This window comes from Actinomadura verrucosospora (assembly GCF_039540335.1).
In the GTDB taxonomy this organism is placed as follows: Bacteria; Actinomycetota; Actinomycetes; order Streptosporangiales; family Streptosporangiaceae; genus Spirillospora; species Spirillospora verrucosospora.
In genome coordinates this window covers 113,636-170,948 of the sequence record NZ_BAABEV010000004.1, presented here as the reverse complement: position 1 = coordinate 170,948, position 57,313 = coordinate 113,636, and the positions used below count along the sequence as shown (strand labels likewise).

The following is a 57,313-nucleotide window of genomic DNA, read 5'->3' as shown; positions in this document are numbered from 1 at the left end:
GCCGACTCGACGTCCAGCCTCGCCAGCCAGCGCGCCTGGTCGGGCCCGGTGAGGCCGCCCGCCGCGCGCTCGGCCAGGGCCAGGTGGTGGGCGCTGTGCGCGGCCTCGGCGCGCCGCGTCTCCCCCGCCTCCGCCAGCCGCTCGGCCGCGTAGGCGGCGACCGACTCCAGCAGCCGGTACCGGGGGCCCTCGCCGGGACGCTCCGTCATCACGACCAGCGAGCGGTCGACCAGCCGCACCAGGACGTCGAGGACCTCCGCGTCCGGGACCTCCCCGCCCGCGCACACCGCCTCGGCCGAGTCGGCGGTGCAGCCGTCGGCGTGCACCGACAGCCGGCGCAGCACCGCGCGCTCCGGCCCGGTCAGCAGGTCCCAGCTCCAGTCGATCACCGCGGTGAGGGTGCGCTGCCGGGCCGGGGCGCCGCGGTGCCCGGACGACAGCAGCCGGAACCGGTCGTCGATCCGTTCGACGAGCCCCTCGACCCCGAGCGTCCGCACCCGGGTCGCGGCGAGTTCGAGGGCGAGCGGGATGCCGTCCAGCCTGCGGCACAGCTCCCCGACCGGGCCGGCCGTGTCCCCGTCCAGCCGGAAGCCCCGCGACGCCGCCCGCGCCCGCTCCGCGAACAGCCGGACCGCGCTCGACGCCGCCGGGTCGTCGCCGCGGCCCGGCACGTCCAGCGGCGGAACGGCCCACACGACCTCGCCCGGCAGGCCGAGCGGCTCCCGGCTCGTCGCCAGCACCCGCACCCCGGGCACCCCGCGCAGCAGCCGGTCCGCCAGCTCGGCGGCCTGCTCGACCACGTGCTCGCAGTTGTCCAGGACGAGCAGCAGCCGCCGGGCGCCGAGCGCCGCCGCCAGCCGGTCGAGCGCCGCCGCGGGCTCGCCGGGCGCGTCCCGGATGTCGAGGATCGCCGTCACGACCTCCGCGAGGTCGGGCACGGTCGAGCGCTCCAGGGCCGCCAGCTCCGCCATCCACACGCCGTCGCCGAACCTGTCCGCGAGGCCGGCCGCCGTCTCGATCGCCAGGCGCGTCTTGCCGACCCCGCCCGGGCCGGTCAGCGTGACCAGCCGGTCGGTGCCGATCCGGGCCCGGATCTCCCGGACGGCGCCGTCCCGCCCGATCAGCTCGGTCGGCGGGACGGGCAGGTTCGAACGCGGGCGCGGCGGCTCCGGGGCGGCGGGCCCGCCCAGGGCGGGGTCCTGCCGCAGGATGGCCCGCTGGAGCTCGGCCAGCTCGGAGCCCGGGTCCAGGCCCAGCTCGTCGGCGAGCAGCACCCGGTACCTCTCGAAGCACTCCAGCGCCTCGTTCTGCCGTCCGGCCCCGTAGAGGGCCCGCATGTGCGCGGACCTCAGCCGCTCGCGCAGCGGGTGCTCCTCGACGGCGCCGCCGAGCTCGCCCGCCAGGGCGCCGTGCTCGCCGAGTGCCAGCCGCACCTCGGCGTGCTCCTCCAGCGCGGTCAGCCGCAGTTCCTCGAGCCTCGCCACCGCCGCGCGGGTGAACTCCTCGTCGCGGAAGTCGGCCAGCGCGGGGCCGCGCCACCGTCCGAGCGCCTCCGCCAGCAGCGCCGCCCTCTCCTTCGGCTCCGCCGCGCCGCGCGCCCGCTCGACCAGCGCCTGGAAGGACCGGGCGTCGACCCGCTCGGGGGCGGCGGCCAGCAGGTACCCGGCCGGGCGCGACTCCACCAGGGCCCGCGCGCCCGGCTCGGCGTCCTCCAGGACGCGGCGCAGCTGCGACACCTTCGCCGACAGCGCGCCCATCGGGTTCCCGGGCGGCGCGTCGCCCCACAGGTCGTCGACCAGCCGGTCGGCGGGGACCGGACGGCCCTCGTGCACGAGCAGGTCCGCCAGCAGCGCCCGCACCTTCAGCCCCGGCACGGGGACGAGCCCGCCGTCGTCGGTCCAGACCGCGAGCGGTCCGAGCAGCCCGAAACGCATCTTCCGACCCTAATGCGAACTCGTTCTCCGGCGCGTCCGGGCGGCCGCCGGAAAGGAAGCGTAAGGATCCGGTAAACGGTCCCGCGCACAGTGGTCACACGGCGCCGGAAGGCGAACGATCAACCCGACGGAGGAGACCATGCGCAAGATCATCAACTCGACGTACGTGTCGCTCGACGGCGTCATCGAGAACCCGCAGAACTGGACCTCGGCCTACTTCCAGGACGAGGCCGCCGCCTACGCCAGGGAACTGCTGTTCTCCTGCGACGCCATCCTGATGGGACGCAAGACGTTCGACGGCTTCTCCCAGGCGTGGCCGGCCATGGAGGAGGCGACCGGCGACTTCGGCGTCCGGATGAACAGCCTGCCCCACTACGTCGTGTCCGACTCCCTCCGCAAGCCCGGCTGGGGCGACACGACGGCGATCCCGCGGGCGGAGGCCGTCACGGAGATCGCCAAGCTGAAGGAGCAGGACGGTCAGGACATCCTGCAGTACGGCTTCGGCCCGGTGTCCCGGACGCTCGTCGAGCACGGCCTGCTGGACGAGCTGCGCCTGTGGATCCACCCGGTGCTCGTCGGCGCCCGCGAGACCGGCGAGCTGCTCAACGCCGACGAGTTCTCGGCCGCGTTCGAGCTGGCCGGCACCGAGGTCTTCAAGACCGGCGTCATCATCGCCACCTACGTCCCCAGCGCGCGGTAGCGAGCGGTCATCCGGCGGCCCGGCGCGGCGGAACGCCGAACCGGGCCAGGGCCGCCCGGAGGATCGCGCGGGTGCGGTCCGGGGGCTCGGCCTGGACGCCGACACGGTCCAGGGCGTCGCGGTAGCGGGCGATGTCGGACGCCCGGTCCGGGTAGAGCGCGCAGGTGAGCTGCTCCAGGTAGACCACGTCGGGCAGCTCGGGCTCGGCGAACCGCAGCAGCGTCATCGGGCCGCTCTCCGTCGCGGGCCCGCCCGAGGCGAAGGGGGCGATCTGCACGGTGACGTTCGGCCGCTCCGCCATCTCGATCAGGTGCTCGATCTGGGCGCGCATCGTGGCGCGGCCGCCGACCGTCCGGCGCAGCGCCGCCTCGTCCAGCACCGCCCACAGCCGCAGCGGGTCCGGGCGCTCGAACACGCGGCGGCGCCGCATCCGCAGCTCCACCCGCCGCTCGATCTCCTCGGGCCCCGCCTCCGGGTGGCGGGCCGCGATCAGGGCGCGGGCGTAGTCCCTGGTCTGCAGCAGTTCCGGGACGTTCTGGACCTCGTACACGCGGACGAGCACCGCACCCTGCTCCAGTCCGAGGTAGGGCTCGAACCAGGACGGGACCACGTCGCCGAACGGCTGCCACCAGCCCGGCGCGTTGGCGTGCTCGGCCAGTTCCAGCAGCGGTTCGCGCAGCGACGGGTCGGTCACGCCGTAGAGGGTCAGCAGGTCGGCGACGTCGCGCTCCTTGTAGCCGACCCGGCCGAGCTCCATCCGGCTGATCTTGGAATGCGAGCCGCGGATCTCGTACCCGGCGGCCTCGGTGGACAGGCCGGCGGCCTCCCGGTAGCGGCGCAGCTGGGCGCCGACCAGCAGGCGCAGCACCGTCGGGCCCGCCTCCCGGTGGTCCTGGGCGACGCGGGCGCGGTCGCCCTCCGGTTCCGCGGCGCTCACGAGGCCCCGCGCCCCGCGGCGCGGCACCGCCCGTGCGGCGCCGGACCTCCGGCACGCGGCGCGGACGGCCCACCGGTCACCGGTGCCGGAACTCCCATGGGACGCCCTCCTCGACGTGCGGAAAAACTTTCCACCGGATGAAGTTACTCGTTGGAGAGTCACTTGCCCACTAGTCCGGAATGTCCTCTTTGGTGGTCATCTCGGGGAATGTACGGGAGCGTCCGGCTCAAGAGCGCCGTGACCTGGCACGATACGGAGCACGAAAAAAATCCAGAAGATCTCGGCCAGGATGTCGATCCGGTCACACGTTCTTCGACGCGTTCGTGACGGACCGGGAAGGACCGGGCCGGTGAGCAGAGGAGACGACATGCGGTTCCTGTTGATGACGACGGACGACGGTTCTGCGCCCGCCGCGCCGCCGGACGAGAAGCTGCAGACGGAGATGGGCCGGTTCATCGAGGAGATGTCCCGGAGCGGGGTGCTGCTCGCGACCGGCGGGCTGGAGCCCGGCGGCACCCGGATCACGTCGTCCGGCGGCAAGGTCACCGTCCTCGACGGCCCGTTCGCCGAGGCGAAGGAGACGGTCGTCGGGTTCGCGCTGATCGAGGTGGGCAGCCGCGAGGAGGCCATCGAGCTGTCCAAGCGCTTCTGGGCGATCGTCGGCGACGGCGAGGGCGTCATCCAGCAGGTGTTCGGGCCGGAGGACCTCCCCGGCCAGTGAGGCTCGCGCCCGGCGGGCGCCCGGCCGGGCCGGGGCGTCCGCCGAGGTTGCGCGGCGGCCGGTGCGGGTGCTCTCATCGGCAGCGTGACGGCATCGGACGAGCCCGGGGCGCGGAAGGCGCCCGCACGGGGCACGAGCGTGCACGCGACCGTCGACGCGGTGTGGCGGCTGGAGGCCGCGCGCATCATCGCCGGTCTCGCCCGCATGGTGCACGACATCGGGCTCGCCGAGGAACTCGCGCAGGACGCGCTGGTCGCCGCGCTCGAACAGTGGCCGGAGTCGGGCGTCCCGGATAACCCGGGCGCCTGGCTCATGGCCGTCGGCAAGCGCCGCGCGATCGACCGGATCCGGCGGCTGCGGCGGCTCGATGACAAGATCGAGGAGATGGGCCGCGACCTGGAGACCCAGGCGCCGCGCGACGAGTTCGACGTTCCGGACGACGACCACATCGAGGACGACGTCCTCCGGCTGATCTTCACGGCCTGCCACCCCGTGCTGTCCGCGCAGGCGCGGGTCGCGCTGACGCTGCGCATGCTCGGCGGCCTCACCACCGAGGAGATCGCGCACGCGTTCCTCGTCCCCGAGGCGACCGTGGCGCAGCGGATCGTCCGGGCCAAGCGGACGCTCTCGGAGGCGAACGTCCCGTTCGAGGTGCCGCAGGGCCCCGACCGCGCGGCCCGGCTGGCGTCCGTGCTGGAGGTCGTCTACCTCGTCTTCAACGAGGGGTACGCCGCCAGCGCGGGCGACGCCTGGGTGCGGACGGACCTGTGCCGCGAGGCGCTGCGCCTCGGCCGCGTCCTCGCGGCGCTGGCCCCCGGCGAGCCCGAGGTGCACGGGCTCGCGGCGCTGATGGAGATCCAGGCGTCCCGCACCCGGGCGCGCACCGGCCCGTCCGGGGAGCCCGTCCCGCTGGCGGCGCAGGACCGCGGCAAGTGGGACCGGCTCCTCATCACCCGCGGGTTCGAGGCGCTGCTGCGCGCGAAGAGGATCGGCGAGCCGCCCGGCCCGTACGTCCTGCAGGCCGCGATCGCCGCCTGCCACGCGCAGGCGCCCTCCGCCGAGGACACCGACTGGGCGCAGATCGCCTCCCTCTACGAGATCCTCGCCCGCGTCGCGCCGTCCCCCGTGGTGGAGCTGAACCGCGCCGTGGCGGTCGGCATGGCCCACGGTCCCGAGAAGGGCCTGGAGCTCGCCGACGCGCTGGTGGACGAGCCCGCCCTGCGCGGCTACCACCTGCTGCCGAGCGTCCGCGGCGACCTGCTCGCCCGCCTCGGCCGCCGGGACGAGGCCCGGGAGCAGTTCGAGCGCGCCGCGGAGCTCACCCGCAACGCGCCCGAACGCCGGGTCCTGCTGGACCGCGCCGCCGCGCTCAGTAGTCCCGCACCGTGAACGAGCCGACGATCTCCCCGAAGTCCTGGAAGTCGACGACCTCGGTCCCGGCGCCCGTCTCGGCGTCGCGCTGCGCGTCCACCCGCGCCTTGTTGGTCAGCGCCAGTTCCTGGTTCGCGGCGACGTACCCGCGCAGCTCCTTCTCGTAGTTCGCGAACGCGGCGCGGTGGTCGCCGCCCGCCGCCTTCAGCTCCCCGGCCAGCACGTACGCGCCGACGATGGCCATGCTCGTGCCCTGCCCGGACAGCGGCGACCCGCAGTAGCCCGCGTCCCCGAGCAGGACGACCCGCCCCTTCGACCAGGAGTCCATGTGGATCTGCGCCATCGAGTCGAAGTGGAAGTCGGGCGCGTCCCACATCGTCTCCAGCAGCTCGGGCACCACCCAGCCGCCGCCGGCCAGCGCGTCCGCCATGATCTTCTTCTGCGCGGCGGTGTCGCGGTGGTCGTACTCGATCGGCCGCTCGGACTCGAACCCCAGGTAGACGCGGACCTCCTCGTTGCCGCGCACGCTCATCACGCCGCCACCCCAACTGCTGCCCGGCACCTGGTGGAACACCTGCCAGCGGTCCAGTCCGAGGAAGTTCGGGGCCGTCCACACCGACAGGTAGGTGCCGAGGTGGGTGAGGTAGTCCTTCTCCGGCCCGAACACCAGCCGGCGCGTGGTGGAATGCGCGCCGTCCGCGCCGACGACCAGGTCGAACGTGCGGATCAGCCCGCTCTGGAAGATCACCCGCACGCCGTCGTCGTCCTGCTCCACCCCGGCGATCGAGTCGCCGTACAGGTACTCGACGCCGTCGCCCGCCGCGTCCACCAGGATCGCGGACAGGTCGTCGCGCAGGATCTCCACGTCCGCGCTGCTCAGGTCGCCCCCGGTGATCGTGTAGTCCTCGCTGCGGTACAGCTCCTTGCCGTCCCCGTCCACCATGGACATGCCGCGCATCTCGACGCGCCGCTCGCGGATCCGGTCGAGGACGCCCATCCGCTCGGCGACCTCCAGCGCCGGCCCGCGCACGTCGATCGCCTGCCCGCCGGCCCGCGGCCCGGGCGACACCTCCACGACCGTCACGCCGAACCCGTACCGCCGCAGCCAGTACGCCAGCGCGGGACCGCCAATGCTCGCACCCGAGATGAGGACGTTCTTCATGGGGACCTCCCTAGTCCGGCGGGACCTGCGTCCCGCGCCGATGAAGAGACTCGCCTCGGCCGCTGACCGACCTCGCACCGTGTGCTGACCGGCGTCCGGAGCGGAGCGGAGGACGACGGTCAGCAGCCCTTCCCGGGGGGCTTGGGGGGTCGCCCCCCAAAGGAAAACTGACCGGCGTCCGGAGCGGAGCGGAGGACGCCGGTCAGCAGCCCTTCCCGGGGGGCTTGGGGGTGGTTGTCAGGGGGGCGGGTGGCGTGATCGGGTGTCATGTCCCAAACTGGCGTTGGGTGCTGATGACGCGGAGGGGAAACCGGTGATCGATCGCTCGCACGTCCAGGCCGCCGCGGAGCGTGTCGCGGGACATGTCCGCCGCACGCCGATGGTCGAGGTCGAGCCGGGGCCGCTCGCGCCCGCCGCGCGGATGTGGCTGAAGCTCGAACTGACGCAGCACACGGGGTCGTTCAAGGCGCGCGGTGCGTTCAACCACATCCTGGCGGCGCGGGAGGAGGGGCGGCTTCCCGAGACGGGAGTCGTCGCGGCCTCAGGCGGGAACGCCGGGCTGGCCTTCGCGTACGCGGCGGCGCGGGCGGGCGTCCCGGCCGAGGTGTACGTGCCGGAGACGGCGCCCGCGGTGAAGGTCGCGCGGCTGCGGGCCCTCGGCGCCGCGGTCGTGCAGGTGGGCACCCGGTACGCCGAGGCGCAGGACGCCGCGACCAAGCGCGCCGCCGACACCGGCGCGCTGTTCTGCCACGCCTACGACCTGCCGAAGGTGTGCGCGGGCCAGGGCACGCTCGGCCTGGAGATGCTGGAGCAGACCGGCGGCGAGGTCGACACGGTCCTGCTGGCGGTCGGCGGCGGAGGGCTGATGGCGGGCGTGGCCGCCGCGCTCGAAGGGCGGGCGCGCGTCGTCGGCGTCGAGCCCGCGACGATCCCGACCCTCGAACGCGCCCTGCACGCCGGACGCCCCGTGGACGTGGAGGTGTCGGGGATCGCCGCCGACTCCCTCGGCGCGACCCGGGCCGGCGAGATCGCGTTCGCGGTCGCCTCCCGTGCCGGGGTGCGTCCCGTCCTGGTCACCGACGAGGCGATCATCGAGGCCCGCCGGTTCGTGTGGCAGGAGTACCGCATGGTCGTCGAGCACGGCACGGCCGCCGCCGTGGCCGCGCTGCGCGGCGGCGCCTACCGGCCGTCCCCCGGGGAGCGCGTCGTGGTCGTGCTGTGCGGCGCCAACACCGACCCGTCCGACCTGGTCTGAGTTTCCGGCGACCGGCCGCGTCTCACCCGGCGGCGCGCAGGGCCTGGAGCGGCAGCAGCCGCACCTGCGCGGCGGGACGGACCGTGCCGGTCGCGGGGCGGCTGCCGCACAGGGCCTCCACCACGTGCGCGGCCAGCGCGTTGTCGATGGGGTGGGGGACGGGCGTGCCGCCGGCGCTGAGCTGCTGGTACTTCATCAGGTTGAAGGCCAGCGAGATCTGCCGCTCGCCCCCGGCGGAGGACAGGGACTGGGTTCCGGCGCCGAAGACCGCGCCGTCGTGGCCCCAGAACGTCCCGCACGGTAGGTCGAGGGAGTAGAGCCCGAGGCCGTAGTTCATCAGGACGTTGCCGTCCGCGTCCTTCACCGGGACGGTCCGCCGCATCTGCGCCAGAGCGTCCGGCCCGATGAGGTCGCCGGTGAGGAGCCTGCGGTAGAAGCGGTTGAGGTCGTCCATGGTGGAGACGAGCGCGCCCGCCGTCCAGGCCCAGCTCATGTCGAAGGTGCTGTAGTCGCGGGGCGGCGTCACGTGCTGGTACAGCGACTCGTACATCCGCGGGTGCGGGCCCGCGATCCAGGGCGAGGACGGGAAGTAGGTGTGCTTCAGCCCGGCCTTGCGGATGACGTTCCGGGTGATGTACTCCTCCGCCCTGGTCCCGGTCACCTTCTCCAGGAGTCTCCCGGCGATGACGTAGTTGGTGTTGGAGTACGACCAGCGCTCGCCCGGCTCTCCCGTGCGCGGCGCCCGCAGCCCCCAGGCGATGAGCTGCTCGGGCGGGACGTCGCGGAACCGGTACTCGTCCAGGCTGTCGGCCGAGAGCTCCCGCAGCGAGGGGAACGCCGGGGCGACGTAGTCGCCGATGCCGCTGGTGTGGTCGAGCAGCATCCGCACGGTCGTCTGCTCGCCGGGGCGCCCCGGGATGAGGCCGGGCAGGTAGCGGCCGACCGGGGCGTCGAGGTCGACGCGGCCCCGCTCGACCTGCTGGAGGATCGCGGTGGCGACGAACGACTTGGTGATGCTGCCGACCCGCTGGCGCATGCCCGGGGTGACCCGGCGCCCCGTGCGCACGTCCGCGACGCCGGCCGCGCCGTCCCACGCCGTGCGGCCGTCCCGGACCTCGGAGAACAGCCCGTACATCCCGGCGTCGTGCGTGGCGTCCAGGGTGGCCCGGAGCTTGGCGGGATCGAACGGGACGGTGGGCGGCTGCGCCGCGGCGATCACGGACGGGCCCACGTCCGGCCCGGCCGCCGCCGCGACCTGGGCCGTCGCCAACGTCAGAACGAGCGCCGCACCCGCGGCCGCTCCCCTGGCGACGCCGCGCCTCGCCAGCCGTCCCAGCCCTCTGGCCATCATCCCCGTCTTTCCGCGCCGACCGCGCCCCCGAGGGGGCTTTTCTAGATCATCCACTCTCTCATCCCGAGGGTGGAAGCTGTCCCAGAGCCACCAAAACGGGTCGCTCACGACACCCGGGACTGGACGGCCGCGACGCCGGGGCTTGACATCGGCTTCCCGGTTTCCTATAACTGGAGTTGCAGGTTTCCTCTTGTACGAGGAACAGGTAATCGGCGCACGCCAGGCGCCGAGGTCTTCGGAGGTGATGTCCGTGTTGCTGACGTCGATCGACCCGTTCGTGCAGGAGTTCGAGCGTCAGTTCGACCGCGCGGTCCGCCAGGCGGCCGGCCAGGGAAACGGCGCCGCCATGGCGATGGACGGCGTCCGCCGCGCGGACGACGTCGTCCTGCGGTTCGATCTGCCGGGGGTCGACCCCGGCTCCATCGAGGTCACCGTCGACCGCGGCGTGCTCTCGGTGACCGCGCGGCGCGAGGAGGAGTTCGGCGAGGAGGAGCGCGTCTTCGTCCGCGAGCGCACCATGGGCTCCTTCACCCGCCGGGTCTACCTGTCGGAGCACCTGGACGCCGAGGCGATCGAGGCCGCCTACGAGAACGGCGTCCTCGCCGTCCGCATCCCGGTGCTGGAGCGGGCGCGGCCCCGGAAGGTGGCCGTCCAGCAGTCCGGCGCCGGCCAGAAGGCGATCAGGAGCTGACGCGCGACGTCCGGGCGGCCCCGGCCGGCGCGGCTCGTCGAAGGCCGTGCCGACCGGGGCCGCCCGCATCGTCCGGCGGTTCGCCGGTACCGCGACGGCGCCGAGGAGGCCCCCCATGAACCTGCCGTTCGACGACGAGCACGCCGCGCTGTTCACGGTGGGACAGGTGGCGCAGATGCTGGACGTCCAGCAGGCGTTCCTGCGCCGCATCGACGACCACCGGGTCGTCTCCCCCCAGCGCTCGACCGGCGGCCAGCGCCGCTACAGCCGCCACGAGATCGGCCGCATCCAGGAGGTCGTGTCGATGATGGGCGAGGGCATGACGCTGCCCGCCATCCGGCGCATCTTCGAACTCCAGCACGAGGTCGCCGAACTCACCCGGGAGCGCGACGAACTCGCCCGGCGGCTCGCCGGAGGCCGCGACTCCACGGCCTGACGCCCGGGCGGGCGCGCGGGCGCCGCGGGCCTCCCCGGCGCCGGCCCGGCCGGCGGCTCAGCCGAGCAGGTCCGCGAGGGTCTCGCGGCGGGAGGGGTGGCGCAGCTTGTGCATGCCCTTGGACTCGATCTGCCGGATGCGCTCGCGCGTCACCCCGTAGACCTTGCCGACCTCCTCCAGGGTCTTCGGCTCGCCGCCCGACAGCCCGAACCGCAGCGAGATCACGCCGGCCTCGCGCTCGGTGAGGGTCTCCAGGACGGCGTCGAGGCGCCCGCGCAGCATCGAGGTCGCCACGACGTCGGCGGGGTCGCCGCCCTCGGGGTCCTCGATGACGTCGGCGAGCTCGCCGTCGCCGTCCTCGCCGAGCGGGGTGTGCAGGGACAGCGGCTCGCGGGCCTGCCGCCGCAGCCACTCGACCTTCTCGGGCGTGACGTCGAGCTCGACGGCCAGTTCCTGCGAGGTCGGCTCGCGGCCGAGGTCCTGCATCATCCGCCGCCGGACCCGCGTCATCCGGTTGAGCACCTCGACGACGTGCACGGGGATGCGGATGGTGCGGCTCTGGTCGGCCAGCGCGCGGCTGATCGCCTGCTTGATCCACCAGACGGCGTAGGTGGAGAACTTCAGGCCGCGGCGGTACTCGAACTTCTCCACGGCGCGGATCAGGCCGAGGTTGCCCTCCTGCACGAGGTCGTTCAACGGGAGGCCGTGGCCCATGTAGCGCTTGGCGAGCGACACGACGAGGCGCAGGTTGGCCTCGACCATGTGCTCCTTGGCGCGGACGCCGTCGGCGGCGATCCACTCCAGGTCCTGCTTGTCCTGGAGGCTCAGTTCGTCGCCCAGGGTCATGAGGCGCTCTCGGGCGAACAGGCCGGCCTCGATGCGCTTGGCCAGGTCGACCTCCTGCTCGGCGGTGAGCAGCGCGGTGCGCCCGATGCGGGACAGGTAGTCCTTCATCGGGTCGACGAGGTTCACGGTGGAGCGGGGGGATGCGCTCGGCGCGTGGCTGGCGTTCAGGGCTGTGTCCTTTGCTCGTCCGGCGGCCGGGAGGGAACGGTCACCCGATCTCGGTACCCGTCAGGCTCGCGAGCCAAACTTAGATCCGACCTAAGCTTATGTCGAGAACGAACTTAGGTCGGATTATGAGAGGATGGCGGCATGGGACTGCGGGAGATGAAGAAGCAGCAGACGCGCCAGAGCATTTCGAACCACGCGACCCGCCTGTTCCTGCGGCACGGCTTCGACCGGGTGACCATCGCCGACGTCGCGGCGGCGGCCCAGGTGGCGAAGATGACCGTCACCAACTACTTCCCCCGCAAGGAGGACCTGGCGCTCGACCTGCACGAGGTGTTCGTGGCCTCCCTGGCGCGCACGGTCGCCGAGCGGGCGCCGGGCGAGTCCGCGCTGGCCGCGTTGCGCCGGGGGTTCCTGGAGGCCGTCCGGCGGCAGGACGCCGTGATCGGTTTCTCCGGCCCCCCGTTCGCCCGGATGGTCGCCGAGAGCCCGGCGCTGGTGGCGCGGCTCCGCGAGTTCCACGAGGAACGGGAGGAGGCTCTCGCCGCCGTCCTCGCCGAGGAGACCGGCGCGGGCCCGGACGACGTCCTGCCCCGCCTCGTCGCCGCGCAGCTCGGCGGCGTCCACCGCGTCCTGTTCCAGGAGGCCCTGCGCCGCAACGTGCGGGGCGAGACCCGCGAGGAGATCGAGGCGGCCCTCGCGGAGTCCGCGAAGACCGCCTTCGACCTGCTCGAACCGTCCCTGGGGAGCTACGCGACGCGTCCGGCCCCCGGAGGACGGAAGGCGCCCTAGGCGCCGTCCTGGATGACCAGGAGGAGGTCGCCGGCCTGGACGGGCGTCGCCTCCGGGACGGCCAGCCGGGCGACGGCGCCCGCGACCGGGGCGGTGATGGCGGCCTCCATCTTCATGGCCTCGATGGTGGCGACCACGTCTCCCGCGGCGACCTCGTCGCCCTTGGCCACCCGCAGCGTCACCGAGCCGTCGAACGGGGCGGCGACGTGGCCGGGCTCGGCGGGATCGGCCCGCTCGACCGGCGGCGCGTCGGACTTGACGGACTTGTCGCGGACGGAGAGTGTCCGGAGCTGGCCGTTCACCGAGCAGATGACCTGCCGCACCCCGGCCTCGTCGACGTCGCCGACGGCCTCCAGCCCGGCCAGGACGCGGACGCCGGGTTCGAGGTCGAACGCCACCTCGTGCCCCGCCCGGAGCCCGTAGAGGAACGGACCGGTCGGCAGGACGGAGAGGTCCCCGTAGGCGGCGCGGGCTTCGCGGTACTCCTTCGCAGGGCCCGGGAAGAGCAGGCGGTCGAGCGTGTCGCGAACGTCCGGGCCGGCCAGAGCCTTCTCTTCGGCGCCGTCCAGTTCGGCCCGGGCGGGCGTGTACCGGCGTCCTGCGAGGGCCTTGGTGCGGAACGGCTCGGGCCAGCCGCCGGGCGGATCGCCCAGTTCGCCGTTCAGGAACCCGATGACGCTGTCCGGGATGTCGTAGCGGTCCGGGTTCTCGGCGAAGTCGTCCGGGTCGGCGCCCGCCGCGACGAGGTGCAGGGCCAGGTCGCCGACGACCTTGCTGGACGGGGTGACCTTCACGAGCCGCCCGAGGATGGCGTCGGCGGCCGCGTAGAGGCGCTCGATCTCCTCGAAGCGGTCGCCGAGGCCGAGGGCGACGGCCTGCTGCCGCAGGTTGGACAGCTGCCCGCCGGGGATCTCGTGCCCGTAGACGCGCCCGGTCGGAGAGGGAAGTCCCATCTCGAACGGCGCGTAGAGCTTCCGGACGGCCTCCCAGTACGGCTCCATGGCGGTGAGCGCGTCCAGGTCGAGGCCGGTGGCGTGCTCGGTGAAGTCGGTCGCGGCCACGATCGCCTGGAGCGGCGGCTGGCTCGTGGTGCCCGAGAGCGGCGCGGCGGCGCCGTCGACGGCGTCGACGCCCGCCTCGATGGCGGCGATGTAGGTGCCGATCTGCCCGCCGGCCGTGTCGTGGGTGTGCAGGTGAACGGGCAGGTCGAACCGCTCGCGGAGGGCCCTGACGAGGGTGCGCGCGGCGGGCGCCCTGAGCAGGCCGGCCATGTCCTTGACGCAGAGGATGTGGACTCCCGCGTTGACGAGTTCCTCCGCCAGCCGCAGGTAGTAGTCGAGCGTGTAGAGCCGTTCGTCCGGGGAGGACAGGTCGCCGGTGTAGCAGAGCGTGCCTTCCACAAGCGCGTGGGTCTGGAGGGCCGCGTCGATGGCCGGGCGCATGCGGTCCACGTCGTTCAGGGCGTCGAACACACGGAAGATGTCGACTCCCGTACTGGCCGCCTCCTTGACGAAGGCCCGAGCCACCGAGTCGGGATACGGCGTGTAGCCGACGGTGTTGCGGCCACGCAGAAGCATCTGAATGCACAGGTTGGGCGCCGCCTCGCGGATCGCGGCCAGCCTGTCCCAGGGCGACTCTCCCAGGAAGCGGAGCGCGACGTCGTACGTTGCCCCGCCCCACGCCTCGATCGAGAGAAGCTGCGGCGTCATCCGAGCGAGATAGGGCGCGGCAGACAGCAGGTCATACGTACGTACTCGCGTAGCGAGGAGCGACTGGTGTGCATCGCGGAACGTCGTGTCGGTGACGGCCAAGGCGTCCTGGTTCCGTAGCTGCTCGGCGAACGCGCGCGCGCCGAGCGCCAGCAACCGGTCGCGCGACCCCTCGGGGAAGGGCCCGTCGAGGTCGAGCGGCGGCAGCTTCGTCGCCGGATCCAGGTCGGTGGGGGCTTCACCGTGCGGCTTGTTGACCGTGACGTCCGCCAGGTAGCGGACGAGCCGCGTCGCGCGGTCGCCGCTGGAACGGGCCGTGAGCAGCTCGGGGTGGTCGGCGATGTAGGACGTGGTGACGCCGCCCGCGCGGAAGTCGGGCTCGTCCAGCAGCGCCTGCAGGAACGGGATGTTGGACGCGACGCCCCTGATGCGGAACTCGGCGACGGCCCGGCGCGCCCGCCGTACCGCGTCCTCGAACGTCCGGCCTCGGCACGTCAGCTTCACCAGCAGCGAGTCGAAGTGCGGCGACACGATCGCGCCCCCGTAGGCCGTTCCCGTGTCGAGCCGCACGCCGGCGCCGCCCGGGGACCGGTACGCCGAGATCTTCCCCGTGTCGGGACGGAACCCGTTCGCCGGGTCCTCGGTCGTGATGCGGCACTGCACGGCGAACCCGCTCACGCCGACCTCGTCCTGCGCGATGCCGAGGTCGGCCAGCGTCTCGCCGCCCGCGATGCGCAGCTGGCTCTGCACCAGGTCGACGCCCGTGACCTCTTCGGTGACGGTGTGCTCGACCTGGATGCGGGGGTTCATCTCGATGAAGACGTGCTCGCCGCGGTCGTCCACGAGGAACTCGACCGTCCCCGCGTTCTCGTACCCGATCTCCCGGGCGAAGCGGACCGCGTCGTCGCAGAGCCGCCGGGTGGTCTCCGGGTCCAGCCCGGGGGCGGGCGCGATCTCGACGACCTTCTGGTGGCGCCGCTGCACCGAGCAGTCGCGCTCGCGCAGGTGGACGATGTGCCCGGCCGCGTCCGCGAGGACCTGCACCTCGATGTGGCGCGGGCGGTCCACCGCCTGCTCCAGGAACACCGTCGGGTCGCCGAACGCGCTCTCGGCCTCGCGGCGCGCCGTGTCCACGGCGGCCTCCAGGTCCTCGCGGTGGTCGACGCGGCGCAGCCCGCGCCCGCCGCCGCCCGCCGCGGCCTTCACGAACAGCGGGAACCCGACCTCGTCGGCCGCCTCCAGCTCCCGTCCCGGCTCCGGCGTCGCCGAGCGCAGCACCGGCAGGCCCGCGCGGCCGGCCGCCGCGACCGCCTCGATCTTGTTGCCCGCCAGGCTCAGCACCCGCGACGGCGGGCCGACGAACTTGATCCCGCTGCGCTCGCACGCCGCCGCCAGCTCGGGGCTCTCCGACAGGAACCCGTAGCCCGGGTAGACGGCGTCGGCGCCGACCCGCAGCGCCGTCTCCACGATCCCGTCCACGTCCAGGTAGGCGCGGACCGGGTGGCCGTGCTCCCCGATCTCGTACGCCTCGTCCGCCTTCTGCCGGTGCAGGGACAGGCGGTCCTCGTGCGCGTACACGGCGACGCTGGCGATGCCGAGTTCGTACGCCGCGCGGAAGGCGCGCACGGCGATCTCGCCACGGTTGGCGACGAGCAGCTTACTGATCACGTGTGTCTCCCAGGAGTGGCTCGGGGCGCGTCCGGCCGCGCCCGACGGCCTCCTGGGCTCCACGCTGAGCCGCTCATGGCGGGACGAACCCGCGGGCGAACCGGATCCTGGGATACCTACCCAGTCGAGCGGTCCGGACGGCCCCGCACGGCAACGAGAACAAAGGGACAGATGGTACGAGACGTGAAAACAGGGGAATCTTTCCCCTGAATCCGGTCGTCGCAAAACGGAACGATCACTCGGAATAGCCGGAAGGATCTTGCGGTTGCAACGACCGTGCGCGATCCCGCCGGCCGGGCCGCACCCATGTCAGCGACCTACGGAGGTGAACCGTGCCCAGCAGCATCCCCCGCACCCGTTCCACCAGCGAGCGCAAACGCGTGAGAACCACGTCGCTGCGCGCCCTCGCGGTCGCCGCGCAGCTGGAACGCAACCATGCCCAGGAGGGTCCACCGGGCAACGCGGAGGGCCGGGCGGAGACCCGCCGCCGCCGGCGGACACCCGACCCGGCCTGACACTCCGCGCCCGACCGCACCTCCGGGCAGGCATGGGAAAGCCCCCGCATCCGCGGGGGCTTTCGCGTTCCGCTAGGCGCGAGCCATGTCGAAGAATCTGTGGACGGTGGCCCGGGTGCGTTCCCTGCCGACGCTCTCCACCATCGCGGTGAGGTGCTCCGCGCCGAGGACTGCCAGGAGCGCGTGCGCGACGGCCTCACCGTCCGGAACGGCGTCACCGCGCTGGTCGAGCAGGATCGTCAGGTGCCGGTGCCAGAAGCCGTAGGCGCCGATCCGGTACCGGGCCCCGGGCGAAGCGGTCTCGGACATGCGCACCAGCGACAGATGGTCGAGCACGTAGTCCAGGTAGGCGTCGGCGAAGGCGTGCAGACGCTCGGACGGCGCCACGACCGCGCCGTCCTCCCCGGGGCCCAGCGGAGGCGGGCCGGACAGGATCGCGTCCTGGAGCGCACGTTCGCGTTCGTTCAGCAGCGCCACGGCGAGGCCCGCCTTGTCGCCGAAGCGGCGGAACAGCGTGCCCTTGCCGACGCCCGCCTCGGCGGCGACGGCGTCCATGGACACCGCCTCCACTCCGTGCCGGGCGAACAGCGCGGCGGCGGCGTCCAGCACCTTCACGCGGTTGCGGGCGGCGTCGGCGCGCTCCTTGGGCGGCGGGGTCCGCATCAGTTCCAGATCCACGCGCCTCGCGCCGGCCGGGCGACGGTCCATCATCGCCTCCTCCCTGAAGTACAACCGGACTATAGTCCCATTAAGTGGCCGCGGCCACCACGGCTTGATCACCCGCTTTGCCGAGCGCATACCATCGTTGGCCATAGTCTTGCGGAACGATCGCGGGACGATGCGGAACAACGGGGAGCGAGTGGTGTGACCGACAGGACGATGCCGGACGCCCATCCACTGGAGTCGGGGGACCCGGTCGAGCTGGGCGGATACGAGATCCTGGGCCGCCTCGGCGAGGGCGGGCAGGGGGCGGTCTTCCTGGGGCGCCCGCGGGGCGGTGCCCGGGCCGTCCGCGCCGACGACCACGTCGCGATCAAGCTCCTGCACGGCAGGCTCGCGGGGGACGAGTCCGCCCGCGCCCGGTTCGTCCGCGAACTGGAGGTCGCCAAGCGCGTCGCGCGCTTCTGCACCGCGCAGGTCCTGGACGCCGACGTGGCGGGCGACCAGCCCTACATCGTCAGCGAGTACGTGCCCGGCCTGTCGCTCTTCCACGTCGTGCGGACGGAGGGCCCGCGCAAGGGCGGCGCGCTGGAGCGGCTGGCGGTGGGCACGCTCACCGCGCTCACGGCGATCCACCAGGCCGGCATCGTGCACCGCGACTTCAAACCGCGCAACGTCATGATGGGCCCGGACGGCCCGCGCGTCATCGACTTCGGCGTGGCGCGCGCGCTGGGCGCGGCCGGTGAGACGCAGAACGTCGGCACTCCCGCCTACATGGCCCCGGAGCACTTCACCGGCGACCAGGTCGGCCCGGCGGCCGACATGTTCGCCTGGGGCACGACCATGGCGTTCGCCGCGACGGGACGTCCCGCGTTCGGCAACGACGAGATGGCCTCGGTCATGAAGCGGATCCTGACGGGCGAACCGGATCTGGGCGACCTCCCGAGCCCGATGCGCGAACTCGTCCTCGCGTGCCTGGCCAAGGACTCCGCGCAGCGCCCGACCGCCCGCGAGGCCCAGGAGCGGCTGCTCGGCGCGACCAGCGGAGCGTCCGAGGCCGTCCCGCCCGTCGTGACCGTCCCGCCCGCCGCGGCCCTCCCTGCGCCGCCTCCCGAGCACGTGACGGACCCGTCCGGCGTCCCCGAAGGGACGGCCCCGCAGCCGCGTCCGTACGCCGATGCGACGCCTCCCCCGGAGGGTTACGGCCAAGGGGCGCTCGGAATGCCGCCACCGAGCCTTCCTGCGCCGCCCAACGGCCATGAGCCGGACGGCAGGGGACGCGGACGCCTCGCCATACCGATCGCCGCGGCCGTGGCAGTGGCGCTGGTCATCGCGGGCGGCGCCGCGTGGGCCGCGACAAGGCCGAGCGGCGACAAGGAACGGCCCGTCTCGGCGTCCGACGAGAACCACGGCGTGGGAGGCGACTCCGGCTCCGCGAACGGCGCGGCCGGCCGCCCCCAGAGCCCGACGACGACGAAACCAGGGCAGCCGAAGCCCGGAAAGAGCGGGAACCCCGCGAACCCCACCGCGTCCCCGGAACCGGGTGCGCCGCAGCGGCCCGGCGGCTCGACCCCCACGAGAGGCACCGGCGGGGGAACTTCGACGCCGCCCAAGGAGCCGCCCAACAAGTACACGCCGCAGTCCGCGTGCAACAACGGCGGCAAGGGCACCGGGTACTACGTGCTGCGCTCCATGGGGGTGTCCGGCGGCGTCGCCTACCTGCTCTACAGCAACTCGACCAAGTACAACTGCGCCGTCACCATCAAGACGAAGCACGTCGGCACGAAGTCGCCCGTCTCCGCCTGGGTCCAGAAGAAGGGCGGCGGCGCCGTCAGCGACAGCGGTTCGTTCGCCTGGTACGCGGGACCGGTGTACGTGAGCGCGCCCGGGGTGTGCGTCCGCTTCGGCGGCAACGGCAGTACCGCCCCCTACGGCAACTGCGGCTGACGGAGAGATCCGGGGCCGGAATGAACAAGGCCACCCTCGCGCCTGGGGTGGCCTGTGTCTCCTGCGGAGGTCGGGTCGACGTTCGGGTGCACCGGTGCCGACCCGGCCGCTGCTGGATCAGTTACGGGAGGCGATGAGATGGTCGAAGTCGCCGTCCTTGGCTCCAAGGATGAGCGCTTCTATCTCGGGGCGGGTGTAGATGAGGGCCGGGCCCTCGGGATGGCGGGAGTTGCGCATCGCGACCTGCCCGTCGGGCAGTTCGGCGATTTCCACACAGTTCCCCTGGGAGTTGCTTCGCCGGGACTTCAGCCATCGTGCTCCGAGGAGCTCGGCGGCCGGCATCCCGTTGTCGTAATCGGTCTGGAGCATCATGTCTCTCTGAGAAGATCACCGAGAAGCTCGACGGTGCGCTCCGGGGTCGCACTGTCGACACACAGGCGTTCCATCGCCTGCAGGTAGGTGTCGACGTCGTCGCGCTTGTCCAGGTACATCGCGCCGGTGAGGTTCTCGACGTAAACCACGTCCGGCAGATCCTGCTCGGGAAAACGCAGGATCGTGAAGGCGCCCCCCTCGGCCGCGTGGCCTCCGAACCTGAACGGCATGATCTGGATGGTGACGTTGGGCAGCTTCGACATCTCGATGAGGTGCTCGAACTGGCCCCGCATCACCTCCGGCCCGCCGATGGGACGCCGCAGCGCCCCCTCGTCCACCACGGCCCACAGGCGCGGGGCTTCCGCTCCCGTGAGGCGTTCCTGACGCTGCAGGCGCAGCTCCACGCGCTGGTCGATCTCGTGTTCGGCGGCCCCGGCGTTGCCCAGGCGAATCACCGCGCGCGCATACCCCTCCGACTGCAGCAGTCCCGGGACGAACTGCAGTTCATATGTGCGGATCAACGCCGCCGACTCCTCCAGGCCCACATAGGTCTGGAACCAGCCGGGCAACACGTCGTTGTACCGGTGCCACCAACCGGGGGTGTTGGCCTCCCGCGCAAGCTGTAGCAGCGCCTCGCGTTCCGTCTTGTCGCCGACGCCGTACAACGTGAGCAGGTCGTCCACGTCTCGTTCTTTGAAGCTGACCCTGCCGAGCTCAAGACGGCTGATCTTCGACTCCGACGCGCGGATGACGTAGCCGGCGTCCTGACGGGTCACGCCCTTCTGCTCGCGCAGACGGCGAAGCTGCGACCCGAGCAGGATCCGACGAACCGTCGACCCGCTTCCCGGCGTCTCTGGAGTCACGCCCAACCTCCCGGCTATTCGGCGGACAGCGAACCTAGTGTGCCACTGGCCTCAGCGTCCCGCGGTTACCTCCGATCTCCCGCATGCGATCCGCGTCGCCCCACACCCTCGCGATGCGGATGCACGTGCATTGGGCCTTGCATTCGCACGCTACGATGCGCAGGATAACGCACGAGACTTCCGAGCCACGGCTGCACAACGAGATCACTCTGCGGGGTCCGGTGGAATGACGTCACGCCACGCGCACGACGACACGCGGTGGGAGCTCGGCCCTCTCGCGGGGCCGGACGACCCACGGGCCCAGGCTGGGCGCTCGACGCCCGTCCCGGAGGCGTTCGACCTGCCTCCGCGCCTGGACAGGGCCGTCACGGCGCTGACGGAACTGCGGGGGTCCACGGTCTCGTTCACCGTCGAGCCCGATCCGGAGTCGGTCACCGAGGCCCGGCACTTCGCGATCTCCCGGCTGGCCGAGTGGAGCATGGCCGAGCTCGCCGACGACGTCGGCCTCGTCGTCTCCGAGCTCGTCACGAACGCGCTGCGGCACAGCGGGAAGACGGCCGGCGGGCGGCCGGGCGACGACGTGCACCGCGAGGGCGTGTACGGCGACCCGGCCGACCCGCTCGGCTCCGCGCCGTCGGCCATCCGGCTGCGCCTCGGGCACGAGGGGCCGTGGCTGCTCTGCGGGATCATTGACGCGAGCCGGACCGCGCCCCGCCGCAAGGAGCCCGACTACATCGCCGAGACCGGCCGCGGCCTGCACCTCGTCGAGTCGTTCAGCGTCCGGTGGGGCTGGCGCGCCCTCGCCCGCGGCAAGGTCGTCTGGGCCCTGTTCCGGTCCTCCTGAGCGACGCGTCCGGAACAACGGGCGTAACAACGCGCGACCGGGGTAACAATTGGATTCCCCCGACGAGGCCCTAGAACTCCTCCAGGGTTGGACGAGGCGTGGGGCAGAGAGGAGCACCGGTGGACTTCGCCGTCGAGCATCGCGTCGAGAAGGGCCTCACGGTCGTCAAGATCAGCGGTGAGATCGACGTCTTCACCAGCCCCCGCCTGCGCGAGGCCCTGCTAGAGATCATCGACAACGGCGGCGCGCACCTGGTCATCGACCTCGGCGAGGTGACGTTCCTCGACTCCACGGGCCTCGGCGTCCTCGTCGGGATCTACCACCGGCTGCGGGCGCGGGACGGCTCGATGTCGTTCATGGGCGTCAACGACAGGGTGCGGCGGGTGTTCCACGTCACCCAGCTCACCAAGATCTTCGTCCTGCACCGGTCGCTGGAGGACGCGATCGCGGCCCACGAGTCCGCGGCGTCCTGAGCCCCGGCGCTCCCTGACCCCTCGCCACCCGTCCCCCGCCTCCCGTCCTGCTCCGGCCGCGCTAGCGCCTTTATCCGTGGCGCCGGTTATCCACAGTTTCCGTCGGCGCTCCCCGCGCCGGGCGCACCCGGTACGGTGAGACCGAGATCAAGCCCGCCGCCTGGGACGCCTCCCGACGCGCGCGGTGCTGTCCGGCCCATCGAACGGACGGGAGCGCTCCGTGGCAGAACAGCCGCTGCATGAGCACACGCTCGGCAATGGCCTGCGCGTGGTGGTCTGCGAAGACCACGTCGTACCACTGGCCGCCGTGAACATCTGGTACGGGGTGGGCTCGCGGCACGAGCGGGCCGGCCGCACCGGCCTCGCGCACCTCTTCGAGCACCTGATGTTCCAGGGCTCGGCGAACGTCGCCGAGGGCGAGCACGCCGCCCTGCTGGAGAGCGCCGGCGCCGCGTTCAACGCCAGCACGTCCTTCGAGCGCACGAACTACTACGAGACGGTGCCGGTCAGCCACCTGGAGCTCGCGCTCTGGCTGGAGGCCGACCGCATGGGCACCCTCCCCGCCGCGCTGACCCAGGCCAACCTCGACAACCAGCGCGACGTGGTGAAGAACGAGCGGCGCCAGCGCTACGACAACCAGCCCTACGGCACGGCCTTCGAGCGCCTGTGCGCGCTGACGTTCCCCGAGGGGCACCCCTACGCGCACACCCCGATCGGCTCCATGGAAGACCTGGACGCCACCACCCTCGACGACTGCACCGACTTCTTCGCCACCTGGTACGCGCCGGGCAACGCCGTCCTGTCCGTCGTGGGCGACGTCGACCCGGAGAAGACGCTGGAGGCGGTCGAGCGCTACTTCGGCGGCCTGCCGGCCGGCCCGCGGCAGCCCGCCGCGCGCCCCGGCGCCCTCGGGCCGCTGACCGGCGTCCGCGGCGAGACCCTCGACGAGGAGGTCCCCTCCCCCGCCTACTTCGCGATGTTCACGCTCCCCACCGACGGCGGCGACGACATCGAGGCCGCCGAGCTCGCGGTCGAGATCCTCGGCGGCGGCTCCGGCTCCCGCCTCTACGACCGGATGGTGCGGCGCGACCAGATCGCCACCGAGGTGTGGGCCGGGGTCACGCGGCTCGCGTCCGGCCCGTCCCTGGCGATCGTGGACGCCGTCGGCCCGGAGCCCGAGAAGATCGCGGCCGTGCTGGACGAGGAGCTCGAACGGTTCGCCGCGCACGGCCCGGACGCCGACGAGACCGCCCGCGCCACCGCCCAGGCCGAGCGCGGCTTCCTGGAGCAGACCGAGACGGTGACGGGCCTGGCGAACGCGCTGTCGCAGAACGCGACGCAGTTCGGCGACCCGGCCCGGGTCTTCACCGCCCCCGGCCGCGCCGCCGCGGTCACCGGGGACGCGATCAAGGAGATGGCGGGCCGCTGGCTGGCCCCGGGCGCCCGCACCGCCCTGACCTACGGAGGCACCTCGTGAGCAGCGGCCTTGCACTGCAGCCCCGTCCCGTCCCCGGGCCCGTCCCGGCGTGGGCGTTCCCGTCCGGCACCGCGGGCCGCGTCCCGGCCGGCCCCGCGACGCTGCGCTGCGACCTGCCCGGCCGCCGGCTCGCCGCCGTCCGCCTCGTCCTGCACGCGGGGGCGGGCCGCGAGCCGTCCGGTCTCGACGGCGTCGCGACGCTGGCCTCGCGCGCCCTGCTGGAGGGCACCGAGCCCGGCGGCGGCACCGCGCTGACCGCCGCGTTCGAGCGGCTCGGCGCCAGCCTCTACGCGCACGCCGACCTGACCGCCCTGCGCATCGCGCTGGACGTCCCGACCACGCGGCTCGGCGCCGCCCTGGAGCTGTTCTCGTCGGTGGTGCGCCGCCCGGCCCTCGACGACGCCGACGTGCGGCGCCTCGTCCGCGAGCGCCTGGAGGAGATCGCGCAGGAGGACGCCGACCCCGGCACGCGCGCCATGCGCGAGCTGCGCGCCGTCCTCTTCCCGGAGCAGGCCCGCGCCTCCCGCCCGACCGGCGGCACCCCCGAGTCCGTCGGCGCGCTGCAGGGCTCGCACGTCCGCGACTTCTACGGCTCCGTGGTCCCCGCCGAGGCGACCGCCGTGGTCGCGGGCGACCTCGCCGGGACCGACGCCGACAGCGCCCTCGCCGCCGCCCTGGAAGGCTGGGCGGGCTCCGCCGCGCCGCTGCCCACCGCCGACCGGGTCATGCCCGAGTCCGCCGCCCGCATCGTCGTGGTCGACCGCCCCGGCTCCGTGCAGACCTACCTCAGCTTCGGCCACGGCGTCCCCGACCGCTCCCACCACGACTGGCCGTCCCTGATGGTCGCGTCGCACGTCCTGGGCGGCGGTCTCACGTCCCGTCTCAACGCCGTCCTGCGCGAGGAGAAGGGCTACACCTACGGCATGCGCGCCGGCCTGCTCCGCATGCGGCACTGCGGCCTGTTCATCGCCCAGGGCGCCGTCCACACCGAGGTCACCGCCGACGCGGTCGCCGACGCCCTCACCGAACTGCGCGGCATCGTGTCCCGCGGCATCGACGCCGAGGAGCACGGCTCGTCCGTCCGCGCCCTGGCCGACCGCGCCCCCGCCGAGTACGAGACGGCCCGCGCCGTGGCCGCCGAGCTGGCCGACGTGTCCGCCAACGGCCTGGGCGCCGACTACCCGAGCGCCTACCTGGCCGCGGTCCGCGCCTCCACCCCCGACGGCGTCGCCCGCGCCTACCGCAAGCACATCGACCCGGAAGCCCTCACGGTCATCGCCGTAGGCGACGCCGCCCAGATCCGCGAGCCCCTCGAAAAGCTCGCCTACGCCCCCGTGACCGTCACCAAGAAGGAGACCTGACCACCGCGTCAGGCGCGCCCTAACTCACGGGACCCAGCGCCCAACACCCGCCACCGCGCCCCCAACCGCCCCCGCGCCGGTCACGTACGTACATCCACCCCACACGTGCCCCCCGGCGCGCGAAGCGCCACCCCGCGCTCCGCGCCCCGGGGCCACGCGGGATTCCCCGCCGGTAACACCCCAAGGCAGCTCCAAGCCCGCACCCACCTCCCGGCACGCTGCTAACCCCCAGGTGCCACTCCCCAGCGCCCCCCAGACACCACCACCCACCGGGCGCGGGGAATGGATGCGGCGGGGGTGGCGGCGGGGCGTTGTGGTGGAGCGGTGGGGTTGGCCGTGAAAGTGCGTCGAAGCTGGGTGGAAATTGGGGGTTTGGTCCGGACGGGGTGAACCGGTGGCATGGTGGAGGGGGTCTAAGTTTCTGGTGCGCGCGGCCCGGGGCCGCGCGGGCGGTGGGCGCGGGGCGTGTCGCCTCGCGGTGGGAGAGGGGAACGGCCGGTGTCCTACGGGCAGATGGCGGGCGGTGGACCGTCCGTCGACACGATCCTTGCTGAGCCGAACTGCAAACCCGGCGGGGTCGTGGCGGGCAAGGTGCACCTGCGCGGCGGCGCCGGGCCCGCGGAGATCCGGCAGGTGACGCTGGCGCTGATGCCGCGCATGCGGCACCACGGCGGCGAGACGGCGGGCCCCGAGGTGTACCGCGGCGCCCTGACCCGCGGATTCCGGCTCGACGCCGGGGGGCAGCGCGACCTGGCGTTCTCCATCCCGCTGCCGTACGAGCTGCCGTTCACGACCGTCCTCGGCCACGAGCTTCCAGGCTTCACCATCGGGATGTGCACCGAGATCGACGTCGCCGGGCAGCCCGATCCGGGCGACATCGACCCGATCTCCGTGGAGCCGCTGGAGTCCCAGCAGTGGGTCCTCGCCTCGATCGCCCAGCTCGGCTTCCAGATCACGAACGTGACGTTCGAGTCGTCGAAGCTGCGGGGCGTGTCCCAGCAGCTGCCGTTCCACCAGGAGATCCACCTCAACCCGCCGTCGTCGCACCAGGGGCGGATCGAGAAGGTCGGGCTGAGCTTCGTCGCCAGCCCGCGCGCCATGGCCTTCGTCCTGCGCGCCGAGGACCGCGACACCCCGCAGGACGAGTCGTTCGGCGTCTTCACGGTGCCGCACGCCGAGGCCGCGGAGACCGACTGGAACGCCAAGATCGGTCAGTGGCTGGAGGCCGCGGCGGCGCTGCCCCGGTCGTCCCGCCCCGGCCCGGCGTCCCATGGCGCTCCGCCGCCTCCCGGGCAGGCGCCGCTGCCGCCGCCCGGCGGCCACTCGGGGTTTCCGCCGCCACCGCCGCAGGGCGCGGCTCCTTACGGCGGGCCGGGTGAGTACGGGTCGCACGGCAACGCCCAGTACCCGCCTCCCGCCCCGGCGCCCGGTCGGCAGCAGCAGCCCGCGCCGATGGCCGCCCAGGGGTACCCGCCGAACCCCTCCGGCATGCCCCCGGCACCCGGGCAGGGCTTCCCGCCGCCCCCGCCCGGTCCCGGGATGCCGTCGCATGGGGCTCCGCCCGCACCCCCGCACGGGATGCCGTCGCATGGGGCTCCCCCCGCACCCCTGCACGGGATGCCGTCACACGGAGCCCCGCCCCCCGCGCCTCCGCACGGGATGCCGTCGCATGGGGCGCCCCCGCCCGCGGCGCCGTACGCTCCCGCCGCTCATGCCGGCCCGCCCCCTCCCGCACCGCCGGGGCCCCCGCCGTACTCGCCCCACGGCCACCCGCCTCCGGCGCACGTCCATCACGCCCCGCCCGGCTACCACGGGCACCGCCACCTCGGCCACGGCGCCGCCGCGGCCGGTCTGGTGGGCGGCGTCGCGGCGGCGGGGGTCGTGGGCGGCGTGGCCATGGGCGCCATGGACGCGGCCGGGTACGCGCAGAACGTCGCGGGCTACGTGGGCGGCGCCCCCGTGGACGCCTTCGGCAACGCGCTCGCCGGGTACGCGGGCAATGTCGCCGGAAACGTGATCGCGGACGCGGCCGGCGGCATCGCCGGAGACATCGCAGGCGACGTGGCCGGCGAACTCGCAGGCGGCGCCGCCGAAATCCTCGGCGGCCTCCTGGGCGGCCTCTTCGGCTGACCACCGGGTTTAACGGAATGGGGCGACGAGGCCACGGAAAGGCGTCGTCGCCCCCGCACCTTCCTGGAAGGCACTCCTCCAGCCGACGCGGCTCCGAAGGGGCTGGGTGGTGTCTCCGGCCAAACCGCTCGGGCATCCGCCGGGGGGCGCGGCTGGCGCGGTTGGGTAGCGCGCCGGCCGTCTCTCGGAGGACTGCTGGGCCGGCTCTTCGCTGACCTGCGGATATTTGCAGACGGGAGGTCGCGTGGGGCTTCCCGGAGCTTTCTGAGTGGCTTCTCTGGCTTTTCCCGCGAGCATCCGCAGGTCACGTGATTGGCGGGTCGGGGAGCGTGGCTTTCGTTTCCCGGAGGCTTCGGGATTCTCGGGGCCCGTGGGTGCGGGGCTTTTCCCAGAGGTGTGGGGATGATCTCGGGGGTAGCCGGAAGGACGGTGGGTAAAGGAAAGTAGGGCGTTTCGGACGGGATCCGCTGCGCACTCGGCCAATCCGGCCGGGGGTGGTTATCGTCGTGAGCGCAGCCCGCTTCCCGAGGAGTCACATGACCACCGTGATCCTGGTTCTGCTCTGCCTCGCGATCGCCGGACGCGAGCTCTACCTGGCGTCCGACAAGCGGCTTCCGCAAGCCCAGGCGGAGCTGCGCAATCTGCGCAAACAGCTGAACGAGCTCGCGCGGGACCACGACGTGCTCAAGCGGGTGGTCGACGAGGCGACCGAGCCGGTCGGCATTCCCATCCCGCCGCCGCAGGCCGAGGGGCCGCCGTCCGACGTGGCGGAGAGGCTGGAGACCGTCACCGGGCGGGTGGAACGGCTGGAGAAGCAGTTCGGCGACCTGTCGGACGAGCTGGCGGGCCTCGACCTCGACCGCGACTCCCATCGCGCGCTGGCGCGGACGCTCGACGCGGTGGAGCAGGACGTCCAGGAGCTGCACCGCGAGATGCTCGACCGGCTCGACCGGGAGGAGGGCGTGGTCACCGGGGCGCTGCTGAGCGAGGAGGGGGAGGGCGAGGCGCTGCTCGCGGAGGCGTACGAGCAGTGCGCCGCCGAGTGCGGGCTGCGCATCCGGCTCCGCGACCAGCGATCGGAGCAGGCCACCGGCACCTACTGGGGCACCGTGTACCAGATGTCCGGGCGGCGCCCCGACGTCCTCGCCGAAGACCTGTTCTCGTACGTGCGCGGCCTCTACGACCCGAAGGACGCGGCCGCGGTCACCGTGCTGCTCACCGAGCTGGCGTCGCTGCGGGGCGGCGGCGTCGCGCGGTTCGGGTCGTTCGTCGCGGTCAGCACGCAGAGCGCGGTGCTGTGCGGCGTGCTGCCGGACGAGGGAACGCCGCCGACCGAGCCGTGGCGGCTCGTCGAGCACATCCGCGAGCTGCCCGCCGACCGGCAGCGCGACCTCACCTGGCTGCGTTCGGACGACTGATCAGGGGCGGACGAAGCGGGGGGCGCCGTCCGCCCGGTCCACGCTGAACGCCAGCAGGCACCGCGGGACGCGGGCCGCGTCGATCTGGAGGCACAGGCCGAGCCCGAGGTCCGGATCGACGACCACGACGCGCCGCAGGGCACGGAGGGCACGGCGTGCACGGACGCGCGTCTCGGGGCGGCCCTCCTCGCGGACCGTGCCGGCGACCACCCGGCCCGCGTAGCGCCAGAGCGCCACCGAGTCCAGTACGCGCACGCCCGCCGACGTCAGGTTCGCGACGATCACGACGCCGCTGTCGTCGTCCTCGGAGGTGGACGGGGCCCGCAGCGCCCCCTCCCCCGGCAGGTCGCGCGGCGCCTGCGGCCCGCCGACCGCCCGGTGGTAGCGCAGCGGGTCGAGCGTGTCGATGACGAACGCCCCCGCGTACGGGCGGGACGCGCGGGACGGGCGTGCGAGTCCGTGCATCGGCGCCCGCGCCGCCCGCACGCCGAGGCGGGCGCTGAGGTCGAGCACGATCCCCGCGTCGTCCAGCCACGCCGGGACCCCGAGCTTGGCCGCGGACGTCCGGTCGAGGGCGTCCATGGTCTGCCACAGCTCGTCGGTCCGGCGGGACAGCGTCGAGGCCATGCCCAGACCGGGGAACGCGCTCTCCAGCACGGCCAGGGTGGCCTGCCATGTGGTGCTGCCCACGAACTCCGCGACGAACGCGTCCGCCATCGCCTTGCGCCGCTCGGGGTCGGTCATGGGCCCGGGCCGCTGTGCGGGCGCCCACTGCTGGACCGGGATGTCAGGCACGGTCACCGGGGGCGGTTCGGCCGCCAGGCCCTTCCCCGGCAGGAACGGATCGTCGTCACTTCGCGCGTGCCGGCCCGTGGGTGCGGGGCCGGGCTCCGAGGGCGTCCAGGGCTCGCCCGGCGACGCTTCGCCGAGGCCGAGGTCGAGGTCGCGCACCGCCCAGAGCGGCTCCTCCTGGGACGCCGGTGGCTCGGCGGGCGGGGCCGGGGGCGGCACCGGGGCGTGGGGGGTCCAGGGCTCCTCGGGTTCCGTCGGCGGCTGGACGGGGACCCAGTCGGACGGCGGCTCCTCCGGCGCCGGTTCCGGGGCGGTTCCCTTGCCCGCCACGTGGACGTCCTCGGGGTAGGGGCCCGGACGGGGGCCGGTCTCGGGTCCGGTCTCCTCGGGGCCGGGGTCTTCGGGCTGTGGGGTGCGACGGTCACGCGGGCCGAATCTCACGTGTCGATCCTGCGCTGAGATCAAGGCCGTAGGCAAGCTCATCGGGCTCCGAAGAGCGTGGCGCACAGGGACCGGAGGCGGTCGGGGCCGTCCTCGGCGGGCAGCACGGTGAGGACGGGGTCCGGGGACGGGTCGTGGCACAGCCGCACGGAGACCTCGCGCCGCATCGGCTCGTCGGCCCCCTGAGCGGCGGCGATGTCCTGGAGGCCGACGGAGACGACCTCGGGGATCTCGACGACGAGGGGCTGCTCGCCGGCGGGCAGCTCGTCCAGCCAGAGGTCCAGGACGTGGTGGGCGAGACCGTTCAGCAGGCGCCCCCAGGGCTCGACGAGGCCCGGCGGGACGTGCTCGGTCTGCAGTTCGGGGAGGCCGAACCTGGCGAGCCCCCTGGTGGTGATGTAGGAGCCGTCACGGCCGATGGTGTGCGGGAGGAGCATCCAGTCGGTGAGCCGGACGGCGCCGCCGGGCCCCGGGAGGGAGCGGAAGAGCCGGTCGTGCGCGAGGACCTGCGGGGTGAACACGTCGACCACCGGGGCGGACGCGGCCGCGCCGACGGCGCCCGCGACGGCGCGTGCCGCCCATTCGTGGGCGGGCGGCCGCCCCGGCCGGTACGCGGCGCGGACGGCGAGGACGTGCGGCGCGGCGGCGACCGCCTCGACGTCGGACGGGGAGGCGCCGTACGCGGCGAGCAGGTCGGCGGGCAGCGGCGGGAAGCCCTCCGCGGGGCGCTGGTCGAGGGTGAGCATGGGGCTGCCGAGCATGCCGAGGACGAGGTCGCGCAGCGGCGGCTCGGTGCGCCGCAGCAGCTGCGCGCGGGCCAGGGCCGCCGGGTCGCGGATCGGCTCGGTGAGCGCCACGGCGTAGGTGCCGTAGAGCGTCTCGGGGACGGGCAGTGTCAGCGTCTCACCCAACTCATCTCCCGGCGGCCTCGGCGAACGGCGACACTTCGATCAGAACGAAGCGGGCGCGGGAAAGTATCTGGCGCGAACGGGACAGTTACCTCACACGGCCGCGAGGCGCGCCCCCGACCCCGCCGTCAGCGCCGGGGGACGCGCTGCTCGAACCAGACGACCTTGCCTCCCTCGGTGCGGTGGGTGCCCCAGCGGGCGGCCAGGTGGCCGACGAGCTGGAGGCCGCGGCCCGACTCGTCGGTGGCGTCGGTGTGCCGCAGGTGCGGCATGTCGGCGCCGTCGTCGTGCACCTCGCAGAGCAGCGTGCGCCCCCTGATCAGGCGGAGCCCCACGGATCCGGCGCCGTGCACGAGGGCGTTGGTGACGAGCTCGCTGACGAGCAGCCGCGCGGTCTCGGCGAGCTCGTGCAGGCCCCAGCCGGCGAGCCGGTCCCCGACCTGCGCTCGGATCCACGGGACGCTGCCGGGCGCGGCTTCGAGCTGCCAGGTGACGACGTCGTCGAGGGGGATGCCGTCGAACCCGACCGCGACGATGGCGATGTCGTCGGCGGGGGTGGGCCCGGCGAGCCGGTCGAGCAGGTCGTCGCAGGTGCCGTCGAGGTCGGCGGACGCCTCGGCGAGGCGGGCGCGCAGCTCCTCCAGGCCGGTGTCGAGGTCGCGGTCGCGGCGCTCCAGGAGGCCGTCGGTGCACAGCACGAGCCGGGACCCGTCCTCGACCTTGAACTCCACCGTCTCGAACGGCTCGCCGCCGACCCCGATGGGCACGCCCGGCGGGACGGGCAGCACACGGCTCTCCCCGTCCGGCGTGACGAGGACGGGCGGGACGTGCCCGGCGCTGGCGACCGTGCAGCGCCGCTCGACGGGGTCGTAGACGGCGAGCAGGCAGGTGGCGAGGTAGTCCTCGCCGAGCCGGCGGGCGAGGCCGTCGAGCTGGCGCAGCAGCCGGTCGGGCCGCATGTCCTCGGCGGCCAGGGTGCGGACGGCGGTGCGCAGCTGGCCCATGATCGCGGCGGAGGTGAGGCCGTGCCCCATGACGTCGCCGACGACGATGCCGAGCCGGCAGCCGGGCAGCGGGATGGCGTCGAACCAGTCGCCGCCGACCTGGGCGGCCTGCTCGGCGGGCCGGTAGCGGTAGCGGACGCGGGCCCCGGCGACGTCAGGCGGGTCGTCGGGGAGCATGCTGCGCTGCAACTCCTCGGCGACCTGGACCTCGCGCCGGTACAGCCGCCCGTTGTCGACGCAGAGCGCGGCGCGCCGGGCCAGCTCGTCGACCATGGCGAAGTCGAGCTCGTCGAACCCGTGCCGGTCGGGCTTGCGCAGCAGCATGAACGTGCCGAGCACCCGCCCCCGCGCGATCAGCGGGGCGACCAGCAGTGCCCGGCCGGTGAACAGGGGGCGCAGGTCGCGGTCCCCGAACGCGGCGGCGAGCCGGACGGCCCTGCCGTCGTCGACGCGGGCGATGTGCACGGGCCGCCCGGTCCGCATGGCCTGGACGAACGGGGTGCAGGACGGCACGGACAGCGGCTCGTCCTCGGGGACGGCCTCGTCCCAGCGTCCGGGCTCGTCGTTGTGGACGACGGCGACCCGGCGCATCGGCGTGGTCTCGTCGACCTCGCCGGCGGGCGGCGCGGAGTCGGCGACGACGCTTTCGAGCAGGTCGACGGCGGCGAGGTCGGCGAGCCGCGGCACGAGGACCTCGGCGAGGGTCCGGGCGGCCTGCAGGTGGTCGAGCGAGCTGCCGATCTGCTCGCCGGCCGCGCCGAGGTAGGCGAGCGGCTCCAGCGCGTGGGAGAGGTCGCGGCGGGCGCGCGGCGGCCGGGGCGGCGGGACGCGCGGCCCCGGCCGGGGCAGGGGGACGGTCGGCGCGGGGGGCGGGGCGGCGTCGGTCTGCGGGACGATGGGCAGCCGGATGGTCAGGCCCAGCGACACCGCCGGGCAGCCGAGGGCGAGGACCTGCGAGGCGATCGTTCCGAAGCCCGGGGGGCCGAGAGCGGGCAGCAGTTCGGCGAGGCGGTCGGCGAACGGGCCCGCGAACGGGTCGGGCCCGTCCGGGGAGGGGCCGGCGAGCGTGGGCTCGACCCGCAGCAGCCGGACGGCGGCCGAGCGGAGGGCGGCGCCGCCGGCGGGGCCGGGCTCGCCGGGCGGGGCGAGCAGGAGGTCGCCGACGGTGATGCCGATCCCGTCGCGGCGGAGCCTGCGCAGGTCGGCGGCCAGCGCCAGGACCCGGACGCCGTGGTCGCCCGGGGCCCCGTCGATGGGGTAGACCCACCAGCCGATCTCGACGGGCTCCCCGTTGTCGGCCCGCCGCAGGGTGCAGGCGCCGCACCAGACGTGCCCGAAGGCCTCCGGCTCGAAGGCGCCGCGGTGCTCCCGCGGGAGCCGGAGGAGGTCGCCGGGCGGGCGGCCCATGGCCTGGCCGCGCGCGGCGCCGAACAGGTCGGCGGCGGTATCGTCCCAGTGGCTGATGCGGCCGCGGTCGTTCACCGTGACGGCCGTCATCCTCGTGACGCCCAGCAGATCCGCGATCACCAAGCGGTCCCCCTCCCCCGAGTGGAACGACGCGCGAAAGCCGTTGCGGCAACTCACGGTGAAAGTGAAGCTACATGCTGTGAGGGCGGTTCGCTCGGGATCCGCCGAATCCCTCCGGGTGAGCACTCACTCATCACCGTCCGCCCGTGCTAACGTCCAGCGGGGAAGCGAGGTGCAGGCGGGTTGGCTACACGGACGGAGCCCATGCGGGACCGGATCCTGGCCGCGGCGGTCACGGTGATCCAGACGCGCGGGATCGTGGCCGCGACGACCAAGGAGATCGCGCGCACCGCGGGCGTGTCCGAGGGCAGCCTCTACAACCACTTCGCGAACAAGACCGCGCTGTTCGCGGCGGCCCTGGCCGAGGTGACCGGGACCGCGCGCACCGCGATGACCGGGCTCGCCGGATCGGTCGGGCAGAACACGGTGGAGGAGAACCTCACCCGCCTGGCGGCGGAGATGGTCCGCTTCTACGGCGAGCTGCTGCCGATGACCGGGCCCGTCCTGGCCGACCCAGAGCTGATCGCGTGGCTGCGGAGCGACGGCCCCGGAAAGGCGCAGCAGGAGGCCGCCGCCAGGTCGCGCGCCCGGCCGAGGAGCGACCGCACCGGCGAGGCGCCGCCTCCCGGGGCGCCCGGCGGGCCCCCGGCAGGGCCGCCGGGCGGTCCGGCGGCAGGCCCGGTGATGGGCCACGCGGCCCTCATCGGCTACCTGGAGGCCGAACGGAAGGCCGGACGGCTGGCGGACGGCGCGCCCCTGCCGTTCATCGCCGCGGCCCTGCTGGGAGGCTGCCAGCAGCACGCCTTCCTGACCCGCCTCGCGGGCGCGGAAAGCGTGGCGGCGGGCGCCGGGCTCCCGGCCGCGCCGGCGGAGTTCGCGGCCCAGCTGGTCCGGGCCGTTCTGGCGGGCCACCTCGCCGCGCCCTGACCTGGCATAAGCCACCAGGGCACGCCCGCTCGACCGAGCCCGCCTCCGAGCCCGCCGCGCGGGCTGCCGAGGATCGAGCTCTATACCGGCGGAACAGCACCACTTTGACCAAGAAACGACTCGATGTGACGGAGGCCACGCGGATCCTGGCAACCTTTTGGCTCGTTCCATGCGTCTTACATGGCAGGAAGACCCACCGGCGGATGGAAGCGCTCGATCGGGCAAGGCCCGCGACGTCCCGACTACGGGGTCGCTCTGGCACAGCCGAAGCGCGCCGAACCCTCGGCCCACCCTCCATGCGAGGCCGAGGACATACCGAACCCGCCGGGAACGGTGGCACGTACCACTTGACGGGGGGCGATCAATCCGCCCGGCCCGCGCGTGCCCCCGACCACGCGCCAGGCAACCGTCCCCTCTCACGGGGGGCACAACCACGGGGAGCGACGATGACCGCTGTCACCACGCCCGTCCATCGCACCACCAAGGGCGACAACGGCCGCAACGCCGACCGCACCGCGACGTCCGACGACGCGCGCCGCTACGAGCGCGACGTCCTGCCCCTCGCGGACCCGCTCTACCTCAGCGCCGTGCGCATGACCCGCAACAGCGCCGACGCCGAGGACCTCGTCCAGGAGACGCTGGCCAAGGCCTACGTGAACTTCCACCAGTTCCAGGAAGGCACGAACCTCAAGGCGTGGCTGCACCGCATCCTCACCAACAACTTCATCAACACCTACCGCAAGAAGCAGCGCGAGCCCCAGCGCGCCGGCTCCGAGGAGCTGGAGGAGTGGCAGATCGCGCAGGCCGAGGCGCACGCGTCCGGCTTCCGCTCCGCCGAGTCCGAAGCCCTCGACCGCATCCCCGACTCCCAGGTGGTCGCCGCCCTGCGCGCCCTCCCCAAGGACTTCCGGGACGCCGTCTACCTCGCCGACGTCGAGGGCTACCCCTACAAGGAGATCGCCGACATGATGGGCACCCCCATCGGCACCGTCATGTCCCGGCTCCACCGCGGACGCAAGCAGCTCCGCGACTCCCTCGCCGATCACCGTGCCGCCCACACGCTGGCCGCCTAGTCAGTAAACGTTGACCCCGTCGCTGCATTTCAGCGGCGGGGTCGTTCATTCTCCTGCACGATCTGTTATCGGTCGGCTACTTTGGGCGATGTCCCTTCGGTGCGTTGGGAGTCGCTCATGCCGAACCTTTTCAGTGCGGTCGTCGTGGGGGCGGTGGTCGCCCTCGTGCCCGTCGCGCCCTCCCGGGCGGAGACGTCGTTGCGGCTGTCCGTCACGCATCCGGGCGGCAGTACGTCCGGGAGCAGGACGGTCATGCTGCGTTGCGGTCCGCCGGGGGGCGAGCACCCCGAGGCGGCACGGGCCTGCCTGGAGCTGGAGGGGGCGGACGGGCGGTTCGAGCACCGGCCGGACGGGCGGATGTGCACCGCCGTCCACGCGCCCGTGGTCGCCCGCGCCGAAGGGCGGTGGAAGGGCAGAGCCGTTCGTTTCCAGGCCGAATACGGGAACGACTGCGCCATGCTGTCGCGCACCGGAACGGTGTTCGCCTTCTGACCCGGCGCAGGTCCGCGGCCGATTCGCAAACCGTCCGAATAGGGCCGCCGACCGTGGGTAGGGCGCGCACACACGGGCCGCGCGAGGCGTCGGCTATTCGGGAGGATGTGCGCTCTATGTCATCGAGGGTCAGCGACGTGATGACGGCGGCGCCCCAGTCTTTGCCGCTCGACGCGACGCTCTACGAGGCGGCTCGCATCATGCGGGACGAGGGCATCGGCGACGTGCTGGTCACCTACGCGGGACGCCTGTGCGGCCTGGTGACCGACCGTGACATCGTGATCCGGGCGGTGGCCGAGAGCCGCGACACCTCGCTCACCCCGCTCGGGGACGTGTGCACGGCCGAGCTGACCACCGTCCACCCCGAGGACGACACCGACACGGTGGCGCGGCTCATGAGCGAGCACGCCGTCCGGCGCCTGCCGGTCGTCGACGCCGAGCACCACCCCGTCGGGATCGTGTGCATCGGCGACCTGGCCCTGGCGAACGGCGATTCCGGCCCGCTGCCCGAGATCAGCAAGGCGCCGCCGAACAACTAGGACTCCCCATGAGGCACCAGGGCCGTCCGGCCGAGCAGGGCCCGCCTGCGCATCCCCCGGGGCAGGCTACTCTCGGGAAGGTGACGCCCACCGAAACGGTCCTGACGGACCAGCTCGCGCTGGAGATCGCCCGGCTGGGTCTGGTCGGAGAGTCGTCCGACGTGGGCACCCTGCACCGCGTGACCGAGCTCGCCGCGCGCGCCGTGCCCGGATGCGCCGGCGCCGCGAGCGTGCGCTGGGCGCTGCCGAGCGCGTACGGCGGCGTCGGCTCCACGGTCGTCATCCCCGACCGCACGAGCGGCATGCCGGACATGCCGCTGCGGGACGAGCGCGACGCCGCGGAGGAGAACCGGCCCGAACCGCTGGCCGCCGCGGCCAGCCATCCCGACCTCGCCGAGGTCACCGACCGGCAGCTGTCCCGCGGGCACGGGCCGCTGTTCGACGTGGTGGCCGACCGCCGCGCGCTGTCCTCCGACGACATCCTCGCCGAGACCCGCTGGCCCGAGGCCATGTCGGACATGCTGCGCCGCGGGGTGCGCTGCTTCACCACGTCCCCGCACCTGAACCCCCCGGTCCTCGTCACGCTCACCCTGTACGGGGTGACGCCGAAGGCGCTCGGGCCCGAGCGGCACGCGATCGCGTCCCTGCTGGTGGCGCAGGGCACCGCGGCCTTCTCGAACAGCCGCCAGTACGACGACGTGCACCGCACCGCCGTCCAGCTCCAGGCGGCCGTCGAGGCGCGTGCGGTGGTCGACCAGGCCAAGGGAATCCTCATGCACGCGCTCGGTTGCGACGCCGACGAGGCATTCGCCGAGATGCGTCGCATCTCACAGACGCGCCACGTGAAGCTCACCGCGCTGGCCCAGCGTATCGTCGGTCATCAGGGCCTGCCCTAGGTGCGGGCGGGGAGCATAGGCTGCGGGAAGCGGCCCCGTAGAACGGTGCCCGGCCCGGTACGGGCGGGAGCCGCCCTGGTCCACCGTGGTGACGCGGACGAAAGGAGACCAGATGCACGATCGGCCTGACCAGCTCGAGCCCGAGTCCCTCCTGCGGGAGATCTCGGATCTCGAAGGACGCATCGGCGAGCTGCGCCAGGCCGCCGGCGTGCCCGAGCCCGACCTGCGCGCCACGCTGGACGCGGCGCTGGTCGAGCTGGAGCTGGCGCTGACCGTGCTGCGCACGATGGGCGGCGAGCAGTCCGGCGAGCCGGGAGGGTCGGCCGCCGCGGAGAACGAGCGGCGCGTGCTGCGCACGGTCTTCCAGGACGCCCCCGTTCCGCTGTTCCTGCTCGACCGGACGACGAACGTCCGCCGCGTCAACCGGCAGGCGGCCATGCTGCTCGGCACGTCGGCGGGATACGTGTCGGGCAAGCAGTTCACGGCCTTCTGCGACATGGCGACCCGGGCGGCGGTCCGGTCGCAGCTCGCGGCGGCGATCCGGACGGGGCAGCGGCGCCGCGTCAGCGTCCGGTTCCTCGGCCGCGACCACCCGATCGACGCCGTGCTGACGGTGGCGCGGGTGTGGATCCGCGGCGAACCTGACCCGATGGTCGTGGTGGCCGCCGGGCCGACGACCACCCCCGCCGACGACGGCGGGCCCGCGGCGTCCAAGGTCCAGGCGGCGGGCACCGCGCGGGTGCGGGCCGCCGACGGCGGGCAGGGCGACGACGAGGCCGTGGCCACGATCGTGCACCGGATGGACGTCCTCGCCACCGCCAGCGAGCTGCTGCTGGACGAGCCGGTCTTCAACGAGACCGTGGCCGTCCGGCGCTGCGCCCGGCTGCTGGCCGCCGAGCTGGCCGACTGGGCGTTCATCGACCTGACCGGCCCCGGGACCGGCGGCCCGCCGGCGGGCGCGGCGCCCGTGCTGCGCCGCCAGGTCGTGATGGGCCCCGAGGACGAGCGGTCCGTCGAGGCCGCGAGGATGCTCGAAGAGGTGGACCCCGCCGAGGACACGCTCCCCCACGACGTGTTCGTCACCCGGCAGAGCGCGCTGCGCCCCCACGTGGAGAACCTCGACGTGCTCGGCATGTGCCCGGACGGGCTGCCGGTCTGCGGCAAGATCGGCGTGACGTCGGTGCTCAGCGTCCCCATCGAGGACGGCGAGCGCGCCATCGGCACGATCACGCTGGCGGCCAGCGGCGAGTACGGCCCGTTCGACCTCATGGACCTCGGGGTCGTGCAGCGGCTCGGCCGCTACCTCGCCCTGGTGATCCGGGCCGCGCGGCTCTACCGGCGCCGCGCCGAGGTGGCCGACACGCTGCAGGCCGGGCTGCTGCCGAAGACGCTCCCGTCCATCCCGGGCGTGAGCGTGGCCGCCCGGTACCTGACCTCCACGCACGGCTCGGAGGTCGGCGGCGACTTCTACGACGTGTTCCGCACCGAGAACGGGTGGGGGCTCGTCCTCGGCGACGTGTGCGGCAAGGGCGAGGACGCGGCGGCCGTGACGTCGACCGCGCGGCACTGCGTCCGGCTCGCGTCGCGGTGGAAGGCCCGTCCCGGCGACGTGCTCGCGACCGTGAACGAGGCCCTGATGGACGAGGACCGGTTCGTCACCGCCGTGATGGCGAGCCTGACGCTGGAGACCGAGCGGATCATCGTGTCGCTCGGCACCGCGGGCCACCCGCCGGCGATCGTCGTCCGCGCCGACGGGGTGATCAGGTCGGCGTCGCGCGGCGGCGTCCCGCTCGGCCTGTTCGAGGACTTCGAGGCCGGGCTCGACACGATCGACCTGTCCGTCGGCGACACGCTGATCCTGCATTCGGACGGGGTCCTGGAGGCGTGCGACATGGCGCGGCAGGAGTTCGGCCAGGAGCGGCTGCTGGAGGCGCTCGCCGGGCACGCCGGGAAGCCCCCGGAGGAGATGCTCGCCGGAGTGGAGCGGGCGCTGCTCGACTACTGCGACGGCGACCTGCGCGACGACGTGTCCATGCTCGCTCTGCGGGTGGAGCCGCCGACGCTCGGCTAGAACGTTTCAGCGGCGCGACTGACGGGCGTTTTGCCGGGGTAAACGGCATCCATGAGCGTCGACCCCTCGCGCAAGCCCCGCAACGAGACCGAGCACGAACGGCTGGACCGGCAGCTGATGGAACTTCTCCAGGGGTTCCGGGTGGCGACCACCGGCGTGCAGGTGCTGTTCGCGTTCCTGCTGACCGTTCCGTTCTCGGCGAGCTTCGACGCGAAGGTCGGCGAGACGGGCAGGGCGCTCTTCTACGTCTCGCTGTTCGGTGCGGGGCTCGCGTCCGTCTGCTTCATCGCCCCGGTCATCCAGCACCGGATCCTTTTCCGGCTCGGGCAGAAGGCGCTGCTGATCCGGCGCGCGAACCGGTTCGGGATCGCCGGGGCCTTCGCGCTGGGCGTTTCGATGACCGCCGCGACCACGCTGGTCGTCCAGGCGCTGTCGGAGAAGGCCGCCGCAACCGTCGCCACGGTCGTGGTCGCGGTGCTCCTGTGCGGGTGGGCGTGGTTCGTCCAGCCGTACCTGACGCGGCGGCGCGCGGAAGCCCGCGCGCCGAAGGACGCCTGACCCGCCGCCGGGCGGGCGAGCCCGATCAGGAGCCCCCGGAGCGTGCGGCGCACGCTCCGAGGACCCCGGGTTCCGGCCGTCAGCCGGATGACGCCCCGGTCGACGGCAGTTCCAAGTGCAGGCAGTCGATGGAGTAGAGCTTCCCGACCCTGCAGTCGGCGGGGTTCCGCCCGTCGACCAGCCTTGTGAAGGTGCGCTCGCGGCTCTTCACGACCACGTAGCGATGCGAGCGGATCACCTGCCGGTAGGACCGCCCGTTCTCGTCCTTGACGACGAACGAGCAACCCGGCTGTACACGGGGCTCGATGATGACACCGTCGTTCGGGGTCCCGGTCCCAGGGGTGCTCCAACTCCGCACCTCTGCCCCGTTCTGGCAGATTCCCCAGTCCTTCACCATGACCGGGAGTGTGGCATTGCTCACCGTGAGGGCCAGGGCCAGGCTGCCGGCGGCCAGCGCGACGGCGCACACGACCGCGAGCAGGCCGATGAGTGCGGCCTCCAGGCGGTGGCGATTGGAGAGGTGCATGACAAGCTCCTCGGATTGGTTGAGGTCTGCTCTGCGGTCAGTCGGCCGCAGCAGTACTGACCGTCATGGCATCTCTCCGCGTAGCAAGACCGAAAGCATTTCGAATTGCCACAGGCTGGGCGGAAGCCCCACAACGCCGCAGGGCGGGCCCGTCCATGACGGGCCCGCCCTGATGGGGCCGCGGAAGGCGGCCGGATGCGTCCTCAGTAGGCGCGGCCGAAGATGACGCGCTTGCCGTAGGCGGACGGGCGGCCGCACTTCACGCAGACGCCGGTCTCCTCGGGCGCGTCGGTCGGGATGACGCGCGGGGTCGCGGCGGTCTCGGCCTTGATGTCGTCCTCGCAGGCGGTGTCGCCGCAGTGGAACGCGCGGGCCCAGCCGGTGGCGACCTGCGCGGTGAACGCGTCCCAGCCGTCCACGACGGCGGTGTTGTCGTCGCGGAACTTCTCGGCCCTGGCCAGCAGGAACGACTGGAAGTCGGCGAGCATCCCCGGCAGCACCTCGGGCACCTTGTCGAGCGGGATGGGCTCCTTGCCCTGCCCCTCGACGGTCGGGAGCCGCCGGACGACGGTGGCGACGCCGTTCTCGATGTCGCGCTTGCCCAGCTCGATGCGGATCGGGACGCCGCGCATCTCCCACTCGTTGAACTTGAAGCCGGGCGACAGCTGCGGGCGGTTGTCGTCGACGTGCACCCGGATGCCCATCGACTTGATCGCCGCGCCGAGCCGGCGGGCCTCGGCGGCGGCCTGCTCGCCCTGCTCCTTGCGGCCGATCGGGACGATCACGACCTGGTAGGGCGCGAGCCGGGGCGGCATCACGAGGCCCTTGTCGTCCCCGTGCGTCATGATCACGCCGCCGATCATGCGGGTGCTCATGCCCCAGGACGTCGTGTGGGCGAGGGTGAGCCTGCCCTCCTCGTCCTGGTACTGGATCTCGAAGGCCTTGGCGAAGTTCGTGCCGAGGTAGTGGGACGTGCCGGCCTGCAGGGCCCGGCCGTCGCGCATCATCGCCTCGATCGTGTAGGTGCGGACGGCGCCGGCGAACCGCTCGCCGGGCGTCTTCTCCCCCGCCACGACCGGGATCGCCGCCAGGTCCCGCGCGACGCTCGCGTAGGCGTCGAGCGCCCACATCGTCTCGCGCATGGCGTCGCCCTCGTCGGCGTGCGCGGTGTGGCCCTCCTGCCAGAGGAACTCGGTGGTGCGCAGGAACATCCGGGGGCGCATCTCCCAGCGGACGACGTTCGCCCACTGGTTCAGCAGCAGCGGCAGGTCGCGGTGCGAGTCGATCCACTTGGCCATGTACTCGCCGATGACCGTCTCGGAGGTCGGCCGCACGATCAGCGGCTCCTCCAGGTCCTTGCCGCCGGCGTGCGTGACGACCGCCAGCTCCGGGGAGAAGCCCTCGACGTGCTCGGCCTCGCGCTTGAGGTAGGACTCCGGGATGAACATCGGGAAGCAGGCGTTGTCGTGCCCGGCCTCCTTGATGCGCCGGTCCAGGTCGGCCTGGAGCAGCTCCCACACCCGGTAACCGTACGGGCGGATGACCATCGTGCCGCGAACCGGTCCGCGGTCGACGAGCTGGGCCTGCACCACCAGCTCGTTGTACCAGGCGGAGAAATCCTCGCTCTGCGGCGTCACACCTTCTCGACTCACGGCCACAAGGGTACTGACCACAGGCCATTAGTCAGGTCACCTTCGCTACCCTCGCACGATGCGCTGGTCCCAGATGTTCGTGCCCACGCTGCGAGAGGACCCCGCCGAGGCCGACGCGCCGAGCCACCGGCTGCTGCTGCGGGCGGGGTACGTCCGGCAGCTCACGGCGGGCCACTACTCGCTGCTGCCGCTGGCCGTCCGCGTCCGAGCGAAGATCATTCAGATCGTCCGCGCGGAGATGGACGCGATCGGCGCGCAGGAGATGCTGCTGCCGGCGATGCACCCGGCCGAGCCGTGGCGGCGGTCCGGCCGCTGGGACCTGATCGGCGCGGAGCTGTTCCGGCTGCGCGACCGGCGCGGCGCCGAGCACGCCCTCGGCCTGACGCACGAGGAGATCTTCGCGACGGTCGCCCGCGAGCTGGACTCCTACCGGCGGCTGCCGCAGCAGTGGTACCAGTTCCAGACGAAGTTCCGGGACGAGCCGCGCCCCAAGGGCGGGCTGCTGCGGACCCGCGAGTTCACGATGAAGGACGCCTACAGCTTCGACGTCGACCGCGCCGGGCTGGACGCCTCGTTCGAGGCCTACCTCGGCGCCTACGCGCGGATCTTCGAGCGGCTCGGCCTGCGGGCGCTGGCGTGCGAGGCGTCCAACGGCGCCATGGGCGGCTCGGACTCCACCGAGTTCATGTGCCCGGCGCCGGTGGGCGAGGACGTCGTCGTCCGCTGCCCGGCCTGCGGGTACGCGGCGAACGTCGAGCGCGCGACGTCGGCGCTGCCCGCCGTGCAGGACGGCCCGGGGCCGGACGCGCCGGAGCGCTTCGACACGCCGGGCGTCCGCACGATCGACGACCTGCTGGCGTACGGCGCGCCCGCCGACCGGCAGATCAAGACGCTCGTGTACGTCCTGGACGGCGCGCCGACCCTCGTCCTGCTGCGCGGCGACCACCCGCTCAACGAGCAGAAGCTCGTGGACGCGACGGGCGCCGCCGAACTCCGGGCGGCCGAGCCCGCCGAGATCCGGGAGGCCCTCGGCGCGCTGCCCGGCAGCCTCGGCGCGGTCGGCGCGCCGCTCCCGGTGATCGCGGACGAGGCGCTGCGCGGCCGCCGCGACATGTTCACCGGCGCCAACGCCGACGACGTCCACCTGCGCGGCGTCGACGTCGGCCGCGACATCGAGGTCGGCGCCTGGGCGGACCTGCGCGAGGTCGCGGAGGGAGAGCCCTGCGCGCGGTGCGGCGGACCGCTGGAGGCTCTGCGGGCGATCGAGGTCGGGCACGTCTTCAAGCTGGGCGACCGCTACTCCCGCGCGCTGGGCGTCGAGGTGCTGGACGCCGGCGGCCGCTCCGTCCCGGTGGTCATGGGGAGCTACGGGATCGGGATCGAGCGGGCGATGGCCGTGATCGTCGAGACCCACCACGACGAGCGCGGGATCGTGTGGCCGGTGGCGGTCGCGCCCTTCCAGGTCGCCGTCGTGACCGCCCAGTCCGACGACGCCGACGTGGCCGCGGCGGCGGAGGAGGTCTACGCGGGCCTGGCGGCCGCGGGCGTCGAGGTGGTGATCGACGACCGCGCCGAGCGCGCCGGAGTGAAGTTCCGGGACGTGGAGCTGACCGGCATCCCCTTCCGCGTGACCGTGGGGCGGCGCGGCCTGGCCGAGGGCGCCGCCGAGGTCACCGAGCGCGCCACCGGCGACACGTCCAAGATCCCCCTCGGCTCCGTGGTCGACCACGTCCGGTCGCTGCTGGTGCAGTGAGCCGCCCAGAACGGTAGGGCCGACTTCGCATGGCGAAGCCGGCCCCAGGTCGAGTCGTCCGCGGAGAGCGGGCGATTCGGCGCGCCGGGGTCGAGGTGCCGGGGGCCGGGCGCCTGGCCGCCCACATGACGAAGCGGCCCCGGGGGAGCCGCTTCTGCTGAGGGCCATGCCCGGGTCGGGTCGGGGCTCAGCGGGTCCGGGCGCAGTACGACTGCTGCCAGTGCTGCTTCCCGGAGAGGTGACCAGGACTGTTCAGGACCGTCCGCCCTCGAAGCCCGCCGGCCACGCCTTGGTCAGCGCACGGGACGGTTAAATGGATTGACGGTCCGGGGCGGGCTTCTCGACACTCGGCCTCATGGGACACGTCGAAGTGGGCCACGTCGGCCATGTGCTGCCGGACGGCCGGATGCTGCTCGACGACGTCTCCTTCCGCGTCGGCGACGGTGTCACGGCCGCCCTGGTGGGCCCGAACGGCGCGGGCAAGACGACGCTCCTGCGCCTGATCGCGGGCGACCTGGCGCCGCAGTCCGGGACCGTCGCGCACAGCGGCGGGGTCGGCGTCATGCGCCAGTTCATCGGCAGCGTGCGGGACGGGTCGAACGTGCACGACCTCCTGCTGTCGCTGGCGCCGCCCCGGGTGCGGGAGGCGGCGGCCGCGGTGGAGGCGGCCGAGCTGGTGATGATGGAGCGCGACGACGAGCCCGCCCAGCTCCGCTACGCCACGGCCCTCGCGGGCTGGGGCGACGCGGGGGGCTACGAGGCCGAGGTGCTCTGGGACGCGTGCTGCGTCGCGGCCCTCGGCGTCTCCTACGACTCGTGCCGGTGGCGCGAGGTCCGCACGCTGTCGGGCGGCGAGCAGAAGCGGCTCGCGCTCGAAGCCCTGCTCCGCGGCCCCGACGAGGTCCTTCTCCTGGACGAGCCCGACAACTACCTGGACGTCCCGGGCAAGCGGTGGCTGGAGGAGCGGCTGCGGGAGACGCCGAAGACCGTCCTGCTCGTGTCGCACGACCGGGAGCTGCTCGACCGCTCCGCCGACCGGATCGTCACCGTCGAGGCGTCCCGGGTGTGGATCCACGGCGGCGGGTTCTCCACCTACGCCGCCGCGCGCCGCGACCGCAACGAGCGCCTGGAGGAGCTGCGGCGCCGCTGGGACGAGGAGCACGCCAAGCTCAAGGAGCTGGTCAACACCCTGCGGACCAAGGCCACGGTGAACGACGGTTTCGCGTCCCGCTACCGGGCGGCGCAGACCCGGCTGCGCAAGTTCGAGGAGGCCGGGCCGCCGGAGGTCCCGCCCCGCGACCAGAACCTGAAGATGCGCCTGCGCGGCGGCAGGACGGGCAAGCGCGCGGTGGTCTGCGAGAACCTCGAACTGACGGGCCTGATGAAGCCGTTCGACACCGAGGTCTGGTACGGCGAGCGCGTCGCCGTGCTGGGCTCGAACGGCTCCGGGAAGTCGCATTTCCTGCGGCTTCTCGCGGCCGTCGCCGAGGCGCTCCCGCGCGGCGCGACTCCGGTGAGGCCCGTCGCGCACACGGGTGTGGCGCGCCTCGGGGCGCGTGTGGTCCCGGGGCTGTTCGCGCAGACCCACGCCCGTCCCGATCTGGCCGGACGCACCCCGTGCGAGATCGTCATGACCGAGCACGCGCGGCTGCGCAACGACGCGATGAGCGCGCTCACGCGCTACGAGCTGAACGTGTGCGCCGAGCAGCCCTTCGAGACGCTCTCCGGTGGCCAGCAGGCCCGCCTGCAGATCCTGCTCCTGGAACTGGGCGGCGCCACCCTGCTCCTGCTGGACGAGCCGACCGACAACCTCGACCTGGCCAGCGCCGAAGCGCTCCAGGAGGGGCTGGAGTCGTACGAGGGCACGGTCGTCGCGGTGACGCACGACCGCTGGTTCGCCCGGGCCTTCGACCGCCACCTGGTCTTCGGGTCCGACGGCTCGGTCTACGAGTCGGCGGAGCCCGTCTGGGACGAGACCCGCGTGGCCCGTCCCCGCTGAGCGGGGCCGGGATCGGCAGACGTCCTCCGGCCGGGCCGGGCCAGAGGATGAGCGGGCTGGGGGCCGCGGGCGGTCCCCAGCCCCTGGCGCGCCTATCCCCCATGAGCGTTCTGATACGCACAGCAGCCCCATGTCCCCCTGAAGTTGCTGCCTAACTCTAAGTAACGGCAACAGGGTGGTCGGCTCCCCGCCCCCGCGTTCCCCCGGATGTCCCGGCAGGAAGTCCTATGTGAGCAGGGACGAGAGCCCTGTCCCCTTCGGGGCCTGACGGATAAAGTGCCCGGGTGCGGGTGGTGGTCACTGGTGCGGCGGGGTTCATCGGAAGCCATGTCGTCGACGCGTTCTCGAAGGCGGGGCACGAGGTGCTGGCCGTCGACGCGCCCGGGCGCTCGCTGAGTCCCGGCGTCGCCCGGCGGACATGGGCGAAGGTCGCGACCAGGCCGGGAGTCGTCGCCGCCGAGCTCGACCTGGCGGTGGACGACCTCACCGCCGTCTCGGCCGCCGACGTCGTCGTGCATCTGGCGGGACGTCCCGGCGTGCGCGACTCGTGGGGGCCGGGCAAGGCGGTCGTCGAGCGGGACAACGTGGCGGCGACGCGGCGCCTGCTCGCGGCCTGCGTGCAGCGCCCGCCCCGCTCGCGGCCGAAGGTCGTCGTCGCGTCCAGTTCGTCGGTGTACGGGTCGGCGGGTCCGCGGCCGAACCGGGAGGACGATCCGCTGAAGCCGGCCAGCCCCTACGCGGTCAGCAAGGCGAAGGCGGAGCGGCTCGCGCGGACGGCCGCCGGGAGCGGGCTGCGGACGGTGCTCCTCAGGTACTTCTCGGTCTACGGCCCCCGGCAGCGTCCCGACATGGCGTTCCACCGGTTCGTCGAGGCGGCGCTGGACGGGCGCCCGCTGCCGGTGTTCGGTGACGGGCGCAGCTCCAGGAGCTTCACGCACGTGCGGGACGTCGTCGCGGCCACGCTGGCGGCGGCGGCCGAGGACCTGCCACCCGGCGTCGCCGTCAACGTCGGGCATCGCGAGCACGTGGCGGTCCGCGACGCGATCGCGATGCTCACCGGCGCGCTGGGCGTCCCGGCGCAGATCCGGCGCGAGACGCCCGTGGCCGGGGACGCGGCGCGCACCTGGGCCGACACGTCCCGCGCCCGGGAACTGCTCGGCTGGACGGCCGCGACGGGCCTGGCCGAGGGGCTCGCCGACCAGATCGCCTGGCACCGCGGGCTGCGGACGGTGCCGGAGGGGGCGGCGGTCGGATGAAGCACGGTCCCATCGAGCACGGGCCCATGCGGCACAGGGCGGCGTACGTCGCGTTCGACCGGTTCCCGTCCAGCAAGGGGTCGGCGGTCCACATCGCGCAGATGGCCGACGAGCTCTTCACGCGGTTCGGGGGCGGGCTGCTCGCCGCGATCGGCGGCGGCGACCTGCCGCGCTACCAGCGGGAGGGGACGCGGGAGGTCGCGCGGTTCGACGCCGCGGTCCCCAACCTGATCGACCGGGCCGAGGCGTTCTCCGGCTGGGTCGCGGCCCATCTGCGGCCGCACTGGGAGACGCTGGAGGTCGTCCATGTGCGCGACCCGTGGAGCGCGCTTCCGGCGGTCGCGGACGGGCGGCGCCACACGGTCGTGTACGAGGTCAACGGGCTGCCGTCCATCGAGATGAGCCACACCTGGCCCTGGGCGGCGCCCGCCACGCTCGCCAAGATCCGCGAGCTGGAGCGGTTCTGCCTGGAGCGCAGCGACGCCGTCGTGGTGCCGTCGCGGGTGATCGGGGAGGCCGTCCGGGGCCTCGGGGTGCCGGGGGAGGGCCGGATCCACCTGGTCCCCAACGGCGCCGACGTCCGCGAGACGCCGCGGCGTCCCGAGGGCGCGCCCGAGCGGTACCTCGTCTACGTCGGCGCGCTGCAGCCGTGGCAGGGCCTGGACGTGCTGATGCGGGCGTTCGCGCGGCTCGCCGACCTGCCCGGCCTGCGGCTGGTGGTCTGCGCGTCCGTCCCGGAGCGGCGGGCCAAGCCGGTGCGGCGGCTGGCCGAGCGCATCGGCGTCGCCGAGCGGGTCGACTGGCGGTTCGCGCTGCCGCACCACGAGGTCGCCGCGTGGCTCGCGCACGCCGAGGTGTCGGTGGCGCCGCTGACCGGCTGCGCCCGCAACCTGGACCAGGGGTGCGCGCCGCTGAAGGTGATCGAGTCGATGGCGGCGGGCGTCCCGGTGGTCGCCTCGGACCTGCCCGCCGTCCGCGAGCTGATGGCGGACGGGCGGCACGGGCGGCTGGTCCCGGCGGACCGTCCCGCCGAGCTGGCCCGGGCCGTGCGGATCCTGCTGGAGTACCCGGAGGAGGCCGCCGCGATGGGGCGGAGGGGCCGTGCGCACATCGAGGAGAGCCTGACCTGGGCGCGGTCGCGCGACCGGCTGGCCGAGGTCTACCGCACGCTGACACGGGGTCGATAGGTGGTTCGTCATGTTCTGGCGTAAGCAGAAGGCCGCCATCGAGCGGTTCCATCCCCTGCACAGGGCGCTGACCCTGGAGCAGGGCTTCTCCGTCTCGCTGCGGCGGGACGACTGGGAGCCGGTGATCCAGAGCCTCGCGCAGCACGGGGCGCACGTGCGGCGGAACAGGTGGCGGCTGCACGCGCGGGTCCCGGGCGTGCTCGTGCCGCTGCTGCGGGTGCTCGCGGCCGACATGCCCCCCGACGGGGTGCTGTCGGTGTCCGCGGACATGCGCGGGTCGCGCGTCCCGGAGAAGAACGGTCCGATGCAGGACCTCCCCTCCCGGCCCCCGATCTCGGGGCTCAAGCAGTGGTACGCGATCGACCCGTGGCTCCGGATGCGGGCGGAGCTGCGCGACGGCAGCGTCGTCGAGCTCTCGGTCACCGACCGGGTGCGGAACCGCAAGTACCGCAAGAGGAACGCGCGCGGCAAGATCAAGCTCAAGAGCAAGTCGAAGACGGTGCAGCTCGTGCGGGTCACCCGGCGGCTGGCCAAGGACGCGGCCGTCCAGCGGCCCGCCTCGCCGCCGCCCCGCTGGGTCAGGGTGCAGGTGAAGCAGGGCCGGCGGCTGGTGATCCGCGCGAGCGGGAAGATCCCCGGGCCGGTGGAGGAGGGGATCCTGGTGGACCGGATCCTGCAGGTGTCGACGGAGCCGTTCCGGTGGACGCCGCCCGGCACGGCCGCGAGGAGGACCACATGAACCGCTGCACCGTGACCACCGGGTTCTTCGTGCTCGGACGCTGCGGCCGGTCCGCGGTGGCGGCGTGCCCGCAGTGCGGCCGGCCGGTGTGCGGCGAGCACGCGGGGCCGAACGCGCTGTGCCCCGAGTGCGCCGCGGCGCAGGGGTACCGGACGCAGGACCCGCACCAGCCGGGCTGGACGCACGGGTACCGGCGCGAGTACTACCGGGGCAGCTCGCAGACCTACAACGACGGCTACTGGTACTCCTCGTTCGACCAGTACGACCGCGGTGCGTTCAACCCGGGCGACGACTACTCCTACGGCGGCGACTGGGGACCGGACGACGACACCGGCTTCGTGGACAGCTGATGCCCCGCGTCCTGTGGATCACCGAGCACTACCCGCCGAGCCGGGGCGGCATGGCGCAGTCGTGCGACCGGATCGTGCGGGGCCTGCGATCCGCCGGCGCCGAGGTCGACGTCGCCCACCTGACCCGGCGGGCGCGGCCGTGGGGCGTGTCGCGCGAGCACGGCGGGCGGCTCGTCACCGCGCCGCTCGGGGACGACTCCGAGCACGCGCTGCGCCGCCTGTGGACGACGATCACCGCCGAGGACCTGACCGGGTACAGCCACGTCGTGGCGTTCGGCGGCGTCCACGCGATGCTCGCCGCGCCCGTCCTGTCCTCCCTGCTCGGCGCGCCGCTGGTGACGCTGCTGCGCGGCAACGACATCGACGTCGGCGCCTTCTCGATGCGGCGGCGCGGCGTGCTGGCGGACGCGCTGCGCGCCTCGTCGCGCGTGTGCGTCGTCGCCCGCTCGCACGCGCCGCTGGTGTCGGCGCTCGCCCCGGACGCGGCGGTCGTGTTCGTCGCCAACAGCGTCGACACCGCGCAGTGGCGGGTGCTGCCGTCCGAGCGGGAGCGGGGGCGGGCCTGGCGGGAGGAGAACGTCGCCCCCGGACGCCGGACGATCGGGCTCGTCGGCCAGCTCAAGGTCAAGAAGGGCGTCGGCTTCTTCCTGGAGGCCCTGGCGGCGTCGCGCCGCACCGGCGCCTTCCACCTGCTGCTCGTCGGCGAGGTCGAGGACTCCGTGCGGGAGTGGCTGGCGGAGCGCGACGTCCCGCACTCGTTCCTGCCGTTCCTGGAGCGCTACGACCTTCCGGCCGTCTACGCGAGCTGCGACCTCGTCGCGCTCCCCTCGTTCTACGACGGGATGCCGAACGTGGCGCTGGAGGCGGCGGCGCTCGGCGTGCCGCTGATCGCCTCGGACGCGGGCGGGCTGGCGGACGTGGCCGACGACGAGATCGGCTTCACCTTCCCGGCGGGCGACCCGCACGCGTGCCGCGCTGCGGTCGACCGGGCCGCGCGGGCGGGCGGCGAGGAGCTGGCCAAGCTCGGCGCGGCCGCCGCCGAACGGATCCGGCGCGACTTCACCCCGGCCGCCGAGACCGCGGGCTACCTGGCCGTCCTCGACGAGGCGCGTTGATCCTCTGCTACGCGGCCGGTGACGGGCTCGGGCATCTGACGCGGCTCCGGGCCGTTCTGCACACCCTCGGGCGGGAGGGACCGGTCACCGTCGTGACCGGGTCCCGCTTCGCGGCCGACGCGCGCGTCACGCACGGCTGGGACGTCGTGGCGACCGCCGACCCGGCGGCCCTCCGCCCGGACGAGGTGATCGTGGACGCGTTCCCCGCCGGGCTGCGGGGCGAGCTGACCGGATTCCCCTCCGGGACCAGGACGACGCATCTGGCCCGCCTGCTGCGCTGGGACGCCTACCGGCCCCTGCTCCCGGCGGGCCCGCTCCGCTTCGACCGGACGTTCGTCCTTGAGGAACTCGACCCGTCCCACGACGCCTACCTGCGCGCGGTGTCGGACGAGGTCGTGCCGCTGGCGCTCGCCGATCCCCCGTCGGAGCCGGTCGACGTGGACGGCTGGCTCATCGTGCACAGCGGCCCCGACGCGGAGACGCTCCAGCTCGTCGCCTACGCGCAGGACATGGCGTCGGCAGAACGGGTCCGTCCGCCGATGACGCTGGTGTCGCCCGCGAGGCCGGACGGCCTGCCCCGGTCCGTCGCCCACTTGGACGTCTATCCCGCCTGGGTGCCGGGCCCGAACGTCGACCGGATCGTCACCGCGGCGGGGTTCAACGCCGTTCGCCAGTACGCGCCTTGGCGGGAACGGCACCGGATGATGCCGTTCCCACGCAGCCTGGACGACCAGTACACGCGCGCGGCCCGCGCCAGAGGCGGGCCCCCGCGCTAGAAGTAGGTGGAGGTCAGGTTGCCGGTCGGCCAGGTCTTCACGGCGTTCGCGGCCTTGTGCAGCGCCGCGTCGATGTCGGCGTAGTTCGCCGCGGAGCCCTCCTGACGCTGGTCGAACAGGACCGCCCACGACAGCCCGTCGTACCGCCGGACCAGCAGCGTGTACGTTCCGGCCAGGCTTCCGTTGTGCCAGGTGTTGCGGCCGCCGGTCACGGGGCGCACCTGCCATCCGCAGCCGTAGTACCAGCCGTCGGCGTTGACGCCCGTCTCCGGCTTGGCGAACGCCCGGCTGATGGACGTCGAGGTCAGGATCGACCCGCCGTCGTAGATGCCCGCGAAACGGGTGAGGTCCATGGCGGTGGCCAGCCAGCCGCCGTGCGCGTCCATGTTCTCCAGGTTGAACGCGCCGTACGGGTAGGGCACCTTGGTGCCGCTGTTGTCGAACACGGTGGCGCCGGTGTAGGTCGAGTAGTACGGGGCCTCGCCGGTGACCTTGGTACGCGACTTGCCCAGGCGCATCCGCGTGATGCCGCGGGGGGCGAGCACGGTCTGCCGGACGTAGTCCTGGTACTTCTTCCCGGTGACCTTCTCGATGATCCGGCCGAGCAGCATGTAGCCGTAGTTGGAGTAGGCGTACTGCGCACCGGGCGCGTGGTCCAGAGCGCGCCCGGACGTGTACTTCATGATGTTCGCCTGCGACACCGGCAGCGCGACGCCGAGCGCCTTGGCGATCGCCGCGTCCCGGAACATCGGGTCGGGCGTGATGTCGCGGTCCCAGCCGCCGAGGTGCTGCAGCAGCCGCAGCACCGTGACGTCCTTGAGGCGCGGGTCGGCCGTCGTGGACAGCCCCAGCAGCGTCGCCACCCGGTCGGTGAGCTTCAGCTTCCCGTCCTGGACGAGCCGGAGCACCGCCGTCGCCGTCACGGGCTTGGAGATGCTGGCGATGCGGAACGGCGTGGTCGGCTGCGTCTTGAAGGCGCCGGCCTCGGCGTAGGTGTAACCGCGCGACAGGATCAGCTTGCCCTTGCGGACGACGGCGAGCTGCCCGCAGGGGATGGCCCGCGCCTGCATGAAGCTCTTGAGGGTGGCGTCGAAGCCGCCGAGGCCGGCGAGCGCCTTGCCGGTCACTCCCCACGTGCGGGCCGCGGCCGCGGCCTGGGCGTTCTTGGTCGGCCCGGATCCGCCGGACGCGCAGCCCGCGAGCAGCGCCGGCGCGGCCGCCAGGCCCGCCGCCTTGCCGAAGTCCCGCCTGCTCAGCTCTGCCACCGCGGCCCCCTGAAGATCGTCTGTCCGAAATGCGGTGATCACGAACCTTAGTGCATTCGATCTTCAGGGGTCCGGGAAACCCGGGACGGGCCGACTCCGAAACGGCCCCGGTCAGCGCCACGGGGCGGCTCTTCTCGGGCGGTGCCGCTCGGGCAGGCGCTACTCGGGCAGGCGGACCTCGAACTCGATCTCGACCTCGTCGGCGAGCCGGAGCGCGCCGAAGAACGCCGAGTAGGGCTTGATGCCCCAGCGGCTCTGCTCGACGGTGACGCCGCCGCGCACGCGGTCGCCCTCCCTGGCGGCCGCGAGCCGCACCGGTTTGACCCGTCCCATGATCGTCAGATCGCCCTCGACGGCGTCCGCGCCGATCGCGGTGGAGACGAACCGGATCCGCGGATACCGCCGGACGTCCAGGACCTTCCGCAGGTTCTTCACGATCTCCGCGCGGTCCTGGTCGGTGAGCGGCTTCACGCCGCCGGCGCCCTCGCGCACCTCCAGCCCGTCCACGTCGACGGTCACCTCGACCGACGAGGCGTCCAGGGGCTCGCGCGCCTCGACCGCCGCCGACCAGCGCGTCGCCTCGATGGTCAGGTCGTGCCCCGCGCGCCGGCCGAGCCCGCTGCGCCCCGTCCGGACGAGCAGCCGCCCGTCTTCCGGCCCGAGCTCGAACGTTCCCTCCATGCTCCCCACCCTGCCACGCGGGTCAGAGGCACTCCACCTCGGCCTGCGGCCCGTACTCGGTGTGGAACCTCTCGCGGCGCACCTCGCGCCCGTCGGCCAGCAGCGTCCGCCACACGTCGACCTCGAAGCCCTCCCGGCCCGTCCTGGCGATGCACGCGCCGCCGCGGCCGACGCCCGCCTCGAACGGCCGGAACCCGTACCGTTCGGACGTCCGCGACCGCACCTCGTACCTGCGCCGGCCCCACAGGTTCACCGTCAGCGACGTCGCCGAGAAGGCCACCTGGATCCGCACCGGCTCGCGGGTGTCGTTCCTCCAGGTGAGGTCGAGCTGCGGGTAGAACACCGCGGCCTCGCGCCCTTCCGGGTACTCCGGCATCCACAGGCTGTGGGCGCGGGCCTTCCGGATGTCCAGCCCGGCCAGGAACACCGCGTTGTACAGCGTCGTGGACACCTGGCAGATGCCGCCGCCCACGTCGTCCGCCAGCCGCGACCCCACGATCGCGGGCGCGGGCACGTACCCGCGGCGCCTGGTGCGGGGTCCGACGGCGTCGTTGAACGAGAACGTCGCTCCGGGCTCGACGACCCGTCCGTCCAGGGCCCGGGCGGCGAGCTCGATGTTGTGGACGCGGGGCTCGCCCGGCGCGAACCGCGTGGTGAACGTGCTCATCAGGCGCTCGGGCGGCAGTGCGCCGGGACCGCCCCGCCTGGCCGCGTCGCGGTAAGGCACGGCCAGCGCCGCCGACACGCCCGACAGTCGCGGGCCCTCCAGGTAGGCGCCCACCAGGAGCCCCGTCGACGCGACGGTGCCCGCCACGACGGGCCACCACCGCCGGACGCCGCGCCGCCCCGCCCGACGGAGCCCAGGCCCGATCCGCCCCACAGACCACACCCCCCGACGATCCCCACGGGACCTCCCACGGACCCTGCCGCTCACCCGCGGCGGGCGCCCGCGTCTTTACCCGAACAGAACGAACGCCCGAACAACACCGGGCCGGTCACGGGTACCGGGCCGTCCGGGCGGCGGCGCTGGGGGCGCGCGCCTGGCGCCGTCAGCGGGCGCGGGCCCCGGCGCGCATGCGCTCGGGGTCGATCTCCCGGCCGGGGCGCCGGCGCAGGTACTCGGCCTCCAGCTCGTTCATGCGGCGGGTGTGCTCGCCGTAGGCCTGGTCGGCGGCGTGCCGGAGCGCGTCCAGCCTCGTCTCGTACAGGTGGCCGAGCTCGCGGAACAGGTCGTCGTCGCTGAGGTCGCCGGGCGCGACTCCCAGGTCACGGCTGGTCATCGTGTGATCTCCTCCTTCGTGGGCGTCCCGTGCCCTACCCGGTCACCGGGGCATGAATCGTGAAGATCCGGAGTGCGCGGCGGTGCTTGCCGAAGCGCACCGCGCGCGGCAGCGGCGCTACCTCACCGTCGCGCGCCAGCCGCAGGTCACCGGCCGGCGAGATGACCTCCATGCCGGTCGTCCGCCACGAGCGGTACCCGGGCGTCAGGCGCAGGTGGCCCGCGACGATCGCGGCGACCGCGCGGACGCGGGGCGCGCGGCTGCCGGTGGTGACCATCCGCACGTCGAGCCTGCCGTCGTCGAGGCGCTCGCGCCAGGTGGGCGCGGCGCCCCACGAGCCGAAGACGCCGTTGCCGACGAACGCCAGCCACACGCGCCGGCGCCTGCCGTCCACCATCAGCTCGACGGGCTCGGCGTGCCGCAGCGTGCCAACGGCGGCGACCGCGAGCGCGGGCCACTTCCCGATCCGCCTCTCCAGCCGGACCCGCCGCTCGACGACCTCGGTGTAGGCGCCGATGCTCGCGGTGTTGAGGAAGATCTGCTCCGCCTCGTCCCCCGCCGGAGCGGACACGGGCGCCACGTAGGAGACGTCGGCGCGGCCGATCCGCCCTTCCCGGTAGGCCCTGATCGCCTGCGTCGCGGTCTCGACGCCGACCGCGCGGGAGAAGTGGTCGAAGGTCCCGCCGGGGACGACCAGCAGCGGGACGTCGCGGCCGAGCGCCGCCCGGGCGGCCGCGTTCACGGTGCCGTCGCCGCCGACCACGGCCAGCACCTCGGCCCGCTCGGCGGCCTCGGCGCACGCCTTGTCGACGTCCCCTCCCGGCTCCACCCGGACGATCTCCGCCGCGGGCAGCTCGGCCTCGACCAGCGCGAGCGCGATCTCCGAGCGCCTCGGGAGGATCCCGGCGTCCGTCTCGGCCGAGGGGCCCGACCCCAGGTTGACGACGGCCACCACGCCCCGCCCGTCCTGGGCGACGGGCACGCGCCCGCCCCCGTCCGGGGCCAGGCGCGCGACCGGAGGCCGCGAGGGCCACACCATCCTCGTCCCGACCCCGGCGAGCGCGCCGATCCCGAGACCCGCCAGGACGTCGCCCGGGTAGTGGGCGCCGGTGTAGACGCGGGAGAAGGCCACCGCCGCGGCCGTCGCCGCGACCGGGACCGCCACCGCCGCCGGCGCCTCCAGCGCGACGCCGGTCGCGAACGCGGCGGCCGAGGCGGAGTGCCCGGACGGGAAGGCGTGCGAGGTCGGCAGCTTCCACCGGATCCGGATCGGGGGGACGAGATCGACGACGGGGCGCCGGCGGCGGAAGGCCTGCTTGCCGACGATGTTCACCGCGGGGCTCGCCACGGCGATCGCGATGGCCCCGCGCAGCGCCGCGCGGCGCAGCCGCGGCCGTCCCGCGATCCCCATCGCGCCGGCCGCCGAGAACCACAGCACCCCGTGGTCGGCGAACCGCGACAGCCGCGGCAGGACGTACTCCAGCCCGCGCAGCCGGGCCGCCGCCACCTGGTCGAACGCCCACCGGTCCATCCGGCCGAGCCTGCGCAGCAGGGGGACGCGCTGGGGCCAGGCCCGATGCTCCTGAGCCTGCCGCGACCGGCGCCGGGTGACGGACCGTGACGGCACGAAAGTGCGCCGCGAATGGTTGACGCGCATGACCCGGGTATCCCCAGGGAGGCCGACATGATTCCGTAAAGATCTCAAATCGGGGGTCACATGCGGGCGAACGTCACTGTGGACTCAGCGACTGCAATAGGCTTCGCGACATGAGTCACCCGGAACGGCTCGGAACCCCGGGTGGCGAGTCGGTCGGGACGATCGCGGAGCCTCCTCACGTGAACGGGACCCTGGCCGACTACGCCGCACGATACGGGCTGAGGCAGAGCGCTGCGCGCCCCCCGCTGCGCAAGTACATCCAGGATGTGTGGGCTCGCCGGAACTTCATCTGGGCGTTCGCATCCGCCAAGAACATCTCGATGTACACCGACTCCCGGTTGGGTCAGGTGTGGCAGCTGCTGACCCCGCTGCTGAACGCCGGGGTCTACTTCCTGATCTTCGGTCTGCTGCTGAACACCAAGCGCGGAGTGCCCGACTTCATTCCCTTCCTGGTGACGGGCGTGTTCCTGTTCGGGTTCACCCAGCGGTCGGTCACATCGGGCTCCAAGTCCGTCGGCGACAACCTCTCGCTGATCAGGGCCTTGCACTTCCCGCGGGCCACGCTGCCCCTGGCGATCGCGATCGTGGAGCTGCAGCAGCTGCTGCTCGCCCTGGTCGTGCTGTTCGTGATCGTTTTCGCGTTCGGCGAGCCGGTCAGCTTCCAGATGCTCCTGTTCGTCCCCGTGATGGCGCTCCAGCTGATGTTCAACGTGGGCATCAGCATGGTCATGGCGCGGCTCGGGGCGTTCAACCGCGACATCACCCAGCTGCTGCCGTTCGTCATGCGGACCTGGCTCTACATGTCCGGCGTGATCTTCAGCCTGCCGTCGCTGATGAAGCCGGGCTCGCGGCTCGCCGACTACCCGTGGCTGGGCGAGCTGCTCCAGCTCAACCCGGCGTACGTGTACGTGGAGCTGAGCCGGCACGTCCTGCTCGGCGAGTACCGGAACTACGTCGGAGGCCTCGCGCACGCCACCTCGACGGGGCAGCTGTGGCTGTACGCGATCCTGTGGGCCGCGGTCATGCTGGTGGGCGGATTCCTGTTCTTCTACCGTGCCGAGGAGCGCTACGGCCGTGGCTGACACGAAGGTCCGCGGGACCCTCCAGATCGACCCGACCCGGGAGCCGATCGTCGTCGTCGACGACCTGCACATCGTCTACCGGGTGTACGGCGCGGGCGGCAAGGGCAACGCCGCGAGCGCGTTCTCGCGCGTCCTTCGCCGCAAGCACCGCCCGTCGATGACCGAGGTCCACGCGATCAAGGGCCTGTCGTTCGTGGCGTACCGGGGCGAGGCCGTCGGGATCATCGGCACCAACGGCTCCGGCAAGTCGACGCTGCTGAAGGCGATCGCGGGGCTGCTGCCCCCGCACAGCGGCGGCGTCTACACCGACGGGCAGCCGTCCCTGCTGGGCGTGAACGCGGCCCTGATGAAGGACCTCACCGGCGAGCGCAACATCGTCCTCGGCTGCCTGGCGATGGGCATGACCCCGGCGGAGACCCGGTCCAAGTACAAGGAGGTCGTCGAGTTCGCCGGGCTGAAGGAGGGCTTCATCCAGTACCCCATGCGGACGTACTCCTCCGGCATGGGCGCCCGCCTCCGGTTCGCGATCGCCGCGGCCAAGACCCACGACGTCCTCCTGATCGACGAGGCGCTCGCCACCGGCGACGCCAAGTTCCGGACCAAGAGCAAGCGCCGCATCGACGAGCTGCGCAAGGACGCCGGCGCGGTCTTCCTCGTCGCGCACCAGCTCGACACGGTCAAGGAGATGTGCGACCGCGTCATCTGGATCGACGAGGGCCGCATGCACATGGACGGCGACCCCGAAGAGGTCGTCGCCGCCTACATCGAGGCGACCGGCAAGTAGCGGCGGCATGCCCGGCGCCGCGGGGCGCCGGGCGCCGATCGTGACGCCGCCGGGTTCGCGGCGGGGCCGTTAGATCGCGACGCCCCCTGGTAGAGATGTGGTGTCACGATGATCCTGATGGAGGAGGTCGCCATGCCCGGCAAGCCCCCGCTTCCGCACGAGCACCTGCCCGAGGTCCCCTCGTT

At 73.4% G+C, this 57,313-nt stretch carries 52 protein-coding genes (2 of these 52 cut by a window edge); 33 read left to right on the top strand and 19 right to left on the bottom strand.

Features of this window, described 5'->3' with window-relative positions; all coding sequences use genetic code 11:
• Positions 1-1,934, bottom strand: the 5' portion of a protein-coding gene (locus ABD944_RS06550; RefSeq protein WP_345173350.1) for an AfsR/SARP family transcriptional regulator. It extends 1,279 nt beyond the left edge of the window; the window shows 1,934 of its 3,213 coding nt (coding positions 1-1,934); the start codon lies at positions 1,932-1,934; its stop codon lies off the left edge, out of view.
• Between the two features lie 139 nt (positions 1,935-2,073).
• On the opposite strand from ABD944_RS06550, the gene ABD944_RS06545 reads away from it, so the two are divergent.
• Positions 2,074-2,634 carry a dihydrofolate reductase family protein gene (locus ABD944_RS06545; protein ID WP_345173349.1) on the top strand — a complete coding sequence of 187 codons (561 nt, stop codon included), beginning with the start codon at positions 2,074-2,076 and terminating at the stop codon, positions 2,632-2,634.
• A 7-nt stretch (positions 2,635-2,641) separates the two neighbouring features.
• Here ABD944_RS06545 and ABD944_RS06540 read toward each other — a convergent pair whose 3' ends face one another.
• Entirely contained in the window at positions 2,642-3,571 is a 930-nt protein-coding gene (locus ABD944_RS06540) for a helix-turn-helix domain-containing protein (protein ID WP_345173348.1), read from the bottom strand.
• Between the two features lie 367 nt (positions 3,572-3,938).
• On the opposite strand from ABD944_RS06540, the gene ABD944_RS06535 reads away from it, so the two are divergent.
• Both ABD944_RS06535 and ABD944_RS06530 read left to right on the top strand, forming a co-directional pair.
• Positions 3,939-4,292 carry a YciI family protein gene (locus ABD944_RS06535; RefSeq protein WP_345173347.1) on the top strand — a complete coding sequence of 118 codons (354 nt, stop codon included), beginning with the start codon at positions 3,939-3,941 and terminating at the stop codon, positions 4,290-4,292.
• Positions 4,293-4,496: 204 nt separating this feature from the next.
• The gene (locus ABD944_RS06530; protein ID WP_378188583.1) at positions 4,497-5,681 is read left to right on the top strand and encodes an RNA polymerase sigma factor; all 1,185 of its coding nucleotides are present in this window, start codon (positions 4,497-4,499) and stop codon (positions 5,679-5,681) included.
• Here ABD944_RS06530 and ABD944_RS06525 read toward each other — a convergent pair.
• The gene (locus tag ABD944_RS06525) at positions 5,662-6,825 is read right to left on the bottom strand and encodes an FAD-dependent monooxygenase (protein ID WP_345173345.1); all 1,164 of its coding nucleotides are present in this window, start codon (positions 6,823-6,825) and stop codon (positions 5,662-5,664) included. The genes ABD944_RS06530 and ABD944_RS06525 overlap by 20 nt on opposite strands.
• Before the next feature lie 313 nt (positions 6,826-7,138).
• On the opposite strand from ABD944_RS06525, the gene ABD944_RS06520 reads away from it, so the two are divergent.
• On the top strand, positions 7,139-8,080 hold the full coding sequence (locus ABD944_RS06520) for a threonine/serine dehydratase (protein ID WP_345173344.1): 942 nt from the start codon (positions 7,139-7,141) through the stop codon (positions 8,078-8,080).
• A 22-nt stretch (positions 8,081-8,102) separates the two neighbouring features.
• Here ABD944_RS06520 and ABD944_RS06515 read toward each other — a convergent pair whose 3' ends face one another.
• Positions 8,103-9,431: a serine hydrolase domain-containing protein gene (locus ABD944_RS06515; RefSeq protein WP_345173342.1), complete on the bottom strand. Its 1,329-nt coding sequence runs from the start codon at positions 9,429-9,431 to the stop codon at positions 8,103-8,105.
• 250 nt (positions 9,432-9,681) lie between these two features.
• Between ABD944_RS06515 and ABD944_RS06510 the strand changes: the two genes are divergently transcribed.
• Both ABD944_RS06510 and ABD944_RS06505 read left to right on the top strand, forming a co-directional pair.
• A complete protein-coding gene (locus ABD944_RS06510) occupies positions 9,682-10,122 on the top strand; it encodes an Hsp20/alpha crystallin family protein (RefSeq protein WP_345173340.1) in 441 nt (146 codons plus the stop codon).
• Between the two features lie 115 nt (positions 10,123-10,237).
• Positions 10,238-10,558, top strand: coding sequence for a MerR family transcriptional regulator (locus ABD944_RS06505; protein ID WP_345173339.1), 321 nt, complete (start codon positions 10,238-10,240; stop codon positions 10,556-10,558).
• 57 nt (positions 10,559-10,615) lie between these two features.
• On the opposite strand, the gene ABD944_RS06500 is transcribed toward ABD944_RS06505, so the two are convergent.
• Entirely contained in the window at positions 10,616-11,530 is a 915-nt protein-coding gene (locus ABD944_RS06500; protein WP_378188456.1) for an RNA polymerase sigma factor, read from the bottom strand.
• A 183-nt stretch (positions 11,531-11,713) separates the two neighbouring features.
• On the opposite strand from ABD944_RS06500, the gene ABD944_RS06495 reads away from it, so the two are divergent.
• Entirely contained in the window at positions 11,714-12,361 is a 648-nt protein-coding gene (locus tag ABD944_RS06495; RefSeq protein ID WP_345173337.1) for a TetR/AcrR family transcriptional regulator, read from the top strand.
• Here ABD944_RS06495 and ABD944_RS06490 read toward each other — a convergent pair.
• Positions 12,358-15,738, bottom strand: coding sequence for a pyruvate carboxylase (locus ABD944_RS06490; protein WP_345173336.1), 3,381 nt, complete (start codon positions 15,736-15,738; stop codon positions 12,358-12,360). The two genes, ABD944_RS06495 and ABD944_RS06490, sit on opposite strands and share 4 nt — an antisense overlap.
• 332 nt (positions 15,739-16,070) lie before the next feature.
• On the opposite strand from ABD944_RS06490, the gene ABD944_RS06485 reads away from it, so the two are divergent.
• Positions 16,071-16,253: a hypothetical protein gene (locus ABD944_RS06485; protein WP_345173334.1), complete on the top strand. Its 183-nt coding sequence runs from the start codon at positions 16,071-16,073 to the stop codon at positions 16,251-16,253.
• A 72-nt stretch (positions 16,254-16,325) separates the two neighbouring features.
• On the opposite strand, the gene ABD944_RS06480 is transcribed toward ABD944_RS06485, so the two are convergent.
• Positions 16,326-16,964: a TetR/AcrR family transcriptional regulator gene (locus ABD944_RS06480; RefSeq protein ID WP_345173333.1), complete on the bottom strand. Its 639-nt coding sequence runs from the start codon at positions 16,962-16,964 to the stop codon at positions 16,326-16,328.
• Between the two features lie 153 nt (positions 16,965-17,117).
• Between ABD944_RS06480 and ABD944_RS06475 the strand changes: the two genes are divergently transcribed.
• Positions 17,118-18,860: a serine/threonine protein kinase gene (locus ABD944_RS06475; protein ID WP_345173331.1), complete on the top strand. Its 1,743-nt coding sequence runs from the start codon at positions 17,118-17,120 to the stop codon at positions 18,858-18,860.
• A 117-nt stretch (positions 18,861-18,977) separates the two neighbouring features.
• Here ABD944_RS06475 and ABD944_RS06470 read toward each other — a convergent pair whose 3' ends face one another.
• Positions 18,978-19,229 carry a DUF397 domain-containing protein gene (locus ABD944_RS06470; RefSeq protein WP_185035161.1) on the bottom strand — a complete coding sequence of 84 codons (252 nt, stop codon included), beginning with the start codon at positions 19,227-19,229 and terminating at the stop codon, positions 18,978-18,980.
• On the bottom strand, positions 19,229-20,050 hold the full coding sequence (locus tag ABD944_RS06465) for a helix-turn-helix domain-containing protein (RefSeq protein WP_141586889.1): 822 nt from the start codon (positions 20,048-20,050) through the stop codon (positions 19,229-19,231). Before ABD944_RS06465 ends, ABD944_RS06470 begins: the two co-directional genes overlap by 1 nt.
• A 271-nt stretch (positions 20,051-20,321) precedes the next feature.
• Here ABD944_RS06465 and ABD944_RS06460 point away from each other — a divergent pair, with 271 nt between their 5' ends.
• From ABD944_RS06460 to ABD944_RS06435, 6 genes are all read left to right on the top strand, one after another.
• Positions 20,322-20,939, top strand: a complete 618-nt coding sequence (locus tag ABD944_RS06460) for an ATP-binding protein (protein WP_345173328.1) — start codon at positions 20,322-20,324, stop codon at positions 20,937-20,939.
• 119 nt (positions 20,940-21,058) lie between these two features.
• The gene (locus tag ABD944_RS06455) at positions 21,059-21,412 is read left to right on the top strand and encodes an STAS domain-containing protein (protein ID WP_089311207.1); all 354 of its coding nucleotides are present in this window, start codon (positions 21,059-21,061) and stop codon (positions 21,410-21,412) included.
• A 220-nt stretch (positions 21,413-21,632) separates the two neighbouring features.
• The gene (locus tag ABD944_RS06450; protein WP_345173327.1) at positions 21,633-22,889 is read left to right on the top strand and encodes a M16 family metallopeptidase; all 1,257 of its coding nucleotides are present in this window, start codon (positions 21,633-21,635) and stop codon (positions 22,887-22,889) included.
• On the top strand, positions 22,886-24,250 hold the full coding sequence (locus tag ABD944_RS06445; RefSeq protein WP_345173325.1) for a M16 family metallopeptidase: 1,365 nt from the start codon (positions 22,886-22,888) through the stop codon (positions 24,248-24,250). The genes ABD944_RS06450 and ABD944_RS06445 overlap by 4 nt, the downstream gene beginning before the upstream one ends.
• A gap of 498 nt (positions 24,251-24,748) precedes the next feature.
• Complete coding sequence (locus tag ABD944_RS06440; protein ID WP_345173324.1) at positions 24,749-26,380, top strand: sporulation protein; 1,632 nt, start codon at positions 24,749-24,751, stop codon at positions 26,378-26,380.
• A gap of 536 nt (positions 26,381-26,916) precedes the next feature.
• Complete coding sequence (locus tag ABD944_RS06435) at positions 26,917-27,798, top strand: hypothetical protein (RefSeq protein WP_345173322.1); 882 nt, start codon at positions 26,917-26,919, stop codon at positions 27,796-27,798.
• On the opposite strand, the gene ABD944_RS06430 is transcribed toward ABD944_RS06435, so the two are convergent.
• From ABD944_RS06430 to ABD944_RS06420, 3 genes are all read right to left on the bottom strand, one after another.
• Entirely contained in the window at positions 27,799-29,031 is a 1,233-nt protein-coding gene (locus ABD944_RS06430) for a hypothetical protein (protein ID WP_345173321.1), read from the bottom strand.
• Positions 29,032-29,069: 38 nt separating this feature from the next.
• Positions 29,070-29,942, bottom strand: a complete 873-nt coding sequence (locus ABD944_RS06425) for a hypothetical protein (RefSeq protein ID WP_345173319.1) — start codon at positions 29,940-29,942, stop codon at positions 29,070-29,072.
• A gap of 125 nt (positions 29,943-30,067) precedes the next feature.
• Positions 30,068-32,470, bottom strand: a complete 2,403-nt coding sequence (locus ABD944_RS06420) for an ATP-binding SpoIIE family protein phosphatase (RefSeq protein WP_345173604.1) — start codon at positions 32,468-32,470, stop codon at positions 30,068-30,070.
• A gap of 204 nt (positions 32,471-32,674) precedes the next feature.
• Between ABD944_RS06420 and ABD944_RS06415 the strand changes: the two genes are divergently transcribed.
• The 7 genes from ABD944_RS06415 to ABD944_RS06385 all read left to right on the top strand — a co-directional run bounded on the left by ABD944_RS06415 (position 32,675) and on the right by ABD944_RS06385 (position 39,026).
• On the top strand, positions 32,675-33,397 hold the full coding sequence (locus tag ABD944_RS06415) for a TetR/AcrR family transcriptional regulator (protein ID WP_345173318.1): 723 nt from the start codon (positions 32,675-32,677) through the stop codon (positions 33,395-33,397).
• Positions 33,398-33,843: 446 nt separating this feature from the next.
• Positions 33,844-34,470: a sigma-70 family RNA polymerase sigma factor gene (locus tag ABD944_RS06410; RefSeq protein ID WP_345173316.1), complete on the top strand. Its 627-nt coding sequence runs from the start codon at positions 33,844-33,846 to the stop codon at positions 34,468-34,470.
• Positions 34,471-34,587: 117 nt separating this feature from the next.
• Positions 34,588-34,962, top strand: a complete 375-nt coding sequence (locus tag ABD944_RS06405) for an SSI family serine proteinase inhibitor (RefSeq protein WP_345173315.1) — start codon at positions 34,588-34,590, stop codon at positions 34,960-34,962.
• A 116-nt stretch (positions 34,963-35,078) separates the two neighbouring features.
• Entirely contained in the window at positions 35,079-35,501 is a 423-nt protein-coding gene (locus ABD944_RS06400) for a CBS domain-containing protein (protein ID WP_179844153.1), read from the top strand.
• A gap of 80 nt (positions 35,502-35,581) precedes the next feature.
• Positions 35,582-36,397, top strand: a complete 816-nt coding sequence (locus tag ABD944_RS06395) for an ANTAR domain-containing protein (RefSeq protein WP_345173313.1) — start codon at positions 35,582-35,584, stop codon at positions 36,395-36,397.
• A 112-nt stretch (positions 36,398-36,509) separates the two neighbouring features.
• Positions 36,510-38,468 carry a SpoIIE family protein phosphatase gene (locus ABD944_RS06390; RefSeq protein ID WP_345173312.1) on the top strand — a complete coding sequence of 653 codons (1,959 nt, stop codon included), beginning with the start codon at positions 36,510-36,512 and terminating at the stop codon, positions 38,466-38,468.
• 51 nt (positions 38,469-38,519) lie between these two features.
• On the top strand, positions 38,520-39,026 hold the full coding sequence (locus ABD944_RS06385; protein WP_345173310.1) for a DUF6328 family protein: 507 nt from the start codon (positions 38,520-38,522) through the stop codon (positions 39,024-39,026).
• 79 nt (positions 39,027-39,105) lie between these two features.
• Here ABD944_RS06385 and ABD944_RS06380 read toward each other — a convergent pair whose 3' ends face one another.
• Together ABD944_RS06380 and proS are read right to left on the bottom strand one after the other, a co-directional pair.
• Positions 39,106-39,552, bottom strand: a complete 447-nt coding sequence (locus ABD944_RS06380; protein WP_345173308.1) for a hypothetical protein — start codon at positions 39,550-39,552, stop codon at positions 39,106-39,108.
• A gap of 203 nt (positions 39,553-39,755) precedes the next feature.
• The gene (gene proS / locus ABD944_RS06375; RefSeq protein ID WP_345173307.1) at positions 39,756-41,204 is read right to left on the bottom strand and encodes a proline--tRNA ligase; all 1,449 of its coding nucleotides are present in this window, start codon (positions 41,202-41,204) and stop codon (positions 39,756-39,758) included.
• Positions 41,205-41,262: 58 nt separating this feature from the next.
• Here proS and ABD944_RS06370 point away from each other — a divergent pair, with 58 nt between their 5' ends.
• From ABD944_RS06370 to ABD944_RS06335, 8 genes are all read left to right on the top strand, one after another.
• Complete coding sequence (locus ABD944_RS06370) at positions 41,263-42,957, top strand: proline--tRNA ligase (RefSeq protein WP_345173305.1); 1,695 nt, start codon at positions 41,263-41,265, stop codon at positions 42,955-42,957.
• Between the two features lie 355 nt (positions 42,958-43,312).
• Positions 43,313-44,956 carry an ABC-F family ATP-binding cassette domain-containing protein gene (locus tag ABD944_RS06365; RefSeq protein WP_345173303.1) on the top strand — a complete coding sequence of 548 codons (1,644 nt, stop codon included), beginning with the start codon at positions 43,313-43,315 and terminating at the stop codon, positions 44,954-44,956.
• Between the two features lie 284 nt (positions 44,957-45,240).
• Positions 45,241-46,212, top strand: a complete 972-nt coding sequence (locus ABD944_RS06360) for an NAD-dependent epimerase/dehydratase family protein (protein WP_345173302.1) — start codon at positions 45,241-45,243, stop codon at positions 46,210-46,212.
• Positions 46,209-47,399 (top strand): glycosyltransferase family 4 protein, encoded by a 1,191-nt coding sequence (locus ABD944_RS06355; protein WP_345173300.1) that lies wholly within the window; start codon positions 46,209-46,211, stop codon positions 47,397-47,399. The genes ABD944_RS06360 and ABD944_RS06355 overlap by 4 nt, the downstream gene beginning before the upstream one ends.
• Positions 47,400-47,409: 10 nt before the next feature.
• Positions 47,410-48,138, top strand: coding sequence for a hypothetical protein (locus ABD944_RS06350; protein ID WP_345173298.1), 729 nt, complete (start codon positions 47,410-47,412; stop codon positions 48,136-48,138).
• The gene (locus ABD944_RS06345) at positions 48,135-48,488 is read left to right on the top strand and encodes a hypothetical protein (RefSeq protein ID WP_345173296.1); all 354 of its coding nucleotides are present in this window, start codon (positions 48,135-48,137) and stop codon (positions 48,486-48,488) included. The genes ABD944_RS06350 and ABD944_RS06345 overlap by 4 nt, the downstream gene beginning before the upstream one ends.
• Complete coding sequence (locus ABD944_RS06340; protein ID WP_345173295.1) at positions 48,488-49,603, top strand: glycosyltransferase family 4 protein; 1,116 nt, start codon at positions 48,488-48,490, stop codon at positions 49,601-49,603. Before ABD944_RS06345 ends, ABD944_RS06340 begins: the two co-directional genes overlap by 1 nt.
• The gene (locus ABD944_RS06335) at positions 49,600-50,379 is read left to right on the top strand and encodes a hypothetical protein (protein WP_345173293.1); all 780 of its coding nucleotides are present in this window, start codon (positions 49,600-49,602) and stop codon (positions 50,377-50,379) included. The genes ABD944_RS06340 and ABD944_RS06335 overlap by 4 nt, the downstream gene beginning before the upstream one ends.
• Here ABD944_RS06335 and ABD944_RS06330 read toward each other — a convergent pair.
• The 5 genes from ABD944_RS06330 to ABD944_RS06310 all read right to left on the bottom strand — a co-directional run bounded on the left by ABD944_RS06330 (position 50,376) and on the right by ABD944_RS06310 (position 55,262).
• Positions 50,376-51,644, bottom strand: a complete 1,269-nt coding sequence (locus tag ABD944_RS06330) for a serine hydrolase domain-containing protein (protein WP_345173292.1) — start codon at positions 51,642-51,644, stop codon at positions 50,376-50,378. The genes ABD944_RS06335 and ABD944_RS06330 overlap by 4 nt on opposite strands.
• A gap of 159 nt (positions 51,645-51,803) precedes the next feature.
• Positions 51,804-52,325, bottom strand: a complete 522-nt coding sequence (locus ABD944_RS06325; RefSeq protein WP_345173291.1) for a YceI family protein — start codon at positions 52,323-52,325, stop codon at positions 51,804-51,806.
• A gap of 22 nt (positions 52,326-52,347) precedes the next feature.
• Positions 52,348-53,139: a VanW family protein gene (locus ABD944_RS06320; protein WP_345173290.1), complete on the bottom strand. Its 792-nt coding sequence runs from the start codon at positions 53,137-53,139 to the stop codon at positions 52,348-52,350.
• Positions 53,140-53,374: 235 nt separating this feature from the next.
• A complete protein-coding gene (locus ABD944_RS06315; protein WP_345173289.1) occupies positions 53,375-53,605 on the bottom strand; it encodes a DUF6158 family protein in 231 nt (76 codons plus the stop codon).
• A gap of 34 nt (positions 53,606-53,639) precedes the next feature.
• Positions 53,640-55,262, bottom strand: a complete 1,623-nt coding sequence (locus ABD944_RS06310; RefSeq protein ID WP_345173287.1) for a bifunctional phosphatase PAP2/diacylglycerol kinase family protein — start codon at positions 55,260-55,262, stop codon at positions 53,640-53,642.
• A gap of 110 nt (positions 55,263-55,372) precedes the next feature.
• Between ABD944_RS06310 and ABD944_RS06305 the strand changes: the two genes are divergently transcribed.
• The 3 genes from ABD944_RS06305 to ABD944_RS06295 all read left to right on the top strand — a co-directional run.
• Entirely contained in the window at positions 55,373-56,344 is a 972-nt protein-coding gene (locus ABD944_RS06305) for an ABC transporter permease (RefSeq protein WP_345173286.1), read from the top strand.
• Positions 56,337-57,128, top strand: a complete 792-nt coding sequence (locus ABD944_RS06300) for an ABC transporter ATP-binding protein (RefSeq protein ID WP_345173284.1) — start codon at positions 56,337-56,339, stop codon at positions 57,126-57,128. Before ABD944_RS06305 ends, ABD944_RS06300 begins: the two co-directional genes overlap by 8 nt.
• 132 nt (positions 57,129-57,260) lie before the next feature.
• On the top strand, positions 57,261-57,313 hold the 5' end (the start) of the coding sequence (locus tag ABD944_RS06295; RefSeq protein ID WP_345173601.1) for a YbhB/YbcL family Raf kinase inhibitor-like protein. It continues 469 nt past the right edge of the window; 53 of the gene's 522 nt are visible here — the first part of the coding sequence; the start codon lies at positions 57,261-57,263; its stop codon lies off the right edge, out of view.

Coding starts and splice junctions, on each gene's coding strand:
- ABD944_RS06545 (WP_345173349.1), top strand. CDS start 2,074: ATGCGCAAGATCATCAACTCGACGTACGTGTCGCTCGACGGCGTCATC.
- ABD944_RS06535 (WP_345173347.1), top strand. CDS start 3,939: ATGCGGTTCCTGTTGATGACGACGGACGACGGTTCTGCGCCCGCCGCG.
- ABD944_RS06530 (WP_378188583.1), top strand. CDS start 4,497: ATGGTGCACGACATCGGGCTCGCCGAGGAACTCGCGCAGGACGCGCTG.
- ABD944_RS06525 (WP_345173345.1), bottom strand. CDS start 6,825: ATGAAGAACGTCCTCATCTCGGGTGCGAGCATTGGCGGTCCCGCGCTG.
- ABD944_RS06515 (WP_345173342.1), bottom strand. CDS start 9,431: ATGATGGCCAGAGGGCTGGGACGGCTGGCGAGGCGCGGCGTCGCCAGG.
- ABD944_RS06505 (WP_345173339.1), top strand. CDS start 10,238: ATGAACCTGCCGTTCGACGACGAGCACGCCGCGCTGTTCACGGTGGGA.
- ABD944_RS06495 (WP_345173337.1), top strand. CDS start 11,714: ATGGGACTGCGGGAGATGAAGAAGCAGCAGACGCGCCAGAGCATTTCG.
- ABD944_RS06480 (WP_345173333.1), bottom strand. CDS start 16,964: ATGATGGACCGTCGCCCGGCCGGCGCGAGGCGCGTGGATCTGGAACTG.
- ABD944_RS06470 (WP_185035161.1), bottom strand. CDS start 19,229: ATGCTCCAGACCGATTACGACAACGGGATGCCGGCCGCCGAGCTCCTC.
- ABD944_RS06460 (WP_345173328.1), top strand. CDS start 20,322: ATGACGTCACGCCACGCGCACGACGACACGCGGTGGGAGCTCGGCCCT.
- ABD944_RS06435 (WP_345173322.1), top strand. CDS start 26,917: ATGACCACCGTGATCCTGGTTCTGCTCTGCCTCGCGATCGCCGGACGC.
- ABD944_RS06415 (WP_345173318.1), top strand. CDS start 32,675: ATGCGGGACCGGATCCTGGCCGCGGCGGTCACGGTGATCCAGACGCGC.
- ABD944_RS06410 (WP_345173316.1), top strand. CDS start 33,844: ATGACCGCTGTCACCACGCCCGTCCATCGCACCACCAAGGGCGACAAC.
- ABD944_RS06405 (WP_345173315.1), top strand. CDS start 34,588: ATGCCGAACCTTTTCAGTGCGGTCGTCGTGGGGGCGGTGGTCGCCCTC.
- ABD944_RS06400 (WP_179844153.1), top strand. CDS start 35,079: ATGTCATCGAGGGTCAGCGACGTGATGACGGCGGCGCCCCAGTCTTTG.
- ABD944_RS06390 (WP_345173312.1), top strand. CDS start 36,510: ATGCACGATCGGCCTGACCAGCTCGAGCCCGAGTCCCTCCTGCGGGAG.
- ABD944_RS06385 (WP_345173310.1), top strand. CDS start 38,520: ATGAGCGTCGACCCCTCGCGCAAGCCCCGCAACGAGACCGAGCACGAA.
- ABD944_RS06380 (WP_345173308.1), bottom strand. CDS start 39,552: ATGCACCTCTCCAATCGCCACCGCCTGGAGGCCGCACTCATCGGCCTG.
- ABD944_RS06370 (WP_345173305.1), top strand. CDS start 41,263: ATGCGCTGGTCCCAGATGTTCGTGCCCACGCTGCGAGAGGACCCCGCC.
- ABD944_RS06365 (WP_345173303.1), top strand. CDS start 43,313: ATGGGACACGTCGAAGTGGGCCACGTCGGCCATGTGCTGCCGGACGGC.
- ABD944_RS06355 (WP_345173300.1), top strand. CDS start 46,209: ATGAAGCACGGTCCCATCGAGCACGGGCCCATGCGGCACAGGGCGGCG.
- ABD944_RS06350 (WP_345173298.1), top strand. CDS start 47,410: ATGTTCTGGCGTAAGCAGAAGGCCGCCATCGAGCGGTTCCATCCCCTG.
- ABD944_RS06345 (WP_345173296.1), top strand. CDS start 48,135: ATGAACCGCTGCACCGTGACCACCGGGTTCTTCGTGCTCGGACGCTGC.
- ABD944_RS06340 (WP_345173295.1), top strand. CDS start 48,488: ATGCCCCGCGTCCTGTGGATCACCGAGCACTACCCGCCGAGCCGGGGC.
- ABD944_RS06325 (WP_345173291.1), bottom strand. CDS start 52,325: ATGGAGGGAACGTTCGAGCTCGGGCCGGAAGACGGGCGGCTGCTCGTC.
- ABD944_RS06315 (WP_345173289.1), bottom strand. CDS start 53,605: ATGACCAGCCGTGACCTGGGAGTCGCGCCCGGCGACCTCAGCGACGAC.
- ABD944_RS06310 (WP_345173287.1), bottom strand. CDS start 55,262: ATGCGCGTCAACCATTCGCGGCGCACTTTCGTGCCGTCACGGTCCGTC.
- ABD944_RS06305 (WP_345173286.1), top strand. CDS start 55,373: ATGAGTCACCCGGAACGGCTCGGAACCCCGGGTGGCGAGTCGGTCGGG.